Raw genomic sequence first — 57,671 nt, forward strand, 5'->3', positions numbered from 1 at the left:
GCACTGGCGCGGCCACCGGTCCAGGCCGTGGTGCGCCTCGCGGGCACGGATCTCCCTCAGGCCCGGGGGCAGGGTGTCCGCGTCCAGCGGTTCGAAGCCGCAGCGCGCGTAGTACGGGGCGTTCCACGGGACGTCCGTGAACGTGGTGAGCGTCAGGGCCGGGACCCCCTCGGCCGCCGCGCGGTGCGCCAGGTGGTCCAGCAGCCGGCGGCCGATGCCGCGGCGCGCGCTGTCCGGGTGCACCGAGACCTGCTCGACGTGCAGATTGCCGTCGACGCGGTCGGCGATCAGGTAGGCCACCGGGGCGTCGCCGTCGTCGGCCGCCACCCAGGCGAGCCCGGCCCGCGCGTAGCGGGCGAGCTCGTCGAGCGGCAGGGGTTCGTCGTCGGCGATCTCCGCCATGCCGATGTCGCGGAAACACCGCCCGGCGGCCCTCTCGATGTCCTGGAGCAGGGGCAGTTCGGCGGTGCGCACGGCTCGGATCCTCATGGCCCCAGTGTCGCTCACGCCCCGCGGCGGCGGTGCAGGGCGCCGCGGACGTAGGCCGCCTGGCCGGCGTGCTGGAGGTCGTCGCTCAGTACGCTGACCAGCCGGACGCCCAGGGTGACCGGCGGGTCCCAGCCCTCGTCCACCACGCGCTCCAGGTCGGCGGCGGCCAGGCCGCGCACGAACGCGAGGGTCTGGTCGTGGACCGCGTCCAGGTAGCCCAGCAGCAGTTCGCCCGACTCGACGCGGACCTTGCCGACCTGCTGGGCGGTGTGGCCGTACCCGGTCGCCGCCGCCGGAAAGGGCAGGGCGAACCGCTCCGCCCAGCCCTGCGCGTGCCAGACCTGCTCCCGCCGCGCGGCGTCGGCCACGTGGTCGTCCTGGACCCGGGTCAGGTGCCACACCAGCCAGGCGATGGAGTTGGCCCCCGGGTCGGGGCGGGCGGCCAGTTCGTCCGCCGAGAGCCCTTCCACCACCTCGTGCACCACCTCCCGGATCCGTCCGAATCCGTCGGCCAGTACCTCTGTAGCCTTCATGCGCGATCCCCTGCTCGGTGCCTCACAAAGTCAGGGCACCACCATGCGGGACCGGGGCCGCGGCGGCGGGCAGGCGCCACCGCCGCCGCGCCATGGGCCGGTCGGCCGGCTACGGCTTGAGGTTGACGTACACGTTCGTGCTGCCGAACTGGTAGGTGCCGGTGTCCGGGTCCTTGCCCTGCACGCCGGCGTACACGGTGGTCCGGCCCTTGACCAGCGGGTGGCCCACTTCGGGCGTGTGCACCGTGACCGGCGCCTTCCACGGGATCCGCTTGCCGGGGACGCAGTCCACCTCGACGGCGTAGTTGCCGATGACGTCACTCGGCTGCTCCTGCCGGGCCGAGCCGCCCACGTGCAGCCGGGCCGGCTTGGTGCAGGTGACCGTACCGCTGAGGGTGGTCGTGCCCTTGGTCAGCTTGGCGCCGGTGTTGACGGTGACGGCGAGCTGCATCGGCTTCGGCGGCGCCACCGAGGTCACGTGCAGGGAGCCGCGCAGCTCCGCGCGGTCGTCGCAGTCCTGGCGGTAGTCCAGGACGAGCTTCCTGACCGTCCGGCCCTCGCCGAACTCCAGCTCCTTGACCGTGAAGGAGCCCTCCAGGGTCTTGCAGCCGCCGTAGTACCCGTTGACGAACATGCCCGGCGCGTCGACGGTGGCGCCCGGCAGCTCGGGTGCCTTGACCGCGTTCACGTACGAGCCCACCGCCAGCTGCTGCCCGGCGGGCGCGGTGAACTCGGCGGTCCAGACGTCGCCGGGCCGGTTGACGACCACGCGGACGGAGTTGTGGTCCGCCGAGGCCGTGGCGTCGAACGTGTCGTTGTACTCGGCGCCGTACCAGCGGGCCTGGTCGTCGAAGCCGTCGCCCTGGTCGCCCATCCAGTTGAAGTCGCCGTCGGCGACGGGGGCGGCGTGCGCGGCGCCGGCCCCGGCGAGCGTGGCCGTCAGCGGCAGGACGGCGGCGATCGCCAGGGCGGCGGCGGTCCGGCCGGAGCCGGAACGGCAGTTGCGGCCGCGCGCGGGCATGCGGAATGACATGGTGTGTTCCCCCCGTGGTGACGATGTGATCATCCGGTGATCGCGAGTGTGCCACAAGGGTGGTGCGGAGCAGAGGACCTACCGCGCGCGGCCCGCCGTCAGACGCGCAGTTTCGCCAGCAGGCGGTAGAGCGTCTCGGTGCCCTGGCGCAGGGCCGCGACACCGATGTGCTCGTCGGTGCCGTGCATGCGCCGGAGCATGTCGCGGGTCACGGTGAACGGGTAGATGCCGTAGACCGGAACGCCCCGTTCCCGGAACGGTGGTGCGCTGGTGGCCGCCTCGAACTGGCAGGCCGTGGCGCGGACGCCCGGGTGGGTGGACCGGACGGCCTCCTGCCAGGCGCGGAAGACGTCGGTGTCGGTGGTGGAGTCGGGTACGGACAGGTAGCCGCGGACCCGGTCGATGGCCTGCTGCTCGCTCTCGCCCGGGTTGCCGACGACGGTCAGCGTGGCCCGGTCCCCCACCAGCAGTTTCAGTTCGGCGACGATCCGGCCGGGGTCGTCGCCGCCGGGCAGGAAACCGACCCGGAACTCGGCCGCCGCCGTGCCCGGGACGATGCTCGGGTAGTAGCCGGCGCTGGTCGCGGTGTACGACACCGTGGTGCGCAGCATGGCGTTGTGGAGTTCGGGGGTGGCGCTGAGGCGGACGACCTCGTCGGCCGCCCGGTCCCGGGCGTCGTCCGTACGGGCCTCCAGCATGTCCCGTACGGCCTTGGCGAAGGCCGGGTCCTTGGTGGCGCGGGCGAGTTCGGTGAAGTACTGCCGGGACAGGGCGTTGGGGCGGGCGGGGGCGCGCCAGCCGGCGAGCCGGTCGAGTACCTGGCCGAGCCGGGTGACGGCCTGCCCGGTGAACGGCTTGGAGGTGTGCGTGGCGTACGAGGCGGTCTCCAGGCGCAGCAGCAGCGACCGTTTGTCGTTGCAGGTGAGCGTGGCGATCATCGGGGTCCGGCCGTCGCGCTGGTCGAGGACCCAGCCGCCCTCGGTGAGGACGACGCCGGGGTCGACCTTGCCGGGGTGCTCGGTCAGCAGCCAGCGCACCCCGTGCGGCCCCTGTTCCTCGTCGCAGTCGGACCAGAGGACGATGTCCCGGTCGAAGCGGGCGCCCTCCTTGACGTGACGCAGCAGCGCGGCGATGAAGGCGGCGTTGACGCCCTTCATGTCGAGGGCGCCGCGCCCGTAGAGCCGGTCGCCCTCGATGTGCCCGGCGAAGGGCTCCACGGTCCAGGCGTCGCCGGTGGCGGGGACGACGTCGCTGTGGCCGAGGAACAGCAGGGGCTTCTTGCCGGACGGGGCCGCGGCCGGGATCCGGGCGAAGAAGTGGACGTTGTCCGCCTTGGGGGTGGGCACGATCTCGGTGGCCACGCCGGAGGCCTCGAAGAGGCCCTGGAGCAGGCGGGCATGGGGCAGGGTGACCGCGCCGTCCCCGGGGTTGGTGGTGTTCTGGCGGATCAGCGCGACGGCGAGGGCGACGGGGTCGGTCGGGTCGCCGTCGTACGCGGCCGGGCCGGCAGCCGCGGCCGGGCCGGCGGCCGCCGCCGGCTGCGTACGGGGCGCGGCGGCCGCCTCGGTGGCCGCCGCCGGGGGCAGGACCGCGCCGGCGACGGCGGTGACCCCGGCGCCGAGCAGGGTACGCCGGGAGGGGCCGCCGCCCTCCGGGCCGGGCTCGTCGAAGCAGGCGGCGATGACGGCCGCCGGGGACTCCTGGTGGACGTAGTGCCCACCCGTGACGGCGGTCAGGCTGAAGGCACCGGTGGACCACCGCGACCACCGCGCGACGGCCTCGCGCGGGACGTGCTCGTCGTCGGTGGCCCATACGGCGCGCAGCTCGACGGGGAGGGCGGGGGTGCCGCGGCCGTCGTAACCGCCGGCCAGGGCGAGGTCGGCGCGGAACGGGGGCAGCAGGACGTCCTCGAAGTCGGGGTCGGCCAGCAGTTCCGGGTCGGTCAGGCCGGTCGCGACGACGAACGCGCGGGCGTCCTCGGTCGTCACGGCGCCGCCGTCGCCGCGGAAGTCGCCGGGGGTCTGGCCGGCGACCGCGCACAGCCGGGCGACGGGGGTGCCGGTCCCCGCCAGGCGGCGGGCGCACTCGTACGCGAGGAGCGCGCCGAGGCTGACGCCGACGAACACCAGCCGGCGGCCCGCCGCGGCGCCGCGCACGGCGTCGGCGAGGGCGTCGGCGTAGGCGGCCATCGCGGTGACGGGCTCCTCGTCCATACGGGTGCCCCGGCCCGGCGGGGCGACCAGGGCGAGCGCGGTGCCCTCGGGGAGGGCGCCGCGCCAGCCCGCGAAGGTGGAGCCGTGGGCTCCGGTGGGCGGGAAGCAGACGGCGAGGGTGTCCGTGCCGTCCTCGTCGAGGACGCGCAGCCAGGGGGACGCGGGCGGGTGCGCGGGCTGTCCCTGGGCGTCGTGGTCCGGCGTGCTCATGCCTGTCCCTCCTGCCGCATCCGGCGGCACAGTGCGGCGATGCCCCGGACGGTCGGGGCGGCGAGGATTCCGCGCAGCGGGACGCGGCGGCCCGCGACGGGCTCCAGGCGGCCGGCGAGGCGTACGGCGAGCAGCGAGTGACCGCCGGCGTCGAAGAGGTTCTCGTCCGCCGTGGCGGGCGGGGCGCCGAGGAGTTCGGCCCACAGGGCGGCCACGGCGGCCTCGGTGTCGTCGGCGGGGGTGAAGGAGCTCGCGGCCCGGGAGGTGGCGGTCTGTGCCAGGGCGCGCAGGGCCCGGCGGTCGAGCTTGCCGTTGGTGCCCAGCGGCAGCAGCGGTACCTGGTGGATGCGGGCGGGCAGCATGTAGTCGGGCAGCCGGTCGCGCAGGTAGGCGCGCAGGGCGGCGGTGTCGAGCTCCTCGGCGGCCGTCACGCAGGCCGTGATCCGGATCTCGGCCCCGCGCGCGCCCCCGCCCTCTTCCCCGGGGCCGCCTTCCGCGAAGGTGCCGGCGTCGGTGACGTCCGGGGCCTTGCGCAGGGTGGACTCGATCTCCTCCAGTTCCACCCGGTAGCCGCGGATCTTGATCTGGTTGTCGGTGCGGCCGGTCACCTCCAGGCCGCCGTCGGGGTGCAGGCGGCCCCGGTCCCCGGTGCGGTAGTGACGCACGCCGTCGGCGTCGGTGGTGAACCGCTCGCCGGGGTCGCCACCGAGGTAGCCCAGGGCCAGCGGCGGGCCGCTGACCCACACCTCGCCGAGGACGCCCTCGGGCAGCCGGCGGCCGTGGCGGTCGCGTACGGAGAAGGCGGCGCCGGCCACCGGGTGGCCCACGGGGACGCGGTCGGCGTCCTCGGGCAGGGCGGCCGTGTCGTAGGCGCCGATGTTGGAGGCGGTCTCCGTGGTGCCGTACAGGTTGAGCAGGGTGGTGGTGGGCCACACCTCGCGGAACCGGCGGACCAGGGCCACCGGCAGGGCGTCCGCGCCGCTGGTGACGAGCACGGGCCGGTGGCCGCCGGACAGGGCGGCGCTCTCCTCCAGCAGGCCGGTCAGCAGCTGGGGCGTCAGGAACAGGTGGGTGATCCGTTCGCGGGCGACGGCGGCGGCGAACAGCGCCGGGTCGAGGACCTCGTCGCCGGAGAGGACCACGGAGGGGATGCCGGCCAGGAGGCCGCCGAGGAGTTCCCAGGGCGAGGCGACCAGGGCCACGGACTTCTGGACGGCGAGGACGGCGTCCGGGCCGAAGGGGTGGTCGCGCCACATCCACTCCAGCCGGCCGCGCACCGAACGGCGGCTGATGCGTACGCCCTTGGGGTTTCCGGTGGTGCCGGAGGTGTAGACGATGTGGAAGAGGTCGTCCTCGTCGGGCTCGCTCTCCGGTGCCTGGTGCAGCGGACCGTCGGCCAGCGGGGCCAGGGCGACGCGGGGGGCGTCCAGGGTGGGGAACTGGTCCAGGCCCGGTTCGGCCAGGACGATGCCCGGCCCGGCCTCCTCGACCATGCGCCGCTGGCGGCGTACGGGTATCGCCGGGTCCAGCCCGAGGTAGGCGGCCCCGGTCTTCATGACGGCCAGGACGCCCGCGACGGCCGCGGGTCCCCGGTCGGCGGCCAGCGCCACCAGCGTGCCGGGGCGGGCGCCGCGGGCGGCCAGGCGCGCGGCCAGGCGGCCGCTCCACGCGTCGAGTTCGGCGTACGTGAGGGTGGTGCCGGCGTGGCGGAGGGCGACGGCGTCGGGGCGGTCGGCCACCTGCCCGGCGAAGCGGTGCAGCAGGGTGGCGGGGGCGGTGGGCGTCGGGGAGGTGCTGGAGGTGCTCATCGGTGTCCGGCTCCAGGCAGCAGGTCGAGGGAACGGAGGGTGGTGGCCGCGGCGCGCCCCGGGTCGGTCAGGGCGCGCAGGGCGGCGAGGGTGGAGTCCAGTACGTTGCGTCCGGTCCCGGCGTCCAGCAGTTCCCGCTGGTAGGCGTACTGCAGGAGCAGCTCGTCGGGGCCGTGCGGCTGGACGTAGAGGGCGCAGTCGTACTTGGTGTAGCCGGTGTCGAGTTCGACGAAGCGGAAGGTGACGCCCTCGGCGGTGCTCTCGCGGGCCGGGTACGGCAGCATGTTGAGCATCGTCTGGAACACCGGGGTCGCCGAGGTGCTCCGGGAGGTGAGGTCCAGCCGGCGCAGGGTCCAGCCGAAGGGGTGGTCGGCGGCGGTGTAGGCGTCGTAGACGGTGTCGCGGACGTGGGCGGTGAAGTCGGCCAGGGTGGCCCCGGGGTCCAGGCGCAGCCGCAGCGGCAGCATGGCGAGCATGAACGTGGGCACCTGGGCGGCGGCCGGGCGTTCGCGGCCGGCCATCGGGGCGCCGACGACGAGTTCGTCGGCGTCGCCGTAGTAGCCGAGCGCCAGCGCGTAGGCGGCCAGCAGCGGGACGAAGGCGGTGGTGGACGCGGTGAGCGCGGCCGTCCGCAGGCGGGCGGTGAGTTCGGCGTCGACGACCGCCTCGACGATCTCGCCGCGGTAGGTGGGGGCGGCCGGGCGTTGCTTCTGGGCGATCTCCAGGACGGGCAGGTGCCCGGCGAGCCGGCCGCTCCAGTACCGTCCGGCGGCGGCGACCTCCTCGGTGGCGAGCAGGCGCTGCTGGTCGTCGAGGTAGCGGTCGTAGCGGGTGGCGTGCTCGGGGTCGGGGACCTCCGCCCGGCCGGCGTACAGCTCGGTGAGGCGCTGGAAGAGGACGGTGGCCCCCCAGCCGTCCAGGAGCAGCTCGTGGAGGGTGAGCAGCAACCGGTGGGAGCCGTCGGGCAGCCGGAACAGCTCGGCCCGCAGGGCGGGTTCGGCCGTCAGGTCGAAGGGGCGGGCGGCCTCGGTGGCGGCGTGGCGGCGGTACTCCTCGGCGGTGGTGTCGCGGACGGCGGCCAGTTCCGGGACCGGCCAGTGCGGGTAGTGGTGGACCACTTCCCCGGCCTCCCCCGACTCCTCGTAGCGGGCCAGCAGGTGCGGGTTCTCGGCGAGCAGGGTCTGCCAGGCGCGCGCCAGGCGCGCCGGGTCGAGGGGGCCGTGGAGTTCCAGGGAGCCCTGGTAGCTGTAGTAGGGGCTGTCCGGGTCGAGCCGCCAGTGGAAGTAGACGCCGGCCTGCTGCGGGGTGAGCGGGCGGGTACGGGGCGCCCCGGGCCGCGGTGCGACGGGTGCCGTCACGCCGGTTGCCGGGGCGGGCTCCCCGGCCTGCCAGCCCAGGGCCGCCAGCGCGGCCGGGCTGCCGTCGGCCAGGACGTCGCGCAGTGTGGCCCGCGAGCCCGCCGGGCGCAGCCGCGCCAGCAGCCGCATCGCCTGGAGCGAGTCCCCGCCCAGGGCGAGGAAGGAGTCCTCGCGGCCGGCCCGGCCGGTGCCCAGGAGCTCCGCGATCCACTCGGCGATCCGTGTCTCGGCGGGGCCGCGCGGTGCGGTGTAGGGGCGGTCGTCGGGGCGGGCGCGGCGGGGCGGTTCCGGCAGCGCCCGGTAGTCGGTCTTGCCGTTGCCGGTGAGCGGCAGCGCGGACAGCGTCACGAAGGTGCGCGGGACCATGGGGGCCGGCAGCCGCTCGGCCAGGTGGGCCGCGAGCGCCTGCGGTGCGGGGTCGGTGCCGTCGGCCGGGGCGACGTACGCCACCAGCCGGGGCGGGCCGGCGGCAGCCGGGGTGTGGGCGCTCTCGCGGGCGACCAGGGCGCCGTCGGCGGCGGGGGTGCGGACGGTGACCGCGCAGGCGGCGACCTGCGGGTGCGCGCCCAGGACCGCCTCGATCTCGGCGAGTTCCATCCGGACGCCACCGATCTTGACCTGGCGGTCGACGCGGCCGAGGTACTCCAGCTGCCCGTCGGGCAGCACCCGGGCGGCGTCGCCGGTGCGGTACAGCCGGCCGCTGCCGCCGCTCCCGCCCGCGTCGGCGGTGAAGGGGTCGGCGAAGAAGGCGGCCGCGGTACGGTCCGGGTCGCCGAGGTAGCCGCGGCCCACGACGACGCCGCCGACGAAGAGTTCGCCGGCCTCGCCGTGCGCGCAGGCCCGCCAGCGGCCGTCCGCCTCCTCCCGCAGGACGTACAGGTCGGCGTTGCCGATCGGTGCGCCGATCGGCAGGTGGCGGACGTCCGGGCCGGGGGTGGTGAGCACCGCGTGGGTCACGTCGTCCGAGCACTCGGTGGGGCCGTACGCGTTGAGCAGCCGGACCGCCGGGAAGGCCTCGATCCAGCGGCGGGCCAGGGCGGGCGGCAGTTCCTCGCCGGTGGCGATCATCCAGCGCAGGGCGGGCGGCCGGGCGCCGGTGGCGTCATGGGCGTCGAGGAGGAAGCGGATCAGGGTGGGCACCGTCTCCAGGACGGTGGTGCCGAGGCGGCCGGCCGCCTCCAGCAGGGCCGCGCCCTCCTGGGCCCGGGTGTCGTCGTAGATCTGGACCCGGCCGCCGGTCAGCAGGGGCGCGAGCATCTGCCAGACGGAGATGTCGAAGCTCAGGGGGGCGGTCTGGGCGAGCCGGTCCTCGGCGGTCAGGGCGAGGTCGTCGGCCTTGGCCCACAGGTGGTTGAGCATGCCCCGATGCTCGACGGCCGCGCCCTTGGGGCGGCCGGTGGATCCGGAGGTGTACAGGACGTAGCGCACCTCGTCGGGGGCCGGCGGGGCCGGGCGGAGGTACGGCTCGGCGTCCGTCGGCAGGGACGTGGCCGGGGTGCCGGCGGCGGCCGCGCCCTTGACGAGGGCCTCCCGGTCGGCGGGGCCGCCGGTGGTGACGAGGAGGACGGCGCCGCTGTCGGTGAGCAGGGACTCGACCCGGGCGGCGGGCCAGCCGGCGTCGACGGGCAGGTAGACGGCGCCGAGCAGTTCCAGCGCGAGGAAGGCGGTGATGACGTCGGCGCCGCGGCGGCCGCCGACGGCGACGATCCGGCCCGGTCCGGCGCCGGCCGCCGCGAGGCCCGCGGCCGCGCGGTGCATACGGTCGGCCAGGGCGGCGTAGCCGATGCTGTCGGCGCCGTCCTCGACGGCGATCCGGTCGGGGTGGGCGGCCGCGTGCTCCTCGACGTACGCGTACACGCCGCGGTCCAGGGCGTAGGGCTCGCTGCGGGTCAGGGCCGCGGCGAGGGCCTGCTCGCGGGCGCCCTCGGCCAGTGGCAGCGGGCGGTAGTGACCGGGCAGGCCGGGCGGGGAGGACGGGCCGGGCGGGTCGGACGGGCTGATCACTGCTGTCCCTTCTTCTCGGCGACCACGAGCAGGTACTCGACGGGTACGCCGGTGCCGCGCGCGTCGGTGGTGTGGAAGGTCTCGGTCATCTCCACCATCTCCGCGCGCAGTTCCTTCCAGCGGGAGGCCGGGGAGATGGTGTTCTTCGCGGCGATGCAGGGGCCGAAGCAGTTCTCGAAGAAGGCGACGAGCTCCTCGGCGGTGGCGAACGGGTAGAACAGCTCGCGCCGTTCGGTGGTGACGGCGAACCCCGGGCCGAACAGCTCGCCGAGGTGGTCCGCGTCGCCCCACAGCATGGGCTGGCCCTGGTGGCCGGTGGGCGAGGCGAAATAGGAGGACAGGATCGCCTGGAAGTGGGCGGTCCAGCTGCGGGCCGTCCAGTTGCACAGGCCGACGCGGCCGCCGGGGCGCAGCACCCGGGCCATCTCACCGGCGGCGGCCGCGTGGTCGGGGGCGAACTGTACGCCGTAGGTGGAGGTCACCAGGTCGAACGAGGCGTCGGGGAAGGGGAGTTCCTGGGCGTCGCCCTGGTGGAGGGCGACGGTGACCCCGGCCTCGGCGAAGCGGGCGCGGGCGTCGGGGAAGAACTCGTCGGTCAGGTCGAGTCCGTCGACGACGGCCCCGCGCCGCGCGGACAGCAGGGCGACGTTGCCGTTGCCGGTGGCCACGTCGAGGTGGCGGGTCCCGGGTGCCGGGGCGAGCCGGTCGACGAGGAGTTCGGCGCCGGGCCGCAGCAGGTCGGCGACGTGCCGGTACTCGCCGTAGGACCACATGGTGCGGTTGATTTCCTGGATGTTCCGGTCGATCGTCATCGCGGGGCGCCTCTCAGAGCGGGAGCAGGGAGCCGAGGCCGGTGGCCTCGGCGTGGGCGTGGACACGGTCGGCGACGGCGACGTCGAGGACCGACATGCCGAAGGGGTTGCTGACGACGACCTCGTCCGGGTGGCGGCGGCCGGGGTGCCGGCCGGCGATCACGTCGCCGAGGGTGGCGTCGACGGCCCGGGCGTCCGGCCGGGCGGTGACGCCCTCGCGCGGGGTGCCGTCGGGGCCCAGCAGGGTCCCGGCGCGGTGCATCCGGCCGAGCAGGCGCCGGGGGTCGTCGCGCACCAGGCTCCAGTCGTCGACGACGAGGGTGTCGGCGGCCAGTACGGCGGCCTCGGTCAGGTCGTCGAGGGAGACGTGGCAGACCAGGGCGCCGGGCCGCAGCCAGTCCGGCTCGATGTACCCCTGCGTCACGGTGGTGACGGGGATGACCAGTTCGGCGTCCGCGACCGCCTCGCGGGGTCCGGGGGCGAGCCGGGTCTCGACGCCGGCACCCTCGGGGAGGGCCGCGAGGTGGGCGGCGAGGTCCTTGGCCCGGTCGGTCGCGAGGTCGTACAGGGTGATCCGGCGCAGGGTGGGCACGGTGCGCAGGAGCAGCTGGGCGTGGGCGCGGGCGAGCGGGCCGCAGCCGATGAGGGCCAGGCTGCCCGGGGCGTCGACGGCCAGGTGGCGGACGGCCAGCGCGCTGACGGCGGCGGTGCGCATGGCACTGATGTAGGCGGCTTCCATCAGGGCGCGGGGCCGGGCGGTCTCCGGGTCCAGCAGCAGGGTGAAGCCCTGCGACCGGGGTATGCCGCGGTCCGGGTTGCCCAGCGAGGCGTTGATCGTCTTCATGCCGATGACCGGCCGCGCGCCGGTGGGCGTGAGGGCGCCGGGCATGGCGAGCAGGCGGGCGGAGTCGCCCTCCGGGGTGGTCCAGCCCAGGTAGGCCTCCTCGGGCAGGACGGACTGGCCGGAGGCGTGCAGGAGGAGCGCGTCGGCCACGGCCTGGACGATGTCCACGCCGTGGGCGGCCGCGACGACGTCCGCGCGGGTGAGGTAGCGGAACGGGGTGTCGGGATAACGCTCGAAGTCCATGGGGAGACGGCCTCCTTGAGGGGCGTGTGAGGGTTCCGGGGCGCTCCGGGGCGCCGTGTGGCGTACGGGTGCCGGGCCGGGATCACGCGGGATCCGGGCCGTCGGGGGGTTACGGGTCTGCGCGGGTGTTCGTGCGGTACGGGGACGGGGTCTCAGTCGTGCGTACGGGCGCCCGTGGCGGGCTCGGCCGGTGCGTCCGCGGGCGCGGCGGGCGGGGCGCCCGTACGCCGCAGCACCACGAGCGGCACCAGGGCGCCCAGCAGCAGCACGCCCGCCAGCACCACCCAGCCGGCGGTGCCCAGGGCGAGGACCACGCCGGTCATGAGCACGGGGCCGGCGACCCGGTTGGCGACGGTGCGGCTGGTGTTGAACAGCACGAGGTACGCGCTGCGGGCGTGCGGCGGGGCCAGGTCGAAGGAGAGCGTCCAGGAGGCGCCCACCTGGAGGAGCTCGGCGAAGGTCAGCAGGACGACGGCGCCGCCGAGCACCAGCAGCGCGCCGCGCTGCCCGAACTGCGGGGCCGCCGCGAAGGCCAGGGCTCCGCAGCCGAGGACGGCGGCGGCGACGGCGTAGGACAGCCAGGCCCGGCGAGCCGTGCTGTAGCAGCGGTTGAGCGGGTACTGCAGGGCGATGCAGAGCACCGTGTTGACGGCGTAGAGGATGCCGACGTAGCGCTCGGGCACGTCGGTGGCGGTCACGAGCCAGAGCGGGAAGGCCACGTTGAGCACCGGCATCCACAGCGAGACCAGGGCGTTGTAGGCGGTGAAGCCGAGCAGCACCCGGTCCTTCAGCAGCTCGCCCACCCCGGTGGTCTCGGGCGCGGGGGCGCCCTCCTGCCCCCGGGAGAAGGCGAAGACGGCGGCGACGACCACGTACGCGACGGCGCCGCCGACGAGCAGCGGACGGAAGGCGTCCGCGTCGCCGGTGCCCAGGGCGACGCCGGCGATCAGTCCGCCCAGGCTGATGCCGAGGTTGACGACGGTCCGCTGGACGGCCATCACCTTGGCCCGCAGGTCCTGCGGGGCGCGGGCACCGACGTAGGCCTGCACCAGCGGCGGCGAGGACTGCTCGGTGATCGCGATGACGGTGACGACGGCGAGGAAGCTCCACCATCCGTCCACCCACAGGTAGCCGACCGTGGCCAGCGCGCGCAGCAGCATGATCGCGGTCAGCGTGGTGCGCGGTCCCCAGTGCCCGGCGAGCCGGGCGATGGGGACCGAGGCCGCGACGGCCAGGGCGCCGCCGATGGTCAGGCCGGTGCCGACGGAGGCGGTGCCGAGGTGGACCACCTTGACGAAGTAGATGGTCGAGACGGCCAGGAAGAGGCCGGTCCCGGTCCACTCGATCAGAGTGGCGGTCTGGACGAGCGGCAGGAACCGCGCGTACGTCCCGCCCCGCTCCCGCTGTCCGGGCGTCGTGGGCTTGGTCGTGCTCTCGGTCATGGGGTGTGGTGCTCCTGGTACTGCCGGATGGAGAAGCGCAGGCCGTCGCGGCGCAGCCGGCCCATGGCGCGGGTCAGGTCGGTGAGGATGTCGTGCCGGCTCGCCCAGGTGTCCGAGAAGACGGTGTCGCGGTACTTGCGTCCGCCGTCGGCGGCCAGGCAGACCGGCAGTCCCGGATCGAGGCGGCCCTGGGCCATGTCGGCCAGGAGGGCGGCCAGCACGCAGCCGCTGGACCCGCCGAGTTCGTGTCCGAGGTCCTCGGCGAGGATCCGGCACACGGCCATGGCCTCCACGTCGTCGACGTGCACGCTGCGGTGGGTGTGCGGCGCGGGCAGGAAGACGGAGGGGCGGCTGGCCCCTATCCCGGGTATCAGGCGGCGGCCCGCGGCGCCTCCGAGGGCCAGGGAGCCGCGCAGGTCCACGGCCACGGGGGTGACGTCGGGGCGGTGGGTGCGCAGGTGGGCGGCGACGCCGGCGAAGGTGCCGCCGGTCGAGACGGGCACGTAGACGGCCGACAGGTCCGGGCCGGCCTGCTCGGTGAGTTCGGGTCCGGTGGTGGCGCGGTGCACGGCCGGGGAGGCGGGGTTGGCGTACTGGTCGGGCCAGCGGTATTCGGGATGGCGCTCGCACAGCCGCCGGACGGTGCGCAGCCGGCTGAGGAGGTAGCCGCCCTGTCCGTCGGGTTCGTCCACGACGACCACGCGGGCGCCGCTGGCCTCGAGGGTGCGGCGGGTGGTCAGGGGGGTCTTGAGGTCGACGACGGCGATGAAGGAGCAGTCCATGGCGGCCAGCAGGTTCGCCATGGCCAGGCCCAGGTTGCCGGAGGTCGACTCCACGACCACGGTGCCGGGTGCGAGGGGCCGTTCCTCGTGCAGGGCGCGCAGCAGCCCGACGGCGGTGCGGTCCTTGATGGATCCGGTGGCGCCGTGCTCCTCGAGTTTGAGCCCGACGCGCTGGACACGTCCCTGGTAGGCGAGTTGGAGGTGGTGGAGGGGTGTGGTGCGTAAGGCCTTGGTCAAGACGGCATCGACGAGTGACATGTGCTTCCCCCGTTCGCCGGCGATGGGCCGCCGGTTGGTGCACGAGCCCATCCCCGGCTCAGAGCTTCGTCCGGTTCATTCCCGCCTGCGCACCATAAGCATGGGCGGATCCGGGCTGCATCCGCCTTAATGTCCCGTAAGCGGGCGCGTTGGCCGGTTCGAACCGCTCTGGGCACGGCGCGCGAGGCCGGACGGGCTCGTCCAGCCCGTGGACAGAGCGGGTTTCGGGGGTGGGCGGAGAAGGTCACGCCGGAAAAAAGAAATGACCAATTCCCACCACATGGTTACGTTCACCCGCAGGCGGGGTGTAAGGGGTGCATGTCCGGCGGCCGACCCGGGGCGCGGGATGCGGCGGTGTGGGGTGCGGAGGTGTGGGATGCGGAGGTGCGATCGCAGGATCAACCGATGAGTTGACGACGCCGGGCCGCGCGGGGACTACCCTCCTGCGGATGCGGGCGATGGGGAGGTTACGGCGGCCGGGACCGGTCGCCATGCGGCGCGCGGTCGACGGCGGGATCGTCCTCGTCGTCGGGGCGAGCGGCTGCGTGGCCGGGCACCAGTACCACCCGGCCGGGTGGGAGCCCTTCGACGCCTGGGCCTACCTGCTCACGTGCCTGACGGCGCTTCCCCTGGCGTTCCGCCGCAGCGCGCCCGCGACGGTGCTGCTCGCCTCCGGGACGGCGTACACCACGTATCTCGCGGTCGGCTACCAGCCGTCGGTCAACTGGTGGGGGCCCGCGCTCGCACTGGTCGGCGTGGTCGCGCTGCGCCCGCCCCGGGTGTCCGCGGGGGCGGTCGTGCTGACCATGGCGATGGTCGTGCACAGCGGCATCGCCGGGCGGCTGCCGGCGGCCCTGGTGGCGGCACAGGCCGCCCTGGTGCCGGGCTTCGCCGTCGTGGTCGGCTACACCCAGCGCAGGCTGGCCCGGCAGAACGCCGAACTGCGCCGGCTGAGCGCGCAGCTGGCGCACGAACAGGCGGAACGGGCCCGGCGCGCGGTGGTCGACGAGCGGGTGCGGATCGCGCGCGAACTGCACGACGTGGTCGCGCACCACATGTCGGTCGTCTCCGTCCAGGCGGGCCTCGCCTCGTACGTGTTCGTCTCCGACGCCGCCACCGCCCGCTCGGCCCTCGGCGCGGCGACCGCCGCCAGCCGGGAGGCCCTGGAGGAGATGCGCCGGATGCTGGGCGTGCTGCGCGTGGACGGGCCCGGGGAGCACGGGGAGGCCGCCGGGGACCGCGACCCGCCGCCGACCGCCCCGCTGCCGGGTCTGGACGGGCTCGGCCGGCTGATCGAGCGGATGCCCGCGGCCGACGTCACGGTGGAGCTCAGGACGGCCGGCCGGCGGCGCCGTCTCGCGCCGGGGCTGGACCTGTGCGCCTACCGGGTCATCCAGGAGGCGCTCACCAACGTGGTCAAACACGCGGCCCCCACCCGGGCCCAGGTCGAACTGGCCTACCTGCCGGACGCCTTGCACGTGACGGTGCGGGACTCCGGACGGGCGGCCGGCAGCCCTCCCGGCCCGGCCGTGCCCGTGCCGGGGTCGGGGTACGGGCTGATCGGCATGCGGGAGCGGGCCTCACTCTGCGGGGGTTCCCTGACCGCCGGGGCCCGGCGCGAGGGGGGATTCGAGGTCCGCCTCTCGCTACCGACGCACACCGTGGGCCCACCGGACCCGCCGGAGTGAGCGCGTCCGGGGCCGATGGCCTCGTCGCCGACGATCAGGACCCCGTCCGGGGCGGGGACGGCGGCACCGCCGCGCGCCGCGCCCGGCTGTGCGGCGGTGCCGGAGGCCTCGTGCGACGAGGAGACGGTGGTCGTCGGCCAGGGCCCGACGGCGGGTCAGGGTCGGCGTGCCCCGGGAGACCGGCCTGCTCCGCGCCCGCCCCGGGCCGGCCGGCCGGGGACGGCCCGGGGTGGCCCGTGTGGCCCGACGCCCGGGGCTGGGGTGGGCCGGGACCACCCGGAGCCACCGGGACCACCCTGAGCCACCGGGACCGCCCGGAGCCCCCCGGACCGCCCGAGAAGGGGCCCCGGCGCCGTCCCGCCCCCCGGCCCGGGGCCGCGGGCGGGACGGCATCCGGGGCCGCGGGCGGGTGGGGCGGCCTCAGTTGCCCCGGGCGGTCCGCCAGGCCTGGCCGAAGAGTTCGTGCAGCGGCAGCGGCGGGAGCAGGCGCAGGTACGGGCCGTCCGGCTCCTTGCCGTACGACGCCACCGCCAGCAGCGGCTCCAGCTTGGCGGTCTCCAGGGGCAGGTGGGGGGCCTTGAACTCGGTCCACGGGCCGGGCACGAAGGCCGTACGGCCGGCCCGCGGACGTCTGTCCGCCACGACCGCGCCCGAGGCGACCAGTTCGGCCTGGACCGCCTTGTGCCGGGCGGCCGTCCAGCCGTTCCACTCCCGCACGTGCCGGTCGGTGGGGCGCGGCAGGGCGAGCAGCTGCAGGTACAGCGCCGCCGCGTCCGCGCCGACGGCCAGGGCGGCGGCCACTTCGGCGACCAGGCCCGGGGCGCATCGCCGCGGGTCGGCCTCGTACCGGCCCGCCGGGACGGGTGAGTGCGCGGCCCGGTGCACCATGCGCGCCACCCCGCCGTCGTACAGGGCCTTCAGACGGTTCAGCGCCCGTGCCAGGCCGGGCAGGCCGTGGTCGGCCGCGAGCCGTTCGGCCCGCGCGAGGCGCTCGGGGTCGCCCAGGGCCGCGGGCCGCAGGAAGATCTCGCCGTCCGGGACGGACAGGAGCAGCAGCCCGTCGTCGTGGACGACGGGCTCGGGGGCGTCCGCGTCGGCCGGCCGCTCGGGATGCTCCGCCACCGGGTACCGGCGCGGGCCGACGTACGCGTCGACGGCCCGCGGGTCGGCGCGGCGCCACCACGCTCCGGCCGGCACGATCAGCGCGGGGTCGCGCAGCCGCTCCCGCAGCCGCTCGTACAGGGCGGTGGCGCCCGCTACGGCGGGGTCGCCCACCGGCCGCTCGGTCAGGGCCCACACCACGGCGCTCGCGGCCGTGAGGTGCGGGCCGCGGTAGAGGCTTTCGCGCTCGCCGAGCGTGCCGTCCGCGGCGACGCGGTGCACGTCGACGCCGGAGCGCCCGCCACGGACCAGGGTCCAGCCGTGCCCGGCGGCGCCCTCGTCGGCGGGCTCGTCGGCGGGCCCGGACGCCAGCCGCCCGGCCCAGTCCCGGCCCAGGCCCAGTCCGGCCTCCAGCGCGTCCGCGAGTGCGTCGTCGACGGGAGCGCGGGCACCGAGCCGCCGGACCCAGACCTCGGCCATCCGCTCGGCCGCCGCGACCATGGCCCCCGGCTCCTCCCACAGGCCGGCCGGATCCTCGGGGAGCCCGGCCGCGAGGACCTCGCGGCGGCCTTCCGCGCCCAGGGCCCGGAAGGCGGCCTCGTACTCGGCGGCGGCGTCCCCGGTGGCCCTGAACGGCGCCGACGCGAGCCTCTTCGTGTGCGCGTCCAGCTCGGCGGCCCGGGGCAGACCGCCCAGGGCGAGCGCCGCGACCGCGCGGCGCGCGCCGGTGCGCCGGGAGAACGCGGTGACGGCTTCGGCGGGCGCGGCCAGCGGTCCCCTGGCCGCCAGCAGGTCCAGCAGACGCGCCAGCCGCCCGGCGTCGTCCCGTACGACCGTCACCGTCCGGCAGTCCTCGGCGCCCTCGGGCACCGGCTCCTCGGCCCGCTGCACGAAGCGGCGCACGGGCGCGCGGTGACGCCCGGTGGCCACCACGGCACCGCCCGCCGGGCCGGCCACCGGGCGGTCGGGGCCCACGCGGCCGGTGCGCCAGGTACGGCCGGCCTCGGCGAACGGCTGCCCGCTCCACACGGCCAGCAGGGCCTCCAGCGCCGCCCGGTCCGCCGCGTCCGTGGGGGCGGTGACGGCGCGCCAGGCGGCCGCGTCGATCGATCCGGTCAGCACGGTCCAGTCGGCCGGCGGCGCGGGCGGGGCGAGCCGGCGCCGCTCGTCGTCGAGGGCGCCGCGCAGGTGCAGGCCGTCGGCCGCGATCGCGGTGAGCGTCGCGGGATGCGGCAGCGACGGCGCCGCGGTGAAGCAGTCGGGGTCGTGGAGCAGCCCGTGCAGGGCGGCCGTCAGCGCGGTGTCGGAGGCCTCGCGGGGCAGGGTGACGGCGGGGTCCTCGCGCAGCAGAGCCACCTTCCGGGACAGCTCCTCGCGCCGGCGCAGGACGGCGGCGGCCCGCCGGGCGGCCCGCAGCACCGCCGCGGCCACGACGGGCTCGCGCACCCCGGGCAGCACCTGCCCGCGCACGGCGGCCGGTTCGGGCCCCTCCCGCCCGGCCTCGCGCACGGCGGCGGCGAGCAGCCGCGCGGCCGCCCCGTCCCCGGCGGCGCGCAGCGCGGCGGAGGTGGCCGCGTCGCGTGGGGCGAGCAGGTGCCAGAAGGCCGGCGGCGGGAAGGGCAGCGGGCTCGCCTCGGCGGGGGTGCGCTCGCGGCGGTCGTGCTTGACGTCGGGGAAGCCGCGCACCTCCCACAGCAGGGATCCGTCACTGGCGGCGTGGCAGCGGATGCTCTGCACGCAGCCCTCCAGGACGCCCCGCTCGGCCCCTTCGGCGACCTCGGCGATGCCCCAGGGCCGCCGTCCGGGCCGGGTGGCGCGGAAGGTGGCCTTCCGGCCGTCGATGCCTTCCAGGAGGAACTCCCGCGGTGACGGGCCGCGCTGCCCCGTCCGGTTCAGCACCCGGCAGCCCACCAGCGCGTCGCGCTGTCCGAGCGGCGACCAGGTCCGGCCGGCGGGCAGGGGTGCCAGGGTCAGCCACTCCGTGAACAGCTCCATGCCCCGCTCGTCGCCGTCGCCGTCGGGGCCGCCGTCGGCGGCGGCCGGGCGGCCGGGGAAGTCCGGCAGCGGCGCGGCGGCCAGCTGCTCACCGGTGTGGGGGTCGACGGGCCGCCACCCGTCGCGGCGGAAGACCCCGCCGCTCCAGATGCGGGCGCCGTCGCCGAGCTGGAGTTCGGCGTCGGCGATGCCGTGGCGGTCGCCGGGCCGCAGCACCCGCTCGCCGTCGTGCCGGCCGCCGCCGTCCGCGCTCTCGAACTGGAAGCCGAGCGCGCCGTCGATGATCCCGCCGTACGGCACCAGCCCGGAGGTGTCCTGCGGGGTGAAGACCTCGTGCGGGGCGTGCGCCCAGAACGCGCTGTCGCAGGAGTGCGGGTCGGCGGCGCGCGTGAAGCCGACGAGGAAGGCGCCGCCGGCGTAGTGCACGGTGTGCATCGTCGTGTCGTCCGGCACCGTGAAGGAACACTCCGCGCGCCGCCCCTCGGGCCCGACGGCCACGGCGCGGTCGGTGCCGAAGACCGTCAGCACCGGCCAGGTGCAGGTCACTCCACTGACCCCGGCCGGGCCGAACCCGGCGACCGCCTCGTCCAGCGCGGGCCAGCCCAGCTCCTCCGGGAGTCCCCCGCGCAGGGCGCGCGCCAGCGGCCCGACGAGGTCGAGGCCGGCGAGCGCCTCCTCGATCCCGTCCAGGGCCCGGGCGGTCGGCCGGTCCAGCAGTGTGAACAGCTCCTCCGTGGCCTCCTCGGCGGCCCGCAGGCCGCCGCCGGCGAGCGTGTCGAGCAGCGCGCCGATCCGGGTGTGCACCCCGGCCTCGATGCCGGTGTTGCCCGGCAGCAGGCTGATGGCCGAGCCGGGCCGCCGGACCCGGCTGACATGGTCGCGCAGGCCCGCGTGCACGGTGCCTTCGAGGCGGGGGCCGAACACCGGATCCTGCGCGAGCGCGGCCAGGTCGCGCCGCGACCGCTCGCCCCAGAACACCAGGTCGACCTGGTCCCCGGGGTCGGCCACCGGCACCCCGTGCGCGAGGCACGCGTCCAGCAGGTCGGCGTCGAGACCGGTGCGCCGGTGGTGCCGCTCGTGGATCCGCGCGGCGACGCCCGCGGCCGCCAGCGCGGGGGCGAGCTCGGCCACGACCGCGAACAGGTGCGGCGCCATCGGCCGGACCGAGACCCCGCCGCCCGCGTGGTGCTGGTACGAGTACAGGAAGGCGAACCGGCCGAGCCAGGCCGCGAGTCCGCCGTCGGGGACGATCCGGCCCGCCGCGGCGGCCGTGACCGCCCCGGAGGCCCGCAGCAGCCGCAGCCAGGCGTCCGCGTCCCCGTGCGTGGCGGGGAACATCTCCAGCAGGCCGGTGCGGACCGCGTCGGTGGGCGGGTGCGCCTCGAGCAGCGGGGTGGCCGCGTCCAGGACCCGGTCCGGTACGGCCTTGCCGCGGGCCCCGGCCAGGACCTCGCCGAGCACCCCTGCCTCGTCGGCGCCGCCGAGTCCCGCGCCGCGGGCGGAGGAGCGGATCCGGCGCACCAGATCGGCGGGCAGATCGGCGGGCGAGGCCGCCCAGGCCGTCAGGAAGGTCATGAACTCCCGGTGCGCGGCGGCCGGTTCCAGGCTCGCCGACAGCCACGCCTGGTGGTCGCCCAGCTCCTTGGCGGGCAGCGAGCCCCGGGCGGCGAACAGCAGGGCGTTGGCCCGCCGGTAGCCGGCGTCGACGGGCAGGTGGTGCTCCTGCTCGGCCTGCCGGGCCAGTGCGTACGCCCGGCCCGCGTACCGGGCGGAGAGGCCGGTCAGCCGGTGTCCCACCGTGTCCCAGAACCACGGCAGGTGGTGGTGCGGCAGCCGCCGGGCCCGGCGGCGGAGCGCGTCGACGCACCGGCCGGGCTTCTGCCACGCGCCGTGCATCTCGACGCGCACCGCGTCGAGTTCCGCCACGGCGACGGCCTCGGCGCCGGGGTCGTGGGCCCGTGCCCAGGCGACGTAGGTGGTCGAGGCATGCGGGTCGGCGGGCAGCAGACTGATCATGCGGGCGATCCTCGCACCCGCCACCGACAGGCGTCGGTGGCGGGTGCGAGGAAGGTGCGACGGTGCCGTCGCCACGGGGCCACGGCGCGCCGGGCTCAGAGCAGTTGCTCGCTCTTGTCGTTGCACAGCGCCCAGATGATGAACACGCCGACCGCGATGGCGACGATCGACCACAGCGGCGCCCAGGGCAGCCACATGAAGTGCAGGATCATCGACAGGGCCGTCAGGCCGATGCCCAGCACCCGGCCCCATTCCTTGCCGCCCAGGATCGCGATACCGGTGACGAGGACGAGGATGCCCACGATCAGGTGGATCCAGCCCCAGGTCGTGAGGTCGAACTTGAACACGTAGGAGCCCAGGCGCTGGTACACCTCGTCGGAGGCGATGCCGCTGATCCCCTCGAAGATGCCGAACAGGCCGACGACGATCATGAGGACACCGGCGAACGTCGTGCCGCCGGCGGCCCATGCGTTGTGCGAAGAACTAGCGCCCTGACCGGACCGGTGGCCCGATCCGGGTGTGGATGCGTTTCCCGGTGCGGTCGTCATGACTAACCTCCGTCTCGGGTACGGACCGGTCCTCCGTCCGTACGGACTGAGCGTCCGCCCGGCGGCCCGGATCGGCGACCCACAGAGGGCCGAACGGGTGAATCTTCCTCAGGAGCCGCAGGTCAGCGACGCGACCGGGACTCCGGCCCGACTCCGGCCCGACCACCGGACGGAATGTCGGACGGGCGGGGCGGACCGGGGCGCGGGGCCGCCCGGCGGCCGGCTCGGCCATCCGCGGATCCGTTCCCCGTCCGTTCACCCGTACGACGAGCCGACCGGCGCAACGTGCTCACCTGCCTGGCGCACGTCACGGCCCTGTCGGCCCGCGCGGCGGCGCGAGCGGCTGTGGGATCTGCTCCGTGCGGATCCCCGCACCCCACGCTGTCCCCTCTGTCCGCCCCCGCTCGGCGTCCGCCGCCGGTGGGGCAGGAAGGCACGAACGTGAGCCATCAGGTCCCTCGCACACCACGGTCCCGGGGTCGCTCCCGCGTCCTCCTCGTCTGTCTGGCGGCCGCCGCGGCCGTCACCGGCCAGCTGCTGACCGGTCCCGCCGCCTCCGCGGACGGGGGCGACACCCCCAGGAACCCCCCGCCCCCGAAGAAGGTGGCCAAGCAGTTCCCGCACGGTCTGCGGCAGTTCACCGCGGACGGCACCTTCACCCCGCCCAAGGGCGTCAAGTCCGTGTTCGTCCAGATCTGGGGCGCCGCGGGCGGCGGCGGCGGTGGTGGCGGGGGCGGCAGCGACCCGCTCAGCGGTGACGGCGGCGCGGGCGGTGGCGGCGGCGCCGGCGGCTTCGCCTGGTGCGAGATCTCGGTCAAGCCGCACAACGAGTACCGGGTGGACATCGGCACCGGCGGCGACAACGGCACCGGCGGACCCGCCGGCTCGGGCGGTACGGCCGGTACGGCCGGCACCGCGGGCCTCGCCGGCGGTGCGACGAGCCTGACCGCACCCGACGACGCGCAGCTGGTCTCCGCGAGCGGCGGTGGCGGCGGTGGCGGTGGCGGCGGTGGCGGCGCCACGGCCGGCGCGCCCGGTGCGGCCGGCGAGGGCGGCACCGGCTTCTGTGCCAAGCCCGGTGTCCTGCGGACCGGCGCGGACGGCACCAGCAGTACCGACCGCACGGTCGGCGGAGTGGGCGGCGGAGCGGTCGACGGCATCGTCGAGCTGCCGCCCGGCGCCTCGGTCGGCGGCAACGGCGGCGCGGGCGGCGCGGGCGGCGTCGCCGTCGGCGCACCTGGCTCCCCCGGCACGGACGGTGGCAGCGGGTACGCCGTCATCTGGTGGTGACGGACTGACCCCGCCCCCAGCCCCGGGCCCCATTGCGGGCCCGGGGCCGGGGGATACCCCCACCCCGGGCCGACCGGGCCGCCGGATGGGGCCGCGAGCCATGGTCAACAAGGCTTGCCCCATGACGACTTACGCGAACAGCACGAAGAAGACCCTGCTCCTCGCCGCCTCCGTCGCCGCCGTGGCGGCCGCCCTCTCCCCCGTCGCCGCCACCGCGACCGCCGCCCCCGCCGTCGCGGCGGGCGCCGAGGTCCCCCCGCTCGCCTGGCACCCCTGCGCCAAGCCCGACGGTCCCGCCGCGCAGGAATGCGCGGACCTGCCCGTACCGCTCGACTACAGCGACCCCGGCGGCCCGCGGATCAGCATCGCCGTCACCCGGATCCGCAGCGACCGGCCGGAGGCCCGGCGCGGCACGCTGATCGTGCTCCCGGGCGGTCCCGGCGGCTCGGGCGTGCAGCGGCTGGCGCAGAAGGGTACGGCCCTCCAGCGGGAGCTGGCCGGATCGTACGACCTCGTCGCCTTCGACCCGCGGGGCGTGGGCGGCAGCACCACGGCGAGCTGCCGGCTGGCGCCCGAGGACCGGTACCTGACGAGCCTTCGCTCCTGGCCCGGCCCGGACGGTGGCATCACCGGGAACCTGGAGCGCTCCCGCCGTATCGCCGAGGCGTGCGCCACGCACGGCGGGCCCGTGCTGCGCAGCTTCACCACCGCCAACCAGGTCCGCGACATGGACCGGTTCCGCCAGGCCCTGGGTGAGCGAAAGCTCTCGGCGTGGGGGTCGTCGTACGGGGCGTACGTGGCGGCGGCCTACGCGCAGAAGTTCCCCGCGCGCACGGACCGCTGGGTGCTCGACAGCACCGGTGACCCCGACCCTCGCCGGGTGGCCCGGGGCTGGCTGGCGAACATGGCGCAGGGCGCGGACGACCGGTTCCCCGACTTCGCGGCCTGGGCAGCGCACGCCGACCGCGACCGGGACGGGCTGCGGCTGGCGGACCGGGAGCAGGACGTACGGCCGATGGTGCTGGCGCTCGCGGCGGAGCTGGACCGGGCCCCGAAGCCGTCGACGACACCGGGGACCCCGCTGACCGGCAACGGCCTGCGCCAGGCCCTGCAGAACGCGCTGTACTCCGACAGCGCCTTCCCCGCCTTCGCCCGGCTGGTCGCCGCCGCCCGGGACCCGCACCGGACCCCGGTCCTGCCGCCGGAGCTGGCGCGGCCCGTCCGGGACGAGGACGCGGCGCTCATGGTCGGCGTGATCTGCAACGACGTGGCGTGGCCGGCCCCTTCCGCGGACGACTACCGGCGGGCGGTGGCCGCGGACCGCGCCGCGCACCCGCTCACCGCGGGCATGCCGGTCAACGTCCTGCCCTGCGCGTTCTGGAAGGACGCCCCGGCCGAGAAGCCGGTCCGGATCACGGCGGACGGCCCCTCGAACGTGCTGATGCTCCAGAGCCGCCGCGACCCCGCGACCCCGTACGCCGGCGCCCTGGAGATGCGCAGGGCGCTCGGTCCCCGCGCCCGGATGGTCACGGTCGAACAGGGCGGCCACAGCCTCTACGTGGGCAACGGCAACGCCTGCGGCAACCGCGCGGTCACCACGTTCCTGACGACCGGCGAGCGGCCCGCCCGGGACACGTCCTGCCCGAACTGACGGTCCAAGGGCCCCTGGACGACCTCGACGACCCGGGCCACGGCCCGACAAACGGCACCACGGCACGACGCCCCGGACCACGGCCGGAGCCGGGCCGCCGCGCGACGCGGCGGCCCGGCTCCGGCTCCGGCTCCGGTGCCCTCTCCTCCCCGCTACGACCTGGTCGTCAGGAGCGTGCTCCCCGTCCCCTCCGCGGGCCGGTCCGCCGCCTGCGGCGCCGCCGGCTCGGTGCTGCCGGCGACGAGCAGCGCGAGCAGCACCGCGGCCGCTTCGCTCTGCAGGATCCGGGCGGCCTCCCCCAGACGGCGCGGGTCGGGCGCCGGTACGGACAGCGCCACGCACTCCGGGTTCGGCCCGGCCGTGATGGGCACCGCCGCGCACACCGTGCCCAGCGCGTACTCCTGGAGGTCGAGGAGCGCCGCACCCGGCGCCCGCGTGTCGAGCTGGTGGAAGAGGACCTGCTCGCTGGTGAGGGTGTGGGCGGTGAACGGGGTCAGCGGGTGCCGGGCCAGATGGTCGCGGCGCCCGGCGTGGTCCAGCTGGGTCATCAGGGCCTTGCCGACGGCCGAGGCGTGCGCGGTGGCCCGGAAGTCCACCCACTCCTCGACGACCGGCGCGGACGGGCTGTCCGCGTAGTGGGTGACCGTGATCTCCCCGTCGTGGTAGCGGGCGACGTACACGGCCGCGCCGACGGCGTCGCGCACCCAGGCCAGGGTCTGGCGGATCTGCTCCTGCCCGCCGTCGCCGACGGCCGCGGTGAGCCCGAGGGCGCTGCCGGCGGCGTACGCGGCCGGGCCGACCGGGGCGGCCAGGTTGGAGCGGACCAGCCGCTCCATGACCCGGGCGAGGGTCAGTTGGGGCAACTGGGTCTGGCGGGCGATCTGGGCCAGGCTGACGCCTCCCGAGTGCCGGTTGATGATCTCCAGGGCGCGCAGTGCCTGGTGTACGGATTCCAGCGCGGCCGGTGCCGGCCGGCCGGGCTGGGCCCGCCGGGCGGCCTGCGTGACGCGCGGCGCACGCAGGGCGCGGCCCGACCAGCTGCTGGCCTCGTCGGTGAGGTGCAGCCGGGTCAGGCGCGCGTGCCGGGCGAGCGCGACGGCGACCGCCGGGCTCGGCAGGACGACCTCGCCGAGGTCCGGGTCGTCCTCCGGTTCCAGCGCGGTGACGGCCGTCCGCAGCCGCTCGGGGAGTCTGCGGCGGGCGGCGTTGCCGCGGTGCCCGTGGGCAGGGGGGAGCCCGGTGAGGTCCTGGGTGGTGATGGGCGGCGAGGTCCAGATGACGGAGGCGCCCAGCGCCCCTTCCAGGTTCGCCGGGAGGTCGGGCAGTTCGGGCAGTTCCTCCTCGGGGGGCAGCAGGTCTGCCCGCCGGTCCCAGTGCCGGGCGGTGGCGACCTCGGCTCGGGCCAGGTGGTGCAGGTACAGGCAGCGGGCCGCCGTACCGGACCCCGCGCCGGCGGCGTACTGGAACCAGAACTGGGCGCCCTCGCGGCGTCCGCCGAGGTGCAGGACGCAGCCGAACAGCAGCGCCGCGTCCCGGCCGTACGGCCAGGCGCCGTCGGCCAGCGCCCGTTGCACGAACGCCTTCTCGTCGACGAGGTGCCAGGCCAGCGTGTCGAGGCCGCGCGCCGCCCGGACGTGACAGGCGGCGTCGAGCACGAGGTGGTCGGCCGGGACCGGCAGGGCGTGACCGGGCAGCGGCACCCGGCCGACGGAGCGCCGGATGCCGCGGGAGCGCATCCGGTCGTTCACGACCCGGCGGGCGATCCGCCGCCGGGCCGCGCCCTCGTCGTAGCCCGCGTACTCGTCGGCCAGTACGGCCGCGTCCTCCAGTGCCGCGTCCAACTCCTGCCCCATCACCGCGTCGCGGTCGCGCGTCATGTCGCTCACTGGCCCTTCTCCTCTCCAGGGACCCAGTCCACCCCGAGCGTCCGGGACAGGGTCCGGCGTGCGCCGCGGATGTGCGAGCGGACCGCCGCCGGGGAAATTCCCATCATCCGGGCGACCGTTTCATAGTCGTTGCCCAGTACGTACGTCAGGAGCACCACGTCGTAGTGCCGCTCCGAGAGGTCGGCGATCGCCGCGTAGAGGCCGAGTTTGGACTCCAGCAGCTCCAGTCGTCCCCTCGAGGGGCGGCGCAGGGCGGCGAACCAGGCCGTCTCCACCATCGCGGCAGGGCGGCCCAGCACCGCCAGCCGCCGCTCGACGTGCTCCCGCAGCGCGGCCCAGGCGAAGCCGTGGAGGCTCTCCTCCTTCAACGCCTGGCGCCAGACCTTCAGCAGGAAGGTGAACACGTCGTCGACGACGTCCTCGGCGTCGTGCCGGGTGCCCAGTTGCAGGTGCGCGTAGCGCAGGTAGCCGCGGTGCTGCTGGGAGTGGAACGCTCCGAATTCGACCGGCACGACACCGGACAGTTCACTCGACACCGCCTGGTCCCGGGATGGGTCGATCTCGCCCTCGTTCATGCACTCCCCCACGGCTGTTCGGCGCCGCTGCCGCAGTCGGCGGTTACGTCAAGGGCCCACACACGGACCGGGGTGGTCGCTATCAGCACGAGGGGGGCGGCGGCCTCGAAAAGATTCACGTCGCGCGAAACCTTCCAGTGGAGTGAGCGGTTCGGGCGTGCCTGCTCCCGAGTCCGGCAGCCGGGGAGCAGCGCGCGCTCCCCATGCCCACCCAACCGAAAACGGAGCGTGTTCGTGCACGTCGTTCACCACTCTTTTCGCCGAGCGGATGCACCCGCTCGGCCGTGCGCCCCCTTGCGCTCGCGCACGCCCCCGGCGCGCCGGCGTCACGCGGCGTCACGCAGTGTCACGCGGTGTCGCCGCCCGCGCCCGGCAGGGGGCTGCCGCAGCGGCTGCAGAAGCGGGCGTCGGCCTCGATGGCGTGGCGCCGGCACTGCCGGCAGACGCGGTGCAGGGCGCAGTGGGGAGCGCTGTCCGGCTCGGGCGCCGGGCGGCTGCGCCCGATCCGCAGCCCGGCGCGGCGGCGGTGGGCGGTGACGAAGACCAGCCCGTCGGGGCCGGGCAGCACGGCGCGCGGGATGCCGCGCGGCAGCAGGGCGAGGGTGCCGGGGGCCACCTCCCGCTCCACGCCGCCGAGGGTCAGGACGCCGCTGCCCGAGACGACGATCAGGAGGACGTCGACCTGGGGTTCGACGTGCTCCGCCACCGGGGTGTCCGGCGGCAGCCGGACGACGTTCGCGTCGAGCTGCCGGTTGCGGGCACGCAGCCGCCACAGCGCGCCGCGCCGCTCCTTCCCGGTGCCTTCGACTAGGTCGGCGAGGCTGATCCCCTCGGCGCCGGCCGTGCTCGGTGTCAACGTGCCCCCCTCGTCGGGTCCCGGTCCCGGACCCACCCATGATCTCCTACCCCCGCGGGGCGCGGGTCACGACCTGACGTACGACCTCGACGACAAGGGCGGGGGCGGGCCGCCTGCGCGGCCGGGTGCGCCGGAGCGGCGGGCCGGGCCGGAGCCCGTCCCGCCGCGCGGCGGTGGGGAGGAGCGTCAGGCGGCGACGGCCTCCCGCGTACGGTCGCCCGGGCCGGCCGGGCCGTCCTCGCCGGCGCCCCCGGCCTGCGGACGGGTGTGCGCGGCGCGCGCGGTGAACACCCGCTCCAGGGCGAACGCGCCGGGGCCGGTGAAGACCAGCAGCACGAAGGACCAGGCGTACAGGGCGGAGAGCTCGCCGCCGTTCTGCAGCGGGAAGAGTGCCTTCTCCTGGTGCATCACGAAGTACGCGTACGCCATGGAGCCGGAGGCAAGAAAGGCGGCGCTGCGGGTGCCGGCCCCGAGCATCACCAGGGCGCCGCCGACGAGCTGGATGACGGCGGCGTACCAGCCCGGCCAGGCGCCGGCCGGCACCGTGCCGCCGCCGTGCGCGCCGCCGAGGACGCCGAAGAGGGAGGCGGCGCCGTGGCAGGCGAAGAGCAGTCCGGTGACGATGCGGAAGAGACCGAGGGCGTAGGGCTGGGCGGCGTTGAGGCGGGTCGGCACGGGTGCTCCTTGGGTCGGGGGACGTGTTCCGCGGTGCGTAGGGGGGCGCAGGGGTGAGTGTGCCCGCGCGGGGCGCGCGGGCTCCCGTCCGCTGGCAGCTTCATGCCGGTCCGGGCCCGCGAAGGCGCGCCGGGCGGACCCCTCGTGCGCCGGGTGGCACCACCCGGCCGCCGCGCGCCGGTGCCGGTCCCGCCACCCCCCGCCCCCCGACGCCCGGACGGGCGCCGGTCCCCCGCGGCCGGACGGTGTGCGTCCGGCCGCCGTACCCGTCCGGGTGGCCCCGCCCGGAGGTCAGGAGACGCCGTGCGGCCGGAACTGCACGCTGATGCGTGGCCCCACGGCCCGGCCGGACTTGGGGATGGCGTGCTCCCAGGTCCGCTGGCAGGAGCCGCCCATCACGGCCAGGTCGCCGTGGCCCAGCGGCAGCCGCAGCGCGGCCGGGCCGCCGCCGCGCGGGCGCAGCGCCAGGTCCCGGGGGTCGCCCACGGAGAGGATGGCGACCATGGTGTCCTCGCGGGCGGAGCGCCCGGTGCGGTCGCCGTGCCAGGCGACGCTGTCGCGGCCGTCGCGGTAGTAGCACAGGCCGGCGGTGATGAAGGGTTCGCCGAGCTCGCCGGCGTAGTACGTGGAGAGGGCGTCCCGGGCCTCGTCCAGGACCGGGTGCGGCAGCGGCTCCCCCTCGCGGTAGTGGGCGAGCAGGCGCGGGACGTCGACGTCGCGCTCGTACATCCGGCGCCGCTCCGCCCGCCAGGGCACGCCGGCGGCCAGCTCCTCGAACAGCGCGTCGGCCCCGCTCAGCCAGCCCGGCAGCAGGTCCACCCAGGCCCCGCTGCCCAGCTCCCGCCGCCGCAGCCCGCGCAGCGGCCCGAGCCGTATCTCGTCGGCCTGGTCGAAGAGTGATCCCTGCAGTGGCGCGCGCATTCCTCCACCGTACCCCGAAAACCGAACAGGTGAGCGATTGCGGACGGGCTCCCGAGCGGTGGCCGCGGGACACCGCGCGGGCGACCATGAGGGGCGGGGGCCGGTTCGCGCGGGGGCTCACGACGGGAGACGCCATGGCGCGCACCGACGCTTCGGACGGAACGTACGGATCGGACGGAACATACGGATCGGACGTCCTGGTGGTGGGCGCCGGGCCGGTCGGGCTCACCGCGGCCGTCGAACTGCGCCGGCGCGGGATCGACTGCCGGATCGTCGACCGGCTGCCGGCGCGGCTGCCGTACGCGAAGGCCGTGGGCATCCAGCCGCGCACCCTGGAGCTGTGGGACCGGATGGGCCTGGTCCGGTCCGCCCTGGAGGCGGCCGTCCCGCTGCGCGGACAGCTGCTGTACGTCGACGGCGCCGAGCGGGCCCGGATCGACCTCACGCTGCCGCCCGAGGTGCCGTACGGCTTCGCCGCGCTGCCGCAGTACGAGACCGAGCGGATCCTCGAGGAGTTCCTCGCCCGCTTCGGCACAGGCATCGAGCGCGGCACCGAACTGCTGTCGTTCACCCAGGACGACGCCGGGGTCACCAGTACGCTCGGCACCGCCTCCGGGGCCCGGGAGGAGGTGCGGACCCGGTTCCTGGTGGGCTGCGACGGGGCGCACAGCGTCGTCCGCAAGAAGCTCGGGCTCACCTTCGAGGGCGGGGCCTTCCCCGACGAGTACATGCTCGCGGACGTGGCGGTCGACTGGGACCTGCCTGCCGGTTACGGCGTCCGGTCCGTGCACCACGGCAGCGACGGCGCGGTCGACGACCTGCTGGTGTGCATCCCGCTCCCCGGCGACGGCCGGTACCGGATGTCGATGCTGGTACCGCCCGAGCTGCGCATCGCGCTCCCGGCGGACGGCCCCGACGCCGTGAGCCACGGCCTGGAGGGCGGCCGGGCCCCGGAGCTCCGCCACGTCCAGGCGGCCCTGGACCGGCTCTCCCCGCGGCCCACGACCGCGTCGGCCCTGCGCTGGTCGTCGGTCTTCCGCATCAGCCACCGCCAGGTGGACCGGTACGGCGAGGGCCGCGTCTTCGTCGCCGGGGACGCCGCGCACATCCACCCGCCGACGGGCGCGCAGGGCATGAACACCGGGGTCCAGGACGCCGCCAACCTGGCCTGGAAGCTCGCCCTGGCGGTCCGGGGCGCCGCCCATCCCCGGCTGCTGGCGAGTTACGACGCCGAGCGCCGCCCGGTCGGGGCGGAGGTCGTCGCCCGGACCGTCCGGCACGCGACCGAGGGCATGGACGCCGACCCGGACGACCCGCGGACCCTGCTGCTGCGCGAGGCCCAGTTGCTCATCGACTACCGGGACAGCCCGGTCGTGGCGGCGCGGGGCCGTGGACCGGGGCCGGACGCCGGCGACCGGGCTCCGGACTGCGCCGGCCTGACGCAGGAGATCGCCGCGTTCCCGCTGCGGCTGTACGACCTGCTGCGCGAGCGCGAGCACGTGCTGCTGCTGCACCCGGGAGCCGAGGGAGCGGGCGCGCCGGGCGGCCGCGCCGCGTCCGACGGGTTCGCCGAACTCGCCGCCGTCGCCCGGGAGGTGTCGCACGGCCGGGTCACGACCTGCACGCTGCTGCCCGGGCCGGCGGCCCGGGCGCCCGGCGACGGGGGGCCGGTGTACCGCGACGGCGACGGCGAGTTCGCCCGGCTCTACGCGGTGCGTGGGCCCACCGCCTTCCTGGTGCGCCCCGACGGCTACCTCGGCGCCCGGCTGTCCCCGCCGGACCCGCACGCCCTGGCCGCGCACCTCGCCGCCGTGTTCCGTTCCTGACGGAGTCTCACACCCGCCCCAGCACTGGTCTGTCCGGGTTCACTTGGGTGCCCGTTCGGGCCCAGCGACCGAGTTGACGATCATCCTTCCTGCTCAACATTGTTTTCATACTGCCCTCCAGTGCCGCACGGGATCATCAGGAGGAGCGCGTGGCGAGGTCGCGGAGCAGGCAGAGCGTGAAGCGGGGTGCCGCGACCCTGCTGGCCGGGGGGCTGCTGGTCGGCGCCGCCGCGCCGGGGGCGCTGCGGGTGGCCGACGCCGCCGCGGCGGTGGCGGGCGAACCCGCCGCCGGCACCCCGGTCGCCCTGCTGGTGGGCACGGCCCTGGAAGGGAGCCGGGTGCTGGCCACGGCCTCGGGCGGGCGCCCGACGGTCATCCCGGCCGCGGACGCCGCCGGCCCGCTGCACATCACCCTCGCCGACGAGGGCCGGCTCACCGACGTCACCGTGCACGACGGGCACGGGCGGCACCTCGCCGGGGAACTCGGCCGCGAGGGCGAGCGCTGGCTCAACTCCGAGCCGCTGCGGGCGGGTGAGGTCTACACGGTCCGGGCCTACGCCCAGGACGTGGTGGGCCGGCCGGTCGCGGCGACCACCGTGTTCCGCACCTCGCCGCCCGCGGACCGCGACGGCGAACGGCTCACGGTCGAGTTCGGGCCGGGCCCGGGGACGTACGGCGCGGGCCAGATCGTGACCGCCACGCTCAGCGACGGGATCCCGGAGAGCGACCCGGACGTGCGCGCCCGCGTGGAGCAGGCCCTGGAGGTGACGTCGGAGCCCCGCGTGGAGGGCGCCTGGCACTGGGTGGACGACCGCAACCTGCACTACCGGCCGGTGGACTTCTGGCCCGCGCACACCGAGATCAGCGTCCGCAGCGGGCTCGACGGGGTCGAACTCGGCGACGACCGCTACGGCGGCGCGTCCGAGCCCCTGCACCTGACCATCGGGGACCGCATCGAGGCGGTCACCGACTCCGCCACGCACACGATGACCGTGCGCCGCAACGGCCGGGTCATCCGGACGATCCCGGTCACCACCGGCAAGGCGGGCTTCCGTACGCGCAGCGGCATCAAGGTGGTCCTGCGCAAGGAGTACAAGGTCCGGATGCGCGGGGACAGCGTCGGGATCGCGCGCGGCACCACGGAGTTCTACGACCTGCCGGTCTACTACGCGACCCGGGTCACCTGGAGCGGGGAGTACGTGCACGCCGCGCCCTGGTCGGTCCAGTCGCAGGGCGAGGAGAACGTCAGCCACGGCTGCACGGGCATGAGCACCAGCGACGCCCGGTGGTTCTACGACACCGTGCGCGAGGGCGACATCGTCGAGGTGGTCAACAGCGGCGGGGACCGGATGAGTCCGTTCGACAACGGCTACGGCGACTGGAACGTGGACTGGCGGACCTGGCAGCGCGGCAGCGCCCTCGGTACGGCGCGGGCCGCGCACCGCGTGCCGGGGCGGCTGCACCCCAGCGCGTGACCCCGCAGCACGTAACCCCCGCGCACCGCTTTTCGGCGCGCCGACGGGCACTGTCCGGCATCCGTGGTATCGCGTCCGGATTTCGGACACATGTGTCTGGCATGTGAACTCTTCCCTTGCCGCACATTTTCGGGTTGACAGTCAACTCCCTTTATCCTCATGGAAGTTGAGGGCCGCTGGAGCGGTGTCCGGATGAGGGTCGGGGAGGGTCCCGAGGGGGCGGACAAGGGTTTTCCCTGTATCGGGTTCATCCCGCCGTTGCCTACTGTCTGCCCACCGGCGATCTCTTCAGGCCAAGCGGTTCGCCCGCCACCCCCACAGGGCGGGACCCCGTGCGGCAGGTCGTGTCCCGGTACGCCGTTGCCCCGGGCCCGCCGCCGCGTGTGCCCGGGCAGCGTGGTGCGCGACGGTGCCGGGGAGGGATTCCCGGCCCCGTGGCCGCCGTAACCTCCCACACCGCACCAACCGGTCATTCCGGCATGCCCGGAAACGGCCGCGAAGGGAACACCGTGCACCCATCCGGACGACGTCTCATATCCGTGGTGGCCGTCTCCGCCGCTCTGCTCGGCGGAACCGCCACCACTTCCCTGGCACAGGAGCAGCCGTCCCCCGTCCCCGGCCAGGCCGCGGCCGCCGCGGGCGTCCCGCTGCCCGCCGCGCCGGTGGAGAACGTGATCGTCGGATACAAGTCGAGCGCCTCGGAGGCCTCCTCCAACGACGCGGCCGCCGGCGACGCCAAGGCCAAGGGCAAGAAGGCCGGCAAGAACGTCGGCTTCGAGCGGCGCCTGGGCACCGGAGCCGCGCTCGTCGACCTCGGCGGCACCCTCACCCCGGCCGAAGCGGCCGACGTGATGGCGCAGTTCCGCACCGACCCGGACGTGGCCTACGTGGAGCCGGACACCCGCGCGTACCCGCTCGCCACCCCGAACGACACCGACTACGCCAAGCAGTGGGACCTCTTCGAGCCCACCGCCGGCATGAACGTCCCGGCCGCGTGGAACACCACCACCGGTGCCGGCGTCACCGTGGCCGTCATCGACACCGGCTACGTCGCGCACTCGGACCTCGCCGCCAACGTCGTCGCCGGCTACGACTTCATCTCCAGCTCCTCCAGCGCCCGCGACGGCAACGGCCGCGACAACAACCCGGCCGACCAGGGCGACTGGACCGCCGCCGGCGAGTGCGGCATCGGCTCCAAGGCCAGCGACTCCTCCTGGCACGGCACCCACGTGGCGGGCACCATCGCGGCCGCCACGAACAACTCCAAGGGCGTCGCCGGTATCGCGTACGGCTCGAAGATCCAGCCGGTGCGCGTGCTCGGCAAGTGCGGAGGTGCGACCTCCGACATCGTCGACGCGATCACCTGGTCCTCGGGCGGCTCGGTCTCCGGCGTCCCGGCGAACGCCACCCCGGCCAAGGTCATCAACATGAGCCTGGGCGGTCCGGGCGCGTGCAGCGCGACGTACCAGAACGCCATCAACGCGGCCGTGGGCCGTGGCACGACCGTCGTGGTCGCCGCGGGCAACAGCAACTCCGACGCCGCCGGGTTCTCCCCCGCGAGCTGCAACAACGTGATCAACGTGGCCGCCTCCAACCGGGCCGGCGACCGCTCGTACTACTCCAACTTCGGCACGGTCATCGACGTGGCCGCCCCGGGCGGTGAGACCCGCCGCGCCACCGACACGCCCGGCACCGTCACCACCCCCGAGAACGCCATCCTCTCCACCCTGAACACCGGCACCACCACCCCCGGCGCCGAGAACTACAAGCCCTACCAGGGCACCAGCATGGCCGCCCCGCACGTCGCCGGGCTCGCCGCGCTGATGAAGTCGGCGAACTCCGCGCTCACCCCGGCGCAGATCGAGTCGGCCATCAAGGCCAACGCCCGCCCGCTGGCCGGTACCTGCACCGGTGGCTGCGGCGCCGGCCTGGCCGACGCGGCCAAGACCGTCGCGGCCGTGACCTCGGGTCCGGTCACCCCGGCGTTCGAGAACACCACCGATGTGGCGATCCCGGACAACGGCGGCGCCGTCTCCTCCTCGATCAACGTCACCGGCCGCACCGGCAACGCCCCGGCCGCCCTCAAGGTGAACGTCGACATCAAGCACAGCTACCGCGGTGACCTGGTCATCGACCTGGTCGGCCCCGGCGGTGCGACCAAGCGCCTGCAGGCCTCCTCGGGCGACAGCGCCGCCAACGTGATCACCACGTACACGGTGGACGCCTCCGCGTGGACCGCCAACGGCACCTGGCAGCTGCGCGTCCAGGACGTCGCCGCCGCCGACACCGGCTACATCGACTCCTGGAGCCTCGGCTTCTAGGTCACCCGAGAACCGCCACCCCCCACAAAAGGTCCGGACCTCCTCGACCAAGAGGTCCGGACCAACTCGGCCCGTGGGTCCGCCGGTACGTCCCTCACCGGCGGACCCACGGGTTTTCCTGCCGCCCGACTGATTTCTGCGTCACAATGCGGACCCGCCACCCCGCCGACCTCGTATTCTCGCGCTCACAGAAGAGGCACAGGAACCGGGGAGCGAGAGGCTGGTGGCAGTGCGTGGCGGCGACGGGGAACGCTGACGCGACCGTCGGACACGGCGAACTGATCGAGGCGGTCGACCGCGCGCTGACCACGCACGGGCGCGCCGTCCTCACCGGCCCCGCGGGGGCCGGCAAGACACGGGTGGCGGACGCCGTCGCGGCCGCCGCGGAGTCCCGCGGCGAGTCGGTCCTGCGGCTGGCGCCGGAGGCCGCCGACCGCTGGATACCCGAGGCCGCCGCCGCGGCGCTGCTGACCTCGGTGCCCTGCGGGGTCCTCGAGGCGCTCGCCGGGCCGCAGCGCACGGCCATCGCGCTGCTGCGCCGCGAGGCCGACGCGCCGGTGGCCGGCCGCGACCACGTCGCGCTGCGGCTCGCCGTCGTCGAGGTGCTGCGGACGCTGGCCGCCCGCAGTCCGGTCCTGATCGTGCTGGACAACGCGCAGTGGCTGGACTCCGAGAGCGCCGATCTGCTGCGCTTCGCGTTCCGTCTGACCCCGCCCGGCGTCCGCGTGCTGGTCGCCGAGTGCCTCCAGGGCGGTCTGCCGGTCGCCGGGTCCCTGTGCGGACCGGACACCCCGGGCATCCGGGTCCCGCCGCTCGGCGCCGACGAGCTGGCCGAACTCCTGCTGCGGCACGGACTGCCGGCCCGCCTCGCCGGCCGTATCCATCAGGCGAGTGGCGGCAACCCCCGGCTCGCCCTGGCCCTGGGACACTCCCTGGCCGAGGCCCGGGACGGCGCCGCGGCCCACCACGCCGACACGCTGCCCGTGTCCGGGCAGGCCCGCGAGGTGGCCCGGCTGCTGCTCGCCGAGGCCCCGGCCCGCGCCCGCCGCACCCTGCTGCTCGCGGCCCTGGCCGCCCGTCCGACCACCGCGCTGCTGCGCCGGGCCGGCCGCCCCGACGCCGAGGGGGAACTCGCCGAGGCCGAGCGGGCCGCGCTGGTCACCGTGGCCGCGGACGGCACGGTGGCGTTCACAGCCGGTGCCCTGCCCACCGCGCTGGCCGCCGACGCGGGCTGGCCGGAACGGGCCGCCGCGCACGCCGCGCTCGCCGTCGCGGTCGACGATCCGGTGCAGGCCGTACGGCACCGGGCGCTGGCCGTGGACGTCCCCGACGAGCGGCTCGCCGCCGAGGTCAGCGGGGCCGCGGCGGCCTGCCGGCGGCGGGGCGACCGGGCGCTCGCCGCCGAACTGGGGCTGCTGGCCGCGGACGTGACCCCGGTGGACCGGCCCGCGGCGGAACTGGCCCGTCTGGTCGCCGCCGCCGAGGACGCGGGCTGGTCCGGGCGGGCCGACCTCGCCCGCCGCGCGGCCCGGGCGGTCCTCGCCCGCGAGGCCTCCCCCGCCGACCGGGTACGGGTGCGGCTCGCCGTCATCGACGCGGCCGGCCAGGCGCTGGCCGACCTGGACGAGACCTTCGCGCACGCCCGGGCCGACGCCGCCGGCGATCCGTCCCTGCAGGCCGCCGTACAGCTGCGGGTCGCGTGGAAACTCAACCTCAGCGACGGCGACCCGGTGCGCTCACGGGCCGCGGCGGCCGAGGCCGGGGTGCTGGCCGCCGAGGGCGGCGACCAGGTGGCCGAGGCCATGGCCCTGACCGTACGGGCCCGGATGGGGCGGATCCTGGGCGACGCGGAGGCCGAGGACATCCTGGCCGGGGCGCTGGCGCTGCCCGCGCCCGAGGTGCCGCTCGGCATGCGCAACGCGCCGCAGTACCTGGCGGTGCGCCACGCCCTGTTCGACGACCGGCTCGACGACGCCCGCGAGCAGCTGCTGGTGCTGCTGCCAGCGGTGGAGCGCACCGGCTCGGCGGAGGACGTCTTCGAGGTGTTGCGCAGTTTCGCCGAGGTGGAACTGCGGCGGGGCCGGTGCGCGGCGGGCGCGGCGCACGCGCGGCGCGCCCTGGAGCTGACCATCGAGGCGGGGCTCTCGCCCGGTCCCGCCTGGTACGTCGCGGCGACGGCCGAATCCATGGCCGGCAGCTTCGCCCGGGCGGCCGGGTACGCCCGGCGCGGGGTGCAGGCCTCGGAGGAGGAACGCGACCAGGTGTTCCTCTCCCGCAGCCTGTACGCACTGGGGCTGGTCGAACTGGCCACCGGGGAGACCGTGAAGGCGGTGGCGACGCTGCGCCGGGTGGCCGGGCTGGAGGCCGCGCAGCAGGTCGTGGACCCGTCGATCCTGCGCTGGCACGGGGAGCTGGCGGAGGCACTGGTGGCCGCGGACGCCCTGGAGGAGGCGGCGGAACTGCTCGCGTCGGTGCACGCGGTGGCGGCCGGTCTCGGCCGGACCAGTGTGGTCACCGCCCTCGACCGGGCCCGGGGGCTGCTGCTGTCGGCGTCCGGCGAGGCCGATGCCGCGGTGGCGCTGCTGCGGGCGACGGCCGAACGGTTCGAGGCGCTCGGGCTGCCGCTGGAGCACGGCCGCACGCTGCTGGCGCTGGCCCGGGCCGAGCGGCGCCGCCGCCGGCGGGCCCCCGCGCGCGCCGCCCTGTACGGCGCGGCCGAGGTGTTCACGCGGGCGGGCGCGCACCCGTGGGCCGAACTGGCCCGCGAGAGCCCGGGGAACGCGGCGGGCGCGGACCGCGCGCGGGCGGACGCACGCGGGTCCGGTGACGACGCGGTCGCGGCCCTGACGGAGGGCGAGGCGCGGCTCGCGGTGCTGGTCAGCCAGGGGGCCAGCAACCAGGAGGCGGCGGCCAAGCTGTTCCTGAGCGTCAAGACCGTCGAGGCCCGCCTCACGCGGATCTACCAGAAGCTCGACGTCCGCTCGCGGGCCCAGCTGGCGACGGTCCTGCGGGGCCGGTGAGCCGGGCGCGGACCGGCCCGGCACCGGGCCGCGGCGGGCGTCAGCCGACCGGATACGTCTTGGTCACCTTGCCGTCGAGGCCGGCGACGAGGTACCCGGACTCGTGGTACTCGTTGCTGATGTAGACCTTCACCGTCGGCACCTTCTTGTCGAAGAGGTCGGGCTCGACGATGAGGTAACGCGTGGTCGGGTCCTTCACGCCGAGCTTGGCCTCGGCCTCCTTGATCAGACCGGGCACGATGTCCCAGTCGACCTTCTCCAGGTCGATGAGCACGGCCCCGGCGGGGACCGGAGTGGTGATGATGCTCTTCTTGGCGGCGCCGTCGCGGTAGTCCCAGCCCTGGCCGGCGGTGGGGTGGTCCTTGACCGGGACCGTCGCCGAGGCGTACGTGGGATAGATGACCGCCCGGGTCACGCTCCCGCCGCCGCTCGCCTGCCGGACGGCGGCCACCATCGCCCGCGCGCCCGCCGGGGTGTGCAGGTCGCCCTGCCCGGCGCCGGTGCGCGCCGCCGGCGCGGTGGCCGTGCCCGGCCCGGACGGGGCCGGGGCGCCACCGGTACTCGTGGTCGGGCCGGGGCGGTCGGCGACGACCGCGCCGCCCTTGTCGGTGCCGCCCTTGCCCTCGGCGCCGTCCGGCAGCCACGCCCGGACCGCGACGACGACGCCCGCGACCAGGACGGCGGCCAGCCAGGCGGCGATGAGCGGCCGTGCCCACGGCCGCGGGTTGGGCCACGGCACCGGTGCCGCGACCGTCACGGCGCCGTGGGGCGCGCCCGCGGCAGCGGACGGCGGCCCGAAGACCGGCGGGGCCGGGGCCGGGGTCGGGGCGTACGGCGCGGCGGGCGCGGGGGCCGGGCCGTAGCCGGCGGGGACGCTGAGTGCGGGCGGCGGCGGTGAACCGGCCCGCACCCCGCGCAGCAGCGCCTCCAGACGCTCGGCATCCGGGCGGGCGGCCGTGTCGCGGACGAGGAGCTCGCCGAGGACGGGGGCCAGCCCGCCCGAGCGGGCGGGGTAGGGGATCGGCTCGTCGAGGACGGCGACGACGGTGGCCAGCGCCGTCTCGCGGCGCAGCGGATGGGCGCCCTCGGCGGCGACGTACAGGGTCATGCCCAGCGACCACAGGTCGGAGGCGGGGTTGCCCTCCTGGCCGCGCACCCGCTCCGGGGCGATGTACTCGGGCGAGCCGACGAGGTCGCCGGGCGCGGTCAGGCTGGTGGACTCGCGCAGCGCCGCGATCCCGAAGTCCGTGAGGACGGCGCTGCCGTCCGGGCGCAGCAGGATGTTGGCGGGCTTGACGTCGCGGTGGTGGACGCCCGCGGCGTGCGCCGCGCGCAGCGCGGACAGCACGTCCAGGCCGATGCGGACGACGTCCGGGGTGGGCAGCGGTCCCTGTGCGATGCGGTCGTACAGGGAGCCGCCCCGGACCAGTTCCATCACGATCCAGGGGTGCGAGCCGTCGTCCGGCTCGATGATCTGGTGGATGGAGACGACGTTGGGGTGGGCGAGCCGGGCCAGGGCCTGGGCCTCGCGGATCGCGCGCCGGCGCAGCTGAAGGGCGAGCTCCGGGTTGGCCTCGGCCATCGCCGGGTCGGCCGGGCGGACCTCCTTGAGCGCCACTTCCCGTTGCAGGCCGATGTCCCTGGCCCGCCAGACCGTTCCCATGCCGCCGCTGCCCAGACGCCCGAGCAGCTCGAAGCGGCCGTCGACGACCCGTCTGCCATCCTCACTGGTGTTCATGGCTGGCCATCGTAGGGACTTCCGGCGCGTGCCGTTCGCGCGGGTACCGCACAGCCGGAGGCCCCGCCGTCCGCCCCCCTCGGTTCCGGTCGCCGGTCGCCGGGCGCCGGTCGCCGGGTCAGCCTCCGGCGCCGTACCCGTCGGGGCAGCAGCTGTCGCGGAGCATCTGCCGGGCGGCCGCGGCCCAGTCCTCGTCGGGGGCGGCCGCGCGTGCGGCGGGCGCGGGGTACGCCGCCGTCAGGGCGGCCGCCTCGTGCAGGGAGCCGCCGCGTACGGCAGCCCGTACCCGGACGAGAGACGCGAAGTCCGTGAAGGGGTCCCCGTCCACGAGGGTGAGGTAGGCGATCCTGCCCGCCTCCACCGTGCCGAGCCGGTCCGCGACGCCGAACACGCGGGCGGGGGTGCGGGTGACGGTGGTCAGGGCCTCGGCCGGGCTCATGCCGTACCGGTGCAGGGCCCGCAGGCCCAGGTGGAGGTGGAGGCCGGCCGGGACCAGCGGTGCGTCGGTGCCCAGCAGCAGCTGGGCGCCGCCGAGAACGGCCTGCCGGTAGACGCCGATCTCCCGTTCCAGGGTGGCCAGTTCGTCGGCGTGCGGCGGCCGGGCTGCGGCGGTGCGGACGGCGGCGAGGTCCCACGGCGGCATCAGGGCGGCCACCCGGGGGTCGTCGGCGAGCGCGGGATCGGCGCCGATCAGCGGGAGGGCGTGGAAGGGGGTGGCGATCAGGTGGAAGCCGCCACGGCAGTACACCTGGAGGATGTCCTGGTGGGTATTGCCCCGCGGGGTCGCGCCGTGGCCGTACTCGACGCGCTCGGTGGCCACGAGATGGGTGGTCAGGTCCTGCCCGGACTGGATGCCGGGGGCGCACAGGTGCGAGCCGGCCAGCACGCCGAGCCGTTCGTGGGCGAACCGCGCGGCCTCCTCCATCTGCGGGTAGGGGGCTCGGACGTAGGTCTTGACGACGTCCCAGTCCAGCTCCGCCCCCCGGGCCAGGGACCGGGTGAAGCCCTCGGCGGTGCGGTGGGCGCGGCCCGTGCTGTACGCGACGCGGGAGCCGTCGAGGAGCTCGCCGCCGGCCAGCAGCCGGGCGGCGGCGAGCCGGCCGGCCAGGATGCCCTCGCGCATCCGGGCCTGTTCGTGGGCGGAGCCGCCGAGGGAGACGGTGGTGGTGATGCCGTAGGCGAGGTACAGGGCGCCCTGACGGGCTCCGTAGGTGTACGGGTAGGTGTGGACGTGGGAGTCCCACAGGCCCGGCAGGACGGTGCCGGCGGAGGCGTCGACGTGGCGGCCGGCCCGGCGCCCGCGGCGCGCGTGCGGTTCCACGGCGGTGATCCGGCCGCCGCGGATCAGGATGTCGACGTCGGCGCGGGGCGCGGAGCCGGTGCCGTCCCAGAGCAGTCCGGCGTGCACGACGGTGTCGACGGGGGCCGGCCGCCGCAGGGTCAGGGCGACGGGGACGGTCCGGGCCGGGCCGGCCGCGGCGCCGTCGGCGTCGAGGGCGAGCAGCCGCAGCCGGGCGCCGGACTGGTAGAGCAGGGTGCGGGAGTTACCGGACCAGGAGGGGTGGTCGGCGGGTTCGTCGGTCAGGCGGCGGGCGGGACCGGCGGGGGTTCCGTCGGGGGCGACGGGCAGCAGCCACAGCGCGGACTCGCTGACGCAGGCCAGGAAGCGGCCGTCGGGCGACCAGACGGGGCCGGACGCGTAGCGGGCGGATGATCCGGAACCGGCCGTCGAGGGTGATCAGCAGCCGGTCGTCGCCGAGCCAGCGGGGCGGGGCGGGTGCGAGGTCGCCGTCGAGGGCGACGGGCCGGCCGTCGACGACGAGGGTCATGGACTCGGTCCTGCGGACGGCGGGCCTGGCGTGCAGCCAGCCGGTGCGGCCGGCCGGGGAGAGCGCCGGGGCCAGCAGGCTGCCCTCGGTGACGGTGTGCTCGGTGCGGACGGGGCCGGTGCCGTCGGCGGCGACGGAGGCGAGCGTGCGCGCGACGAGCTGGGTGCCGGCGGGCTGGGCACCGGTGGGCTGGGTGACGGTGACGGTGGCGCGGACGAACAGCACCCGGGTGCCGTCCGCCGACCAGGCGGGGTCGAGGTCCTCGAAGGCACCGCCCTGGCCGGGGCCGTCCTGGCCGGGCAGGCCGGTCAGGCGGCGGGGACGGCCGCCGGACACGGGTACGGTCCAGATCCGGTACGGGGTGCCCGCGACCGGGTCGCCGTCGCGCTCGGAGCTGAAGGCGAGCGTGCGGCCGTCCGGCGACCAGGCCGGGGCGCGGTCGTCGTAGGGGCCGTCGGTGAGGGCGCGCAGGCCCGAACCGTCGGCGTGCATCACCCAGATGTGGAAGGCGCCGCCGCGGTAGGCGTTCATCGCGACGCGCCGGCCGTCGGGCGAGAACACCGGGCGGGTCGGTTCCAGGTCGGGCGGGGTGAGCGGGACGGCCGGCGCGCCGTCCGGGGGTACGGACCACAGGACGTTCTGCACCTCGGCGACGATCCGGTCGCCGGCGGCGGTCGCGGTGGCCGCCCCGTTGGTCGCGGCGGTCAGCCGCAGCCGCACCACGCCGTCGGGGGCGTCGGGGACCTCGGGGGCGCCTGCCGGGGTCCCGGCGCCGGCCGCGGGTGCGGCGGGCGCCGGGGCCGGGCCGAGCAGCGCGGTGACCGCGCGGCCGGGCACCGCCCGCAGAATCGTCCTGCGTGCCATCCGCATCCCCGTCGCTCGCTTCCCGTCGGACGGCTGACGTGTCAGCCATCTGAACGATCAAGAGCGGGGCGGGGCAACGGCCACGGGCGCCCGGGGCGCGGCCCGCTGCCGGGCTACCAGCCGAAGCGGCGGTCGATCTCGCGGGCGAACTCCTCGTAGCTGAGCAGGTTGTCGCCGTTCTGGTCGGCGGCGTCGAAGAGCGCGGAGGCGGCGTCGGCGTCGCCCAGGCCCCAGAACGGCAGGTGCCCGCCGGCGGCCAGGGTGGGGCCCTTCTCGCGCAGGGCGGTGATCACCTCTATGCGGGTCAGGGTGCCGTCCTGGTTGAGGTCGAGCGCGTCGAACAGCCTGCGGGCCTTCTCACTCATCGCGTGCGTCCTTCCGGGAGGGTCGGCAGGGGCTGCCGACGGACAGCCTACGGGCAGCGACGCCCTGTCCCCGGCCGGGGCTTGGCGCTCAGGCGGCGGTCGGCGTGTCGAGGAGGTACGCGCGCGAGGCGTGCACCTCGGCGCGCAGGGCGGGCAGGTCGACGTCGAGGACCCGGCCGTTCCATGTGCGGGGTTCACCGCCCACGAGGACGGCGCCGATGTTGCGGGCGTCGCAGCCCAGCACGAGGGTGCCGATCGGGTCGTTGAGCGGCATGGTGTGGGGCTCCTCGGCGTGGACGACCGGCAGGTCGGCCTTCTTGCCCGGGGTGAGGGAGCCGGTGACGGCCCCGAGGCCGTTGGTGCGGGCGCCCTGGAGGGTCGCGAAGTCCAGGACGTCGTGGGTGGTGATCGCCGTCCTCCTCGCGGCGCAGCCCGGGCACCCTGCGGCGGTCGGTCGCGGGCAACCCCTGGTCCTCGGGGCGGAGCCGGGCTCGCCGGGCGCACAGGAAGCCGCCGAGGCCGTTCCCGGCGGCGGTGTCCCGGGGGCCCTACCGGCGGCGCTGCGCGCCGATCGCCGGGGTGCGCAGGGCTTCGGTGATGAGGCGGACGCCGCGGGCGAGGCGGCTGAGCTGCTCCAGCTCGACGGCGTACATCCGGATGGTGTTCTCGATGACGGCCTCGGCCACGCCCAGCGTCGGCAGCTCGGCCCGGCAGGTGTGCAGCGCCACGCGCACCGCGCGCATCTCGTGCTCCAGCTGGAGCTGGGCGTGCCGGGCCAGGATGGCGTGGTGCCGGGTCAGGGTGGGGTATCCGGCGTAGCGGGCCGGGAGGAGGTCGCGCAGCCAGCGGATGGCCGTGCGCTCCCAGTCGTGCGATCCGGGGGCCTTGACCTGGCAGGGCCAGTCAGGGCTGAGCGTGGTGGTGGCGGTCTGAGACATTCTCATCGCTTCCGAAGTGCGGAGCTCGGGTCGAGATGTGGCGGCCCCGGCCTAGGGGTCGACCGAGGCCGCCATGGGCGCTGACGGGATGCGAAGGCCCGGGTGAACACCTCTCGTACGACGCAAGGAGGAGGGGAGCGTCGGGCGGGAGCTGTTCCGAAGGACGTGGGGAGGTGCCCTCCGTGGCATCGGGTGATCCGAGCGCCATCAGCAGTAAATATATATACCGTCGAGTAAGCAAGGGAATGAAAAATTTCATGCCATCGCGGAGTGAAAATCGCCTACGCAAACCGGACGATGCCATTCCCTACGGGGTCATTCCCTACAGGAAGAAACGGTGCTGTTCGGCAACCTGCTCGTAACCCTCGAGCCGGGCCTGCGTCCGCTCGGGATCGGCGTCCGCCATCGCCTGGAGCAGCGCTGCGGCCAGCATCCCGGGCGCCGCGTAGGAGTCGAAGACCAGCCGCGAGCCGGTCCCGGCGGTCAGCGCCACGTCCGCCTCGTCCACCAGCGGCCCCAGCGTGAGGTCCGTGATCAGCGCGATGCGCAGCCCCGTGCTGCGGGCGGCGCGCAGGGCGGCCAGGGTCTCCTGGGCGTGCCGGGGCATGGCGAAGGCCAGCACCCAGCTCCCGCCGGCGGCCCGCGACTGCAGCAGGGCGTCGTAGGCCACGCTGCCGCCACGTGTCACCACGCGTACGTCGGGATGGATGCGGCGGGCGGCGTACGCGAAGTACTCGGCGAGCGAGACGGAGATCCGCAGGCCGAGCACGGTCAGCGGCACCGAGTGGGCCAGCTCGCGGCCGATGTGGAGGAGCTGGTTGGTGTCGGCGAGCAGGCGCCGCACGCTCTCCAGGTTCTCGATCTCGGCGTCGACGGCGGCCTGGAGCTCGTTGCGGCGGATCTCCTCACGGCTCTCCGGCGACCCCGCGACCTTGCTCAGGGCGATGGGCTGGAGCGCGTCGCGCAGGGCGGGGTAGCCGCTGAAGCCGAGGGACGTGGCGAAGCGCGTCACGGACGGCTGGCTGACGCCGGCCCGCTCCGCGAGTTCGGTGATGGAGAGGAACGCGGCCTCGGTGAGGTGATCGATCAGGTACTGCGCGATGCGGCGCTGACCGGGCGAGAGCCGGTGGCCGTCGAACATCGCACGGACCCGGTCCGCGGGCGCGCGTTCCTGCTCGGACGCCTGCCCTCCGGGCGTGATCGCAGCCGCCTGCGCGCGTGCCTGCTGCCCCGATGGCACCGGTGCGCCTCCTTATCCTGCTGCTCGAGTTCCAACATAGCTCACGCGCTGTGGCCGGTCCGCCACCAGTTCACCGGCACCGCACCCCGCCGCGCGGTCGCCGGTCGCCGCGCTGGCGGCCACTCGGGGTGCGGGTCCGGCGCGGCGCGGCGCGGTGCGGCACCGCGCCCTGGTACCGCCGCTAGCCTCGGCACATGGCTGACACCTTCGAACACACCCCGCAGGTGTGGACCGCGGCCCGACTGCGCGCCGCGCTGCAGGACCTCCCCGACGAGACCCCCATCCACGTCGGCGTGGCGGACGGGCCGGGCGACTTCGGCGGCTACGGCGAGTACGCGCTGGTGAACCTGGAACCGGTGGAGGTGGACATGGACACCGTCCTCGAGGGCACGGCCCCCCAAGGCGCCGTCCCCGAGGCCCGTACCGCCGTCGAGTACACGCTGTTCGCCGACTTCAAGGCCGGTACGTACCACTGCGACCTGGACTGACGGGAGCCCCTCGCGACGGTGCGGACCGCCGCGCCGCACCCCCCGCCGACCACGCACCAGTTCGGCTCCGCCACGCCCCGCGCCCCCTATCGGGGGATCTTGCGGCGTCGTGCCGTCCGTCCGGCGGGCGGGGGGTGTTACAAGGGCGGTCAGACGCGTGATCACCAGCCCCACGGGGGCCGGGACCAGGCCGGGCGGCCGGTGCGCGTCGGGGACACCGTACGAGGGGCGAGCAGCAACGATGACGTACATGACGACGGCCGGGCCCGGCCGTACACGGCTGGCGGCGCGCTGCCGGGCGGTCACCGACGACCCCGCCTTCGGGCTGATGGTCTTCGCGCTGATCCTGCTCAACGCGGCGCTGCTGGGCGCGGAGACGTACCACGGCCTGGCCGCCGAGTACCGCCGGCTGCTCGAAACCGCCGAGCGCTGCTGCCTGGTGGCGTTCAGTCTGGAGATCCTGCTGCGCCTCGGGGCGCACGCCGACCGGCCCAGGGCGTTCTTCCGGGATCCGTGGCACCTGTTCGACCTGGCGGTGGTGGTCGCGGCGTTCGTGCCGTTCGTCCGGGAGAACACCACCGTGCTGCGGCTGCTGCGGCTGGCGCGCGTGCTGCGCAGTGCCCGCTTCATGCCCCAGTTGCGCGTCCTGCTCGTCGCCGTGGGGCGCAGCCTGCCCGGCACGGTCAGCTTCCTGTTCGTGGGAGCGCTGGTGCTGTACGTGTACGCGATGGTCGGCTGGGTCTGCTTCGCCGGCTCCGACCCGGAGCACTACGGTTCGATCGGCCGGGCCGCCCTGACCCTGTTCCTGCTGACGACCCTGGACGGTTTCGGGGACGCGGTGCACGCGGGTCTGGAGATCTCCCGGCTGTCGTTGCTCTACTACTCCTCCTATGTGCTGCTCGCCTCGTTCGTGCTGGTCAACGTGCTGATCGGGGTGGTCCTCACCTCGCTCGACGAGGCGCGTGAGCTGGAGAAGGAGCGGCAGCGGGAGGAGCGCGCGGCAGGCGTGCCGGGCGCCGGCGCCGACCGGGCGGCGGCCGATCCGGCGGGCGAGCTGCGCGAGCGGATCGACGAGGCCCGGCGGGTGCTGGACGAGCTGGAGGCGGGCCTGTCCCGGCTGGATCCGCGCGACGAACGGCAGCTGGAGGCCTCCGGCGGCCGCACGCGCTGACGGCCGCCGAGGCCGCCGCCACGCCGGGGCCGGCTATCCGCCGGACGCCGGGTCGGCTTGCGCGGGTCCTGCCCCCGGTACGGGTGCCCGGGTGCCGAGCGGCAGCAGGTACTGGAGGGGCTGGTCGGTGGCGTCCAGGCCGAGCAGTTCAGCGGCCAGGTCGTCGTGGAACCCGCTGACCGGGACGGTGGCCAGCCCCAGGGCGGCGGCCGCCAGGAGCAGCGTCTGGGCCAGGTGGCCGGACTCCAGCAGTCCCAGGCGCAGGGCGCGCAGGCCGTAACGGCGGCGCAGCACACCGAGGTCGAGGTGGAGGGCGAGCAGGGCCGGGGTGTCGTCCACGACGATGCCGTCGGGGTCGTCGGCGGGCTGGGAGAAGTAGTTCGACAGCGCCCGGACGGCCTCCCGGTCGGGGGCCGGGCCCAGCGGGCGCAGGACCCGGCGTTCGGGTACGACCTCGTAGGTGGCCGGTGGCAGGCCGTCGACGCCGAGCGCCAGCAGCCGCAGCCGGGCCGTGTACAGGGCGCCGGCGCTGGGGTACGGGCGGTGGACCGTCGTACGGACGTCGCCGTCCGGCAGCCGCAGTTCGCTGACGTGGCTCTCGGCCAGGGCGCCCCACAGCAGGGTGCCCAGCGTGCGGGCGTCCAGCGGGCCGGCCAGCCGGGTGCGCGTGGAGGTCCGGGAGGTCAGGGCGGCCGCCAGGGACACGTCGGGCAACGGGCCGTGCGGCAGGGCGTGTTCGTGGGGGGAGGGTGCGGGAACGGCCGAGCCGGTGCCCGGGCGGACGGCGGTGTCGTCCAGGGCGCCGACGGGGTACTTGCTGTGCTCCAGGTAGCGGCGGTCGGGGGCGTCGTGCCCGTCGGTGAAGAAGGGCCCCGGGCCGTCCGGCTCCAGCGCGGTGCGCGCGGCCAGCCGGCACACGGCGCGCTCCTCGTCGGGGGTGACGCCCAACCGGTTGAGAAGCATGTGCAGTTGGGAAGCCCACACCCACGGCAGCGGGGTGTCGTGGAGGGCGGTCAACCGGTGGTCGGCGGCGGTGACGGCGGCCGCCCAGTCGCGCTGCCAGGGGGGCGCCGTCCCCCGGTCGAGGCCTTCGCGCAGGGCGTCGGCGCGGCGGCGCAGGGCGGTGTGCTGCGCGGCGAACACCGTGTTGACGCGGGCGTGGACGGTGCGGCCGGGCAGGAGCGGCACCTCGGTGATCCAGCGCCAGCCGGCGGCGTGCGCGCGCAGCAGCCGGCCGGCCCGCAGCGGGTCCAGGCCGAGCGCGTGCACCGTGGTGTGCACGGCGTCGGCGGCCAGGGTCAGCCGGTCGGCGCGCGGGCCGGCGGCCAGGGCGCGCAGGGCCGCGACGGCCGCCCGGGTGGAGGCCACGAAGACGTCCTCGGCGACGGGGAGGGCGGGCGGCCCGCCGTAGCGTTCGGTCTCGGGGACGTAGGGGACCTCGCGGACCTCGGCGTGCGCGGAGGGCCAGGGGCCGCTCGTGGCCGGGCGGGCGGCCGCGGCCCGGGAGAGGGCGTCGGGAAGCTCCCGCAGTGCGCGGGGGTGCGGGTCGCGGACGCGGACGCGCAGGTGGGGGCCGCCCTCGCCGTAACGGATGAAGAACCAGGCGGCCGCCTCGCCCCGGGCCACGAGGCCGTCGAGCAGGGGCGCGAGGTCCTCGGTGAGGAAGGCGTCGGTGGTTGCGGTGTCGCAGTGCAGGTGGACGTACAGGCTGGCCCAGCCGGTCTGCTGGTGGCCGGGGGCGGCGGTGCGGGCCGTGGACGGCTCGGCGGTGGGCATCGGGGCTCCTCGGCCTCGTCAGGGGAACGGGTGCGGGTACGGGGCCAGGTCCGCGGGGCGCAGCGGGCGGGCGGTGCGGCCGAGCCGGTACGGGACCTCCAGCAGCCGGGGCAGGCCGCTGATCCGGCGGTTGTGGTGGCCGAAGGTCATGGGCAGGGTGCCGGGCACGATCACCTTCGCGCAGTGCAGGCCGAGGCCGTCGCGGATGCCGGGCTCGTCCTGGCCGACGGCGATGACCTCCAGGCCGAGGCCGGCCAGCCGCCGTACGGTCGTCTCCAGCAGCCCGGTGAGGTCGGCGACCGGTTCGGGGGCCCCGGGCCAGACGTCGTCCCAGGGCCGTTCGGGGGCGGGGGCCAGCAGGAACTCCAGGCGCGGCAGGGCCTCGGGCAGGGTGTTGACGCCGACGTGGTCGTCGAGGGAGAGGACCAGGTCGGGGTCGTCGAGCAGGGGGCGCAGGCGGTGCGGGTCGCGGGGGCCGCCGGCGGCCAGGGAGCGGTGCGGGGCCTCGTGCACGTTGGTGACGACCTCGGCGACGGCGGAGCGGATCGCGGCGCGCGGGTCGTGGTGGGCGCCGGCGGCGACGAAGGCGCGGGGGGCGTCGGGGTGGCTGCCGCGGTAGTGGCAGACGGCGATGACGGCCGGGACCGCGAGGTCGTCGGTGGCGTCGAGGAGGATCAGCTCGTAACCCATGAGGGCGGCGCGGTCGGCGAGTTGGAGGCTCTCGGCGTCCTCGGCCGGGAGGGATACGCGGCGCAGGGGGGCGGCGGCGTACCAGGCCATGAGGAAGGCGTCGCGCTCGGCGACCTCGAAGAGGCCGTAGAGGACGGCCTCTTCGGGGCTGTTGCCGAGGCCGCAGCCGTTGGAGGACTCGTAGACGACGCGCGGGCCGGTGCCGGGCACGTCCCAGTAGGCGACGTGTTCGGGGACGGCGACGGTGCGTCGGTGGGTCAGCGACCAGCCGTGCACCCAGTCGAGGACGAGGTCGGGGTGGTAGGGGACGGTGGTGGCGGCGGGGTGGGTGTGGGCGTCGGGCTCGGGCAGCCCGAGCCGGCGCGGGTCGAGGGCGCGGTCGGGGCCGAGCTCGGCGAAGGAGGCGCGCAGGGCGGTGCGGCGGCCGGTCGGGCGCATGCCGGCGTACCGCTCGACGGCCTCGAAGAGCGCGACGCGGGCGCTGTGTTCGTAGTCGGTGCCGCGGCCGTATCCGCCGTCGTCGACGGGCCGGCCGTCGGTGACGAGGGCGGTGGTCAGGGCGAAGGCGGAGTCCTCGGAGCGGGTGAGGCGGCGGACCGGTCCGAAGCGTTCGTCGTGCAGGGCGGCGCGCAACGCGGCGGGGGCGGTACGGGGGTTGGGGGTGCGCAGGACGTACGGGTCGGGCAGCGGGCGGGGCGAGGGGGACAGCCGGGCGGCGGCCGCGGTGTCGGGCGGCAGGGGGCGGCAGACGGCGCAGCCGCCGATGGGGCGGACGCGGTGCGTGGACCAGGTGGCGCGGCCCTGGTGGAGGAGGTGGACGGTGGCACCGTCGGGCTCCCCGGCGGCGGGCGGCGGCTCGTCGAGCAGGTCGCGGGCGAGGGCGGCCAGGGCGAGGGCGAGGGCGGGGGTGAGGGTGCCGGCCAGCCGCATGCGCGGGCTGAGCAGGGGGACCCGGCCGCCGGTGGTGGCCAGCCGCTGGTACTCGGCGCAGCACGGACAGGCGGCGGCGCCGGGCCGCAGGACCGGTCCGAGAACGGCGAGCGGCCCGTCGCAGCGGATGGGCAGGAGCGTGACGGGGTGGCCGAGGGCATGCCGGGTCAACTCCTCGGCGAGCCCGAGGGTCCAGTCGTCGAGCAGCACGACGGCCCGTCCGTGGACGCGCCGCAACGCCGCGCGCGCGTCGACCACGGGGACTCCGGACGGGGCGAGGACGTCGGCAAGTGTCACGGCTTCCCTCCGGTGACGCGCAGCACGGTGAACCCGCAGGCGATCAGGGCACGGACGAGGGGGTGCGGGGGGTCGGACCCGGGGTCGTCGGCGGCCGGGGCCGCGCCGATGGGGTCGCCACCGGAGCCGGTGGCCCAGCCGGGGGCGCTGGCCGGAGCCGCGCCGGGGACCGGAGCCGCGTTGGGGGCGGTGGCCGCGCCGGCACGCGGTGCCGCGCCGGGGTCGGAGGCTGAGTCGGTACGCGGTGCCGCGCCGGTGGCTGGTGCGGCACCGGGGGCGGTGGCCCGGTCGGTGCCCGGGGCCGCTGAACCGGCCGGCGCTGTCGCCCGGGTGGCCCCGGCAGGACCGGACGGCCCAGACGGCCCGGTCAGCGCGCTCACTCCGGCCGACCCCGCTGCCCCGGTCGGCCCGGAGGAGCTGATCAGCCCCGACGGCCCGGAGGACCCAGCCGACATGGAGGACCCGGTCGGCGCGGTCACCCCGGACGGCCCCACGGGCCCGGTCGGCACCGACGGCCCGGCGAGCCCGGATGCCCCGGGCCGGTCGGAGAACCCGGAGGGCCCGGACGACCCGGTCGGCACGGTCAGGCCGAGCGGCTCCGGGGGTCCGGTCGGACCGGCCGGCTCCGCGGGCTCGGTCGGACCGGTCAGGGCAGGCGTCCCCGGGAGTTCGGTCAGGCCGGTCAGAAGGCGTAGGGCGTGCTGGAGGCCGGGCTCGCGGGCGGCCAGGGCGGCCTGCCAGCCCGCACGGCTGCCCTCGTCCTCCCAGGTGGCCAGCGGCTCACCGGCCGCCGCGAGCGGGGCGCAGGATCCGTCCGGCACGGCGCGGACGGGGCCGGACGCCACGGCCCGGATGCCCGCGCCGAGCGCGGCGAAGGCGGCGGCATCGCCCGCCGTGGCCTCCACGGCACGGGCGACGATGCGCCGGCCGGCCGCGTCGAAAGCGTCGACGCGGGCGCTGAACAGCGGCTGCCCCGGGTCGGGTTGACGTACGGTCATGCACGCCTGAAGCCCCAGACGTTCGGTGAGGGTGCGCCACCAGTGGGCGGCTTGCGGATGCGCCTGCCAGACGTCAGGGGAGATCAACTCCCCCTTCAGTCCGTACGGAAGGCGGGCGAGGCGGGCCAGTGCGGCACGGCGCAGGGCCCGGCCGGTGGCGTGTCCGGGGTCCGCACCTACCACCACCGGGCCGCCACCGAGGCGCAGTTCGGCGGCGCGGCACAGTGCGTCGAGGCGCACGAGGTCGGTACGCGCACCGCCCGCGACGAGGGTCCCGTCCGGGGTGGCGCAGGAGACCAGGGCCACGGGCAGCTGGGGCAGCGCGCCGGGCAGGGGCGCGTCGAGCAGCCCCAGGTGCCGGTCCGTGAGCGCGTCGAGGCGGCGCAGGGCGTCGGCCAGGGTGACCGGCGGCGGCAGCACCTCGCGCGCGCCGGCGGGCCAGGGGCGGTACTCGGCGCGCGGCGGTTCGGTGGTGGCGACCAGAACGGCGGGCAGCCCGTCGATCAGACGCGGGTCCTCCCCCTCGCCGGCCGGATCCGGCTGCCCGCCGACGGCACGCATCAACCGGTGCGCGGTGGCGGCCCCGACGAGCGCGGCGAGCGTGGAACCGGCGGCCGGGGCTCCGTCCCGGGCCGTGGGCGAGTCCGGGACGGCGTACGCGCGGGAGGCCGGTGCAGGGGCGTCGGGAGCGGCGAGCCGGGCCGTCAGAGCGGCCACGTCGGCGCGGACCCGGTCCGGGGGGCCGGGCTCCGTGACCACCGCGAGGCCACCCACCATGCTCGCGGCCACGGCCAGACGACCGTCCACGGTCTCCAGAACGACCTGCCCCGGCGGGGCGGCCGGGTCGACGGTGACGCGTACGGAACCGGCGGGGGTATCGGCAGCCGGAACTCCGGTCGCGGCAACCGTATCGGCCGCGAGGAGGGGGCCCGGAGCAGCGTCCGCCGGAGCCGGGGCAGCGGACGACAGCCGCACGGGGACGCCGGACCGCTCCGGGGCGGCGGACGGCGGCTGCGCGGGGGCAGGGGGCCGGGACGGGGTGGTGGACGGTGGGTACGCGGGGGTGGGGGTGGCCGTGGGGTGGGAGGTCAGGGCTTCGGCGGCCGCTCGGGGCAGGGGGGCGTCCGGGCGGCGGGCCAGGATGCGGACCGGGGTCGGGGGGTGGGGGTGGGGGTCGGCCTCCGGTACCAGCAGGTCGTGTTCGTCGAGGTGGGCGACCAGGACGCCCAGGGCCCGCCGGGCCGCCGAGCCCACCGGGGCGCGGTCCTCCAGGGTCGCGAGGTCGCCCGTACGCAGGGCCTCGGCGAGCAGGTTCCACAGCGCGGGCAACGCCCGGCTGCCTTCCAGCGTGACGTGCGAGGCGCGTCCGCGCAGGTGCAGGCCGTCGGTGAGCGGGGTGACGGCCGTCCCCGGCCGCAGCCGGCGGCCGGCGAGGGCGTCCCTGAGCGTGTCCTGGTCGGGGCTCACCGCCGGTGCTCCATGACGTCGATGACGTCGTTGATCACCTGGCGCCAGTCGCAGCCCGTGACCTCCTTGACCGCCCGCGTGACCAGGTAGGCGGCCAGATAGCGTTCCAGCGGCCGGACGTCACAGATCATCAGCAGCTGGTACAGCGCGTTGGTGCACGCCCGGTAGACCAGGTACTCAGGCCGACTCCACATCCGGCCCTCGGGATCGGAGCGGCGCAGCAGCTGGTGGAACTCGCTGTAGTCCGTGCGGATGTCCTGGTTCCAGCGGACCACCGCGTCGGCGTGGCCGGTGGCGGCCGCGCGGACCCGGTACTCCAGCGGCAGTCCGTGCAGGTCGGCCCCCGCCGTCAGCCGGTCCTCGGTCAGCCGCCAGGCCTGCGCGGACCAGTGGGCCCACTCCTGCTCCCAGGGCGTGGTACGGCCGTCCGCGATCCGTGCGACCAGCGCGGTGACCGCCCCGGACGTGCGCTGCCAGCGGCTCTCGAAAGCGGCGCGCAGGGTGCCGTCCGGATCGTCGTACAGGAGGAAGTCCTCCAGGTGGGACACGTAGCTGAAGTGGCCGCCGGGCAGCCCCTCGCCGGGGTAGACGCAGGCGTGGGCGGTCAGGACGGCGGCGGCGAACTGCACCCGGGCGGCCGCGCCGTCGTCATGGGCCCCGAGGAACGCGGACCCGGCGCGCAGGGCCGGGCGGCCCAGCCGCAGCAGGTCCCCGCGCAGGGCGGTGCCGTCGGCACCGATCAGGCCGCGCAGGGCGGCGAGGTCGACGCGTTCGACCCGTACGGTGTTGTCGGCGACGATCGGCCCGTAGGGCGGGGCGATGAGCTCGGCGCGGCCGGCCCGGGCCGCCTCGGCGAGGAGCTCGTCGGTGCCGGGGCCGCCCTGGGAGGGGTGGTCGGCGATCCAGGCGCGTACGGTGCGTGCGGCGTCCTCGGCGGCCCGCGCCACGTCGGTGGCGCGCTCGGGCGGCCCCTGGAGGCGCAGCCGCAGGTGCGGGCCGTAGAGCCAGTGGCGTTCGACGTGGGCGGTGAGGCCCTCGGCCTCGTACCGCTCGGCGAGCGGCAGGATCGCGCCGCGCAGCAACGGGCCCTTGCGGTCCTGGTGGTAGTAGGCGACGACGTCGCGGGCGCGGGCGTCCGTGGGGGCGAGCCCGTCCGCAGGGGCGAGCCCGTCCGCGGGGGTGAGCGGGTTCGCACGGGCGAGGGCCTCTGCGGGCGCGAGCCCGTCCGCGGGGGCGAAGGCCTCGGCGGGGGCGAAGGCCTCGCCGGGGGCCAGTGCGTCCGCGGGGGCCAGTGCGTCCGCGGGGGCCAGTGCGTCCGCGGGGGCGAAGGACTCTGCGGGGGCCAGTGCGTCCGCGGGGGCCAGTGCGTCCGCGGGGGCGAAGGACTCTGCGGGGGCCGACGCGTCCGCGGGGGCGGCCCCCGACGTGGGCCGGGTGGACGGGGTGGGGCGGGTCATGTGGGGCTCCCCTCGCGGTAGGTCTCGACGACGAGTTCGACGGCGCGGGCCGGGCGGTCACGGCCGCCGGGGGCGGGCAGGGCCTCCTCCAGCACGGCGCCGTCGGTGTGCCGGGCGAGCCATTTGCCGAGGCAGCGCAGGTGCAGGGCGTTGCCCAGGTCCAGGAACTGCGGTTTGGGCCGGCGCAGCCCGGCCAGGAAGGTGTCGGCTGCCTTGCCCGAGGGGGCGACGACGGGCGCGGGGCACAGGAAGAGCTGGTCGGGAAGGTCCAGCAGGGCGCGCCAGCGGGCGACGGCAGCGGCCGGCAGGCCGGCGTCGTCGGCGGCGAGTTCGGCTCGCAGCCGCGCCAGCACCCCGGCGTCCAGGTACCAGCGACGCCGCCGCAGGACGAGATGGCGGTGGCGCAGCCGCGCGGTGCGGACGACGTGGCCGCCGGGGGCGGGCAGGGTCCGCGCGGGGACGAGGGCACTGAAGTCGACGACTCCGCACGGGTGGTCGCTGAGGTACGGGGCCAGCCGGTGCGGCAGCATGACGGGCGCGAGGAAGCCGAGGTAGAGGACGTCGAGCAGTTCGCCGGTGGTGCGCAGCCGCAGCCGGACGTCGTCGCCGACCGGATCGTGGACGAGGTCGACGTCGGACTCTGCGAGGGAGGTCCAGCGCCGGTCGGGGCCGATCTCGTCGGGGACGAGCAGCGGGTGGAGGTTGGCGTTGAAACCGCCGACGGGACGTACGGCGGCGGCGCGGGCGCGCTCCCCGAGGCCGGCCCGGATCCGGGCGGCGACCTCGGCGGCGGCGCCGGGGTCCATCGCGTCGAGGAAGCGGCTGGTGAAGCGGCCCCAGCCGCCGTAGACGTGGTTGACGCAGAGCAGGCCGTCGGCGGTGTCGCGCTGGACGAAGTACGCGTAACTGGCCGGGCGTCGCCGGGCCCAGCCGGGCAGCCGGGACCCGAGGCCGCGGACGAGCCCGGCGGGGAGGGTGACGTCGTACGCGCCGGGGGCACCGGTGGCGCTCTCGCGTACGGCGTCGGTCACGGTACGGCGCAGCGCGGCGAGTTCGGTGAGGCCGGCGGGCCCGGTGCCGGGGGTGCCGGGTGCCGCGGCGGTGAGCCGGGCGGCCTCCTCCCAGGCCTCGGCGATCTCGGCGCCGAACTCCCAGGGGTTCGGACAGGTGCCGCCGGCGCCGTAGCGGGCCACGAACCGGTCGCGCGTGACGCGCCGCATGACGTGACCGAGGTCGAACACCTCGGCCAGCGCGGTGACTTCGGCGAGCGCGGCGTGGTCGGCCGGGCCGAGGAGTCCGTCGAGGTCGAGGGGGGCGGGGGCCACGACGTCCTCGCTGAGGACGTCCGGGCGAGCGGTCGCGGTGGGGACGGGCCGGCCTGCCGCGGTCAGCAGGGTGTCCCAGCGTGCGGCGAGGGCGGTGAGGGCGGCCGGGCGTTCGGGAGCGGGTAAGGAGGCGAAGGCGGCGGTGTCGCGGGCGATCTCCTCGACAAGGTCGGCCAGTTCGGCGCCGGGAGCGGGGGCGCCAGCGGGGGCGGCAGCAGCGGCGGCGGGTTCGCCGGTCGTGGGCGACGTGGCCCGGAGCCAGGCGGCGAGTGCGGTGAGCGGGTCCGCGTGGTGGGGGTCCACCGGGTCGGTGGGAACCAGCAGTCCGGCGTCGAGGAGACGCAGGAGGAAGGCGGCGGCCGCTCCCCCGCCCTCCGTCTCCGCCGCCGGCTCCCCCGTCGGCCGGCCGAGCGCTGCGTTCAGACGGCCGGTCAGCTCCCCGAGGGACGAGGGGGTGTCGGTCGCCGCGGCGATCAGGCGCAGCGGGGCGGAGGCCGCCAGCTCGATCTCCTCCTCGGTGGTCGTCAGATGCCGCCCCCCGGTGAACACCAGGCGCCCGCCGGTGTGGGCCGCCCGGCCGTCGCGGATCCGGGCGGTGCTGGTCATCCGCAGGAGCAGGGCGGCACGGCGGGCGGGATCCGCCACGAGGGCCGCCACGAGCGCGGTGACCAGGGCCCGATTGGCCCGCACGACGGATGTGAACGGCATCCCGCCAGGACCACCGTCGCCCCAGGCGGCCGTGGCCAGGTCGGCCGCGGCGGCCCCGCCGGCCACGGCGTGGGCCGGGTCGGCCGGGTCGGCCGGGGAAGCGGCGGTGGGTTCGGGGGTGTGGGCCCAGGCGACCGCCGTGAACCAGGACAGCGGGCTGGTCTTGGTGCTCGCCCGCAGGGCGTAGCGCAGGACGCCGGGTTCCTCCTTGCGGGCCCTGCGGTCGGCGGCGCCCGCGCCGGCGCGGGTCACGGCTCGCAGCAGGTCGGGGCTGATCAGCGCCACGGCCCGGGCGAGCGCCGGTTCCCGGCACAGGGCGGACAGCGCCGTGCGTTCGGCGGTCAGGGCGGGCCCGGCGGCCCGTTCCAGGGCGGCGTACAGGGCGGCCCGCTGCTCGCGCAGGGTGAGCCAGGCGGCGAGCTTCGGCACCCGGTGCGGCAGGTCGCCCAGGCGTTCGAGGAGGGCGGGCTGCGGTGGGCGTCCGTTGTGCAGAGCGCGCCGCAGGGGCAGTACGACCCCCTGGTGGAAGGCACGGTCGTGGCCGTCCCGGCTGTCGTACAGGGCGTCGCAGAGACCGGGCAGCAGCTCCGACTCCGTGGCCCACAGCGAGGTCAGCCCGTCCAGGGCCGCGCGGAAGTCCACGGCGGACGGGCTCTGCGCGGGGTGGCGCAGGACGGTCGCGCGGGCGAGGGCGAACGGCGAGCCGCACACGCGGTAGCGGGTGGGCGCGGGGCCCTGGTCCCCGGGGGCGGCAGCGCGCGGCGCTGCGGAGTGCGGCATGGCGGAGGTCTCCTCGACTGCGGTCGACGCGGCCCTCCCGGCCCGGGGCGGTCCGCCGCCGCGGGCGCCGCGGGACGGGAGGGGTGGTGCGCGGGTGGTGCTGACGGCGCGACGGCTCCCGTTACACCGGGTACGGGTACGGGTGCGGGTGCGCGCAGGACGAGGACCCGCAGGAGCAGGAGCTGCCACTGTTGGACGCTCCGGTCTCCGGAAGCGCGACGGTGTCGCGCATGGAGGTGACGGTCAGAGCGCCGAGGTCCAGGTCGTTCTCGTCGAAAGTCATCGTGTCGATGGTGTCACCCATAAATGCCTCCTGAGAATTATTCGGGAAATGGGGCGGTGCCGGCGACCCTCCTCCGATCGGAGGACCGGCCGCTGAAGAAAGCGTAGAGGGATTATCGAGCGATTCTGCGGCCGCTCGCGAAATGGCTTTGAGTCGATGACGCCCTCACCGCCACCAGGGGTCGGGACGACATGGGAATTCGAGCGGAATTCCAGCCGGAGGCGGTCGCTATTCGTCGGGAAGACCGGCGTAATTCCAGCCGGAAATCGACGATATGAAACAGTGGAAAATGGGCAGGGGCCCGCGGGTCCGGGGCCCGGATGATTCGCCGTCACGCGAATACGGCGGCGCCCGCCACCCCGGTGGGAGCGGCGGGCACCGTATGCCGTGTGGACACACCGCGTCACACGGAGGGCGATGCCTGCTCGTACATCGCCACGAGGACGCCGTGCAC

The 57,671-nt window shown here is 76.0% G+C and carries 38 protein-coding genes and 1 pseudogene (2 of these 39 running past the window's edge); 9 read left to right on the plus strand and 30 right to left on the minus strand.

The features are described from left to right. The 10 genes from ACIPXB_RS20110 to ACIPXB_RS20155 form a co-directional block, all read right to left on the minus strand. Nucleotides 1-489, minus strand: the 5' portion of a protein-coding gene (locus ACIPXB_RS20110) for a GNAT family N-acetyltransferase (protein ID WP_401451631.1). It extends 33 nt beyond the left edge of the window; 489 of the gene's 522 nt are visible here — the first part of the coding sequence; it begins with the start codon at nt 487-489; its stop codon lies off the left edge, out of view. Between the two features lie 14 nt (nt 490-503). After that, nucleotides 504-1,022 carry a DinB family protein gene (locus tag ACIPXB_RS20115; protein ID WP_401451634.1) on the minus strand — a complete coding sequence of 173 codons (519 nt, stop codon included), beginning with the start codon at nt 1,020-1,022 and terminating at the stop codon, nt 504-506. 109 nt (nt 1,023-1,131) lie between these two features. Beyond that, nucleotides 1,132-2,055, minus strand: a complete 924-nt coding sequence (locus ACIPXB_RS20120) for a hypothetical protein (RefSeq protein ID WP_401451636.1) — start codon at nt 2,053-2,055, stop codon at nt 1,132-1,134. Nucleotides 2,056-2,153: 98 nt separating this feature from the next. Next, complete coding sequence (locus ACIPXB_RS20125; RefSeq protein WP_401451638.1) at nt 2,154-4,478, minus strand: M20/M25/M40 family metallo-hydrolase; 2,325 nt, start codon at nt 4,476-4,478, stop codon at nt 2,154-2,156. After that, complete coding sequence (locus ACIPXB_RS20130) at nt 4,475-6,286, minus strand: amino acid adenylation domain-containing protein (RefSeq protein WP_401451641.1); 1,812 nt, start codon at nt 6,284-6,286, stop codon at nt 4,475-4,477. The genes ACIPXB_RS20125 and ACIPXB_RS20130 overlap by 4 nt, the downstream gene beginning before the upstream one ends. Next, a complete protein-coding gene (locus ACIPXB_RS20135) occupies nt 6,283-9,648 on the minus strand; it encodes an amino acid adenylation domain-containing protein (protein ID WP_401451644.1) in 3,366 nt (1,121 codons plus the stop codon). Before ACIPXB_RS20135 ends, ACIPXB_RS20130 begins: the two co-directional genes overlap by 4 nt. Continuing rightward, on the minus strand, nt 9,645-10,460 hold the full coding sequence (locus tag ACIPXB_RS20140) for a methyltransferase domain-containing protein (protein WP_401451646.1): 816 nt from the start codon (nt 10,458-10,460) through the stop codon (nt 9,645-9,647). The genes ACIPXB_RS20135 and ACIPXB_RS20140 overlap by 4 nt, the downstream gene beginning before the upstream one ends. 13 nt (nt 10,461-10,473) lie before the next feature. Continuing rightward, complete coding sequence (locus tag ACIPXB_RS20145) at nt 10,474-11,547, minus strand: ornithine cyclodeaminase family protein (protein WP_401451648.1); 1,074 nt, start codon at nt 11,545-11,547, stop codon at nt 10,474-10,476. A gap of 152 nt (nt 11,548-11,699) precedes the next feature. Continuing rightward, nucleotides 11,700-12,989: an MFS transporter gene (locus ACIPXB_RS20150; protein WP_401451651.1), complete on the minus strand. Its 1,290-nt coding sequence runs from the start codon at nt 12,987-12,989 to the stop codon at nt 11,700-11,702. After that, entirely contained in the window at nt 12,986-14,029 is a 1,044-nt protein-coding gene (locus ACIPXB_RS20155; protein ID WP_401451654.1) for a pyridoxal-phosphate dependent enzyme, read from the minus strand. Before ACIPXB_RS20155 ends, ACIPXB_RS20150 begins: the two co-directional genes overlap by 4 nt. Nucleotides 14,030-14,520: 491 nt before the next feature. On the opposite strand from ACIPXB_RS20155, the gene ACIPXB_RS20160 reads away from it, so the two are divergent. After that, entirely contained in the window at nt 14,521-15,717 is a 1,197-nt protein-coding gene (locus ACIPXB_RS20160; RefSeq protein ID WP_401451658.1) for a sensor histidine kinase, read from the plus strand. Between the two features lie 420 nt (nt 15,718-16,137). Here the strand turns inward: ACIPXB_RS20160 and ACIPXB_RS20165 are convergent, their stop codons facing one another. After that, the gene (locus ACIPXB_RS20165; protein WP_401451661.1) at nt 16,138-20,829 is read right to left on the minus strand and encodes a hypothetical protein; all 4,692 of its coding nucleotides are present in this window, start codon (nt 20,827-20,829) and stop codon (nt 16,138-16,140) included. 95 nt (nt 20,830-20,924) lie between these two features. After that, a complete protein-coding gene (locus tag ACIPXB_RS20170) occupies nt 20,925-21,260 on the minus strand; it encodes a hypothetical protein (protein WP_401451664.1) in 336 nt (111 codons plus the stop codon). Between the two features lie 558 nt (nt 21,261-21,818). On the opposite strand from ACIPXB_RS20170, the gene ACIPXB_RS20175 reads away from it, so the two are divergent. Both ACIPXB_RS20175 and ACIPXB_RS20180 read left to right on the plus strand, forming a co-directional pair. Further along, entirely contained in the window at nt 21,819-22,667 is an 849-nt protein-coding gene (locus ACIPXB_RS20175; RefSeq protein ID WP_401451667.1) for a hypothetical protein, read from the plus strand. Nucleotides 22,668-22,788: 121 nt separating this feature from the next. Next, nucleotides 22,789-24,318: an alpha/beta hydrolase gene (locus ACIPXB_RS20180; protein ID WP_401451669.1), complete on the plus strand. Its 1,530-nt coding sequence runs from the start codon at nt 22,789-22,791 to the stop codon at nt 24,316-24,318. 152 nt (nt 24,319-24,470) lie between these two features. Here the strand turns inward: ACIPXB_RS20180 and ACIPXB_RS20185 are convergent, their stop codons facing one another. From ACIPXB_RS20185 to ACIPXB_RS20205, 5 genes are all read right to left on the minus strand, one after another. Beyond that, entirely contained in the window at nt 24,471-25,340 is an 870-nt protein-coding gene (locus tag ACIPXB_RS20185) for an IclR family transcriptional regulator (RefSeq protein WP_401451749.1), read from the minus strand. Nucleotides 25,341-26,200: 860 nt separating this feature from the next. Continuing rightward, nucleotides 26,201-26,779 carry an RNA polymerase sigma factor gene (locus ACIPXB_RS20190; protein ID WP_401451671.1) on the minus strand — a complete coding sequence of 193 codons (579 nt, stop codon included), beginning with the start codon at nt 26,777-26,779 and terminating at the stop codon, nt 26,201-26,203. Nucleotides 26,780-27,125: 346 nt separating this feature from the next. Further along, nucleotides 27,126-27,635 carry a cupin domain-containing protein gene (locus ACIPXB_RS20195; RefSeq protein WP_401451673.1) on the minus strand — a complete coding sequence of 170 codons (510 nt, stop codon included), beginning with the start codon at nt 27,633-27,635 and terminating at the stop codon, nt 27,126-27,128. Nucleotides 27,636-27,821: 186 nt separating this feature from the next. Next, nucleotides 27,822-28,310: a DoxX family protein gene (locus ACIPXB_RS20200; RefSeq protein ID WP_401451676.1), complete on the minus strand. Its 489-nt coding sequence runs from the start codon at nt 28,308-28,310 to the stop codon at nt 27,822-27,824. A 291-nt stretch (nt 28,311-28,601) separates the two neighbouring features. After that, entirely contained in the window at nt 28,602-29,231 is a 630-nt protein-coding gene (locus ACIPXB_RS20205; RefSeq protein WP_401451679.1) for an alpha-ketoglutarate-dependent dioxygenase AlkB, read from the minus strand. Nucleotides 29,232-29,365: 134 nt separating this feature from the next. On the opposite strand from ACIPXB_RS20205, the gene ACIPXB_RS20210 reads away from it, so the two are divergent. The 4 genes from ACIPXB_RS20210 to ACIPXB_RS20225 all read left to right on the plus strand — a co-directional run bounded on the left by ACIPXB_RS20210 (nt 29,366) and on the right by ACIPXB_RS20225 (nt 37,873). Beyond that, nucleotides 29,366-31,057, plus strand: coding sequence for an FAD-dependent monooxygenase (locus ACIPXB_RS20210; RefSeq protein WP_401451682.1), 1,692 nt, complete (start codon nt 29,366-29,368; stop codon nt 31,055-31,057). A gap of 149 nt (nt 31,058-31,206) precedes the next feature. Continuing rightward, entirely contained in the window at nt 31,207-32,532 is a 1,326-nt protein-coding gene (locus ACIPXB_RS20215) for an Ig-like domain-containing protein (RefSeq protein WP_401451684.1), read from the plus strand. Nucleotides 32,533-33,011: 479 nt separating this feature from the next. Continuing rightward, nucleotides 33,012-34,853, plus strand: a complete 1,842-nt coding sequence (locus ACIPXB_RS20220) for a S8 family serine peptidase (RefSeq protein ID WP_401451686.1) — start codon at nt 33,012-33,014, stop codon at nt 34,851-34,853. 233 nt (nt 34,854-35,086) lie between these two features. Continuing rightward, the gene (locus ACIPXB_RS20225; protein ID WP_401451688.1) at nt 35,087-37,873 is read left to right on the plus strand and encodes an AAA family ATPase; all 2,787 of its coding nucleotides are present in this window, start codon (nt 35,087-35,089) and stop codon (nt 37,871-37,873) included. 40 nt (nt 37,874-37,913) lie between these two features. Here the strand turns inward: ACIPXB_RS20225 and ACIPXB_RS20230 are convergent, their stop codons facing one another. From ACIPXB_RS20230 to ACIPXB_RS20255, 6 genes and pseudogenes are all read right to left on the minus strand, one after another. Then, nucleotides 37,914-39,611: a serine/threonine-protein kinase gene (locus ACIPXB_RS20230; protein WP_401451690.1), complete on the minus strand. Its 1,698-nt coding sequence runs from the start codon at nt 39,609-39,611 to the stop codon at nt 37,914-37,916. Between the two features lie 118 nt (nt 39,612-39,729). Next, nucleotides 39,730-42,310 (minus strand): annotated as a pseudogene (locus ACIPXB_RS20235) (amidohydrolase family protein). Nucleotides 42,311-42,417: 107 nt separating this feature from the next. Beyond that, nucleotides 42,418-42,669 (minus strand): EF-hand domain-containing protein, encoded by a 252-nt coding sequence (locus tag ACIPXB_RS20240; RefSeq protein ID WP_401451692.1) that lies wholly within the window; start codon nt 42,667-42,669, stop codon nt 42,418-42,420. 88 nt (nt 42,670-42,757) lie between these two features. Beyond that, a complete protein-coding gene (locus tag ACIPXB_RS20245) occupies nt 42,758-43,078 on the minus strand; it encodes an amidohydrolase family protein (protein WP_401451752.1) in 321 nt (106 codons plus the stop codon). A 139-nt stretch (nt 43,079-43,217) separates the two neighbouring features. Then, nucleotides 43,218-43,607 carry a hypothetical protein gene (locus ACIPXB_RS20250; protein ID WP_401451694.1) on the minus strand — a complete coding sequence of 130 codons (390 nt, stop codon included), beginning with the start codon at nt 43,605-43,607 and terminating at the stop codon, nt 43,218-43,220. A gap of 322 nt (nt 43,608-43,929) precedes the next feature. Continuing rightward, nucleotides 43,930-44,847: a MurR/RpiR family transcriptional regulator gene (locus tag ACIPXB_RS20255; RefSeq protein WP_401451696.1), complete on the minus strand. Its 918-nt coding sequence runs from the start codon at nt 44,845-44,847 to the stop codon at nt 43,930-43,932. Nucleotides 44,848-45,041: 194 nt separating this feature from the next. On the opposite strand from ACIPXB_RS20255, the gene ACIPXB_RS20260 reads away from it, so the two are divergent. Continuing rightward, the gene (locus ACIPXB_RS20260) at nt 45,042-45,335 is read left to right on the plus strand and encodes a DUF6225 family protein (protein WP_401451698.1); all 294 of its coding nucleotides are present in this window, start codon (nt 45,042-45,044) and stop codon (nt 45,333-45,335) included. Between the two features lie 241 nt (nt 45,336-45,576). Beyond that, complete coding sequence (locus ACIPXB_RS20265) at nt 45,577-46,506, plus strand: ion transporter (RefSeq protein WP_401451699.1); 930 nt, start codon at nt 45,577-45,579, stop codon at nt 46,504-46,506. 33 nt (nt 46,507-46,539) lie between these two features. Here ACIPXB_RS20265 and ACIPXB_RS20270 read toward each other — a convergent pair whose 3' ends face one another. The 7 genes from ACIPXB_RS20270 to ACIPXB_RS20300 all read right to left on the minus strand — a co-directional run. Continuing rightward, nucleotides 46,540-48,282 carry a thiopeptide-type bacteriocin biosynthesis protein gene (locus ACIPXB_RS20270; RefSeq protein WP_401451701.1) on the minus strand — a complete coding sequence of 581 codons (1,743 nt, stop codon included), beginning with the start codon at nt 48,280-48,282 and terminating at the stop codon, nt 46,540-46,542. An 18-nt stretch (nt 48,283-48,300) separates the two neighbouring features. After that, nucleotides 48,301-50,199 carry a TOMM precursor leader peptide-binding protein gene (locus tag ACIPXB_RS20275; RefSeq protein WP_401451704.1) on the minus strand — a complete coding sequence of 633 codons (1,899 nt, stop codon included), beginning with the start codon at nt 50,197-50,199 and terminating at the stop codon, nt 48,301-48,303. Next, nucleotides 50,196-52,664 carry a hypothetical protein gene (locus ACIPXB_RS20280; RefSeq protein WP_401451706.1) on the minus strand — a complete coding sequence of 823 codons (2,469 nt, stop codon included), beginning with the start codon at nt 52,662-52,664 and terminating at the stop codon, nt 50,196-50,198. The genes ACIPXB_RS20275 and ACIPXB_RS20280 overlap by 4 nt, the downstream gene beginning before the upstream one ends. Further along, nucleotides 52,661-54,121 carry a lantibiotic dehydratase C-terminal domain-containing protein gene (locus ACIPXB_RS20285; protein ID WP_401451708.1) on the minus strand — a complete coding sequence of 487 codons (1,461 nt, stop codon included), beginning with the start codon at nt 54,119-54,121 and terminating at the stop codon, nt 52,661-52,663. The genes ACIPXB_RS20280 and ACIPXB_RS20285 overlap by 4 nt, the downstream gene beginning before the upstream one ends. Further along, nucleotides 54,118-56,934 carry a lantibiotic dehydratase gene (locus ACIPXB_RS20290; RefSeq protein WP_401451710.1) on the minus strand — a complete coding sequence of 939 codons (2,817 nt, stop codon included), beginning with the start codon at nt 56,932-56,934 and terminating at the stop codon, nt 54,118-54,120. Before ACIPXB_RS20290 ends, ACIPXB_RS20285 begins: the two co-directional genes overlap by 4 nt. 121 nt (nt 56,935-57,055) lie before the next feature. Continuing rightward, nucleotides 57,056-57,238: a thiazolylpeptide-type bacteriocin gene (locus ACIPXB_RS20295; RefSeq protein WP_401451712.1), complete on the minus strand. Its 183-nt coding sequence runs from the start codon at nt 57,236-57,238 to the stop codon at nt 57,056-57,058. Nucleotides 57,239-57,620: 382 nt separating this feature from the next. Then, nucleotides 57,621-57,671, minus strand: the 3' portion of a protein-coding gene (locus ACIPXB_RS20300) for an ArsR/SmtB family transcription factor (RefSeq protein ID WP_401451715.1). It continues 654 nt past the right edge of the window; only the last 51 of its 705 coding nucleotides appear in the window; the start codon falls outside the window, past its right edge; its stop codon occupies nt 57,621-57,623.

Origin of the sequence: Streptomyces sp. NPDC090022 (assembly GCF_044748145.1) — a bacterium.
Lineage (GTDB): Bacteria > Actinomycetota > Actinomycetes > Streptomycetales > Streptomycetaceae > Streptomyces.

Coding starts and splice junctions, on each gene's coding strand:
- ACIPXB_RS20290 (WP_401451710.1), bottom strand. CDS start 56,934: ATGCCGCACTCCGCAGCGCCGCGCGCTGCCGCCCCCGGGGACCAGGGC.
- ACIPXB_RS20260 (WP_401451698.1), top strand. CDS start 45,042: ATGGCTGACACCTTCGAACACACCCCGCAGGTGTGGACCGCGGCCCGA.
- ACIPXB_RS20295 (WP_401451712.1), bottom strand. CDS start 57,238: ATGGGTGACACCATCGACACGATGACTTTCGACGAGAACGACCTGGAC.
- ACIPXB_RS20130 (WP_401451641.1), bottom strand. CDS start 6,286: ATGAGCACCTCCAGCACCTCCCCGACGCCCACCGCCCCCGCCACCCTG.
- ACIPXB_RS20140 (WP_401451646.1), bottom strand. CDS start 10,460: ATGACGATCGACCGGAACATCCAGGAAATCAACCGCACCATGTGGTCC.
- ACIPXB_RS20115 (WP_401451634.1), bottom strand. CDS start 1,022: ATGAAGGCTACAGAGGTACTGGCCGACGGATTCGGACGGATCCGGGAG.
- ACIPXB_RS20205 (WP_401451679.1), bottom strand. CDS start 29,231: ATGCGCGCGCCACTGCAGGGATCACTCTTCGACCAGGCCGACGAGATA.
- ACIPXB_RS20120 (WP_401451636.1), bottom strand. CDS start 2,055: ATGTCATTCCGCATGCCCGCGCGCGGCCGCAACTGCCGTTCCGGCTCC.
- ACIPXB_RS20240 (WP_401451692.1), bottom strand. CDS start 42,669: ATGAGTGAGAAGGCCCGCAGGCTGTTCGACGCGCTCGACCTCAACCAG.
- ACIPXB_RS20160 (WP_401451658.1), top strand. CDS start 14,521: ATGCGGCGCGCGGTCGACGGCGGGATCGTCCTCGTCGTCGGGGCGAGC.
- ACIPXB_RS20250 (WP_401451694.1), bottom strand. CDS start 43,607: ATGTCTCAGACCGCCACCACCACGCTCAGCCCTGACTGGCCCTGCCAG.
- ACIPXB_RS20180 (WP_401451669.1), top strand. CDS start 22,789: ATGACGACTTACGCGAACAGCACGAAGAAGACCCTGCTCCTCGCCGCC.
- ACIPXB_RS20270 (WP_401451701.1), bottom strand. CDS start 48,282: ATGCCCACCGCCGAGCCGTCCACGGCCCGCACCGCCGCCCCCGGCCAC.
- ACIPXB_RS20170 (WP_401451664.1), bottom strand. CDS start 21,260: ATGATCGTCGTCGGCCTGTTCGGCATCTTCGAGGGGATCAGCGGCATC.
- ACIPXB_RS20210 (WP_401451682.1), top strand. CDS start 29,366: ATGGCGCGCACCGACGCTTCGGACGGAACGTACGGATCGGACGGAACA.
- ACIPXB_RS20230 (WP_401451690.1), bottom strand. CDS start 39,611: ATGAACACCAGTGAGGATGGCAGACGGGTCGTCGACGGCCGCTTCGAG.
- ACIPXB_RS20285 (WP_401451708.1), bottom strand. CDS start 54,121: ATGACCCGCCCCACCCCGTCCACCCGGCCCACGTCGGGGGCCGCCCCC.
- ACIPXB_RS20265 (WP_401451699.1), top strand. CDS start 45,577: ATGACGTACATGACGACGGCCGGGCCCGGCCGTACACGGCTGGCGGCG.
- ACIPXB_RS20125 (WP_401451638.1), bottom strand. CDS start 4,478: ATGAGCACGCCGGACCACGACGCCCAGGGACAGCCCGCGCACCCGCCC.
- ACIPXB_RS20190 (WP_401451671.1), bottom strand. CDS start 26,779: ATGAACGAGGGCGAGATCGACCCATCCCGGGACCAGGCGGTGTCGAGT.
- ACIPXB_RS20145 (WP_401451648.1), bottom strand. CDS start 11,547: ATGGACTTCGAGCGTTATCCCGACACCCCGTTCCGCTACCTCACCCGC.
- ACIPXB_RS20220 (WP_401451686.1), top strand. CDS start 33,012: ATGCCCGGAAACGGCCGCGAAGGGAACACCGTGCACCCATCCGGACGA.
- ACIPXB_RS20155 (WP_401451654.1), bottom strand. CDS start 14,029: ATGTCACTCGTCGATGCCGTCTTGACCAAGGCCTTACGCACCACACCC.
- ACIPXB_RS20150 (WP_401451651.1), bottom strand. CDS start 12,989: ATGACCGAGAGCACGACCAAGCCCACGACGCCCGGACAGCGGGAGCGG.
- ACIPXB_RS20165 (WP_401451661.1), bottom strand. CDS start 20,829: ATGATCAGTCTGCTGCCCGCCGACCCGCATGCCTCGACCACCTACGTC.